At 73.6% G+C, this 54,856-nt stretch carries 60 protein-coding genes and 1 rRNA gene (1 of these 61 cut by a window edge); 19 read left to right on the top strand and 42 right to left on the bottom strand.

The window, feature by feature from the left end:
- Positions 1–477: the beginning of a DnaE2-dependent mutagenesis accessory factor ImuA' gene (imuA', locus tag V2J63_RS11405; RefSeq protein WP_331231165.1), read on the bottom strand. The gene continues 627 nt to the left of window position 1, outside the view; 477 of the gene's 1,104 nt are visible here — the first part of the coding sequence; its start codon is at positions 475–477; its stop codon lies beyond the left edge, outside the window.
- 367 nt (positions 478–844) lie between these two features.
- Between imuA' and V2J63_RS11400 the strand changes: the two genes are divergently transcribed.
- Positions 845–1,372, top strand: a complete 528-nt coding sequence (locus tag V2J63_RS11400) for a YbhB/YbcL family Raf kinase inhibitor-like protein (protein WP_331231164.1) — start codon at positions 845–847, stop codon at positions 1,370–1,372.
- Complete coding sequence (locus V2J63_RS11395; protein ID WP_331231163.1) at positions 1,369–1,965, top strand: YbaK/EbsC family protein; 597 nt, start codon at positions 1,369–1,371, stop codon at positions 1,963–1,965. The genes V2J63_RS11400 and V2J63_RS11395 overlap by 4 nt, the downstream gene beginning before the upstream one ends.
- 28 nt (positions 1,966–1,993) lie before the next feature.
- Here V2J63_RS11395 and V2J63_RS11390 read toward each other — a convergent pair whose 3' ends face one another.
- Positions 1,994–2,440, bottom strand: a complete 447-nt coding sequence (locus V2J63_RS11390) for a hypothetical protein (protein ID WP_331231162.1) — start codon at positions 2,438–2,440, stop codon at positions 1,994–1,996.
- Positions 2,441–2,557: 117 nt separating this feature from the next.
- On the opposite strand from V2J63_RS11390, the gene V2J63_RS11385 reads away from it, so the two are divergent.
- Positions 2,558–3,019, top strand: coding sequence for a tRNA (cytidine(34)-2'-O)-methyltransferase (locus tag V2J63_RS11385; protein ID WP_331231161.1), 462 nt, complete (start codon positions 2,558–2,560; stop codon positions 3,017–3,019).
- Positions 3,020–3,090: 71 nt separating this feature from the next.
- Here V2J63_RS11385 and V2J63_RS11380 read toward each other — a convergent pair whose 3' ends face one another.
- The 7 genes from V2J63_RS11380 to V2J63_RS11350 form a co-directional block, all read right to left on the bottom strand.
- Entirely contained in the window at positions 3,091–3,453 is a 363-nt protein-coding gene (locus V2J63_RS11380) for a hypothetical protein (protein ID WP_331231160.1), read from the bottom strand.
- Between the two features lie 121 nt (positions 3,454–3,574).
- Complete coding sequence (locus V2J63_RS11375; RefSeq protein WP_331231159.1) at positions 3,575–4,414, bottom strand: TrmH family RNA methyltransferase; 840 nt, start codon at positions 4,412–4,414, stop codon at positions 3,575–3,577.
- 98 nt (positions 4,415–4,512) lie between these two features.
- Complete coding sequence (locus V2J63_RS11370) at positions 4,513–6,417, bottom strand: ABC transporter ATP-binding protein (protein WP_331231158.1); 1,905 nt, start codon at positions 6,415–6,417, stop codon at positions 4,513–4,515.
- Entirely contained in the window at positions 6,414–8,159 is a 1,746-nt protein-coding gene (locus tag V2J63_RS11365) for an ABC transporter ATP-binding protein (RefSeq protein WP_331231157.1), read from the bottom strand. Before V2J63_RS11365 ends, V2J63_RS11370 begins: the two co-directional genes overlap by 4 nt.
- A gap of 162 nt (positions 8,160–8,321) precedes the next feature.
- The gene (locus V2J63_RS11360) at positions 8,322–9,635 is read right to left on the bottom strand and encodes an SPFH domain-containing protein (protein WP_331231156.1); all 1,314 of its coding nucleotides are present in this window, start codon (positions 9,633–9,635) and stop codon (positions 8,322–8,324) included.
- Between the two features lie 42 nt (positions 9,636–9,677).
- The gene (locus tag V2J63_RS11355; RefSeq protein WP_331231155.1) at positions 9,678–10,118 is read right to left on the bottom strand and encodes an NfeD family protein; all 441 of its coding nucleotides are present in this window, start codon (positions 10,116–10,118) and stop codon (positions 9,678–9,680) included.
- 228 nt (positions 10,119–10,346) lie between these two features.
- Positions 10,347–11,141 carry an ABC transporter ATP-binding protein gene (locus V2J63_RS11350; RefSeq protein ID WP_331231154.1) on the bottom strand — a complete coding sequence of 265 codons (795 nt, stop codon included), beginning with the start codon at positions 11,139–11,141 and terminating at the stop codon, positions 10,347–10,349.
- Positions 11,142–11,189: 48 nt separating this feature from the next.
- Between V2J63_RS11350 and V2J63_RS11345 the strand changes: the two genes are divergently transcribed.
- Positions 11,190–11,966, top strand: coding sequence for an Rv1486c family protein (locus V2J63_RS11345; RefSeq protein WP_331231153.1), 777 nt, complete (start codon positions 11,190–11,192; stop codon positions 11,964–11,966).
- A gap of 63 nt (positions 11,967–12,029) precedes the next feature.
- On the opposite strand, the gene glgA is transcribed toward V2J63_RS11345, so the two are convergent.
- Complete coding sequence (gene glgA, locus V2J63_RS11340; RefSeq protein ID WP_331231152.1) at positions 12,030–13,253, bottom strand: glycogen synthase; 1,224 nt, start codon at positions 13,251–13,253, stop codon at positions 12,030–12,032.
- A gap of 60 nt (positions 13,254–13,313) precedes the next feature.
- Here glgA and V2J63_RS11335 point away from each other — a divergent pair, with 60 nt between their 5' ends.
- The gene (locus tag V2J63_RS11335; protein WP_331231151.1) at positions 13,314–14,555 is read left to right on the top strand and encodes a glucose-1-phosphate adenylyltransferase; all 1,242 of its coding nucleotides are present in this window, start codon (positions 13,314–13,316) and stop codon (positions 14,553–14,555) included.
- A gap of 17 nt (positions 14,556–14,572) precedes the next feature.
- On the top strand, positions 14,573–15,526 hold the full coding sequence (gene serB, locus V2J63_RS11330) for a phosphoserine phosphatase SerB (RefSeq protein ID WP_331231150.1): 954 nt from the start codon (positions 14,573–14,575) through the stop codon (positions 15,524–15,526).
- A gap of 44 nt (positions 15,527–15,570) precedes the next feature.
- On the opposite strand, the gene V2J63_RS11325 is transcribed toward serB, so the two are convergent.
- The 3 genes from V2J63_RS11325 to fabG are packed head-to-tail and all read right to left on the bottom strand — an operon-like array spanning position 15,571 to position 17,624.
- Positions 15,571–16,080, bottom strand: coding sequence for a SixA phosphatase family protein (locus V2J63_RS11325; RefSeq protein ID WP_331231149.1), 510 nt, complete (start codon positions 16,078–16,080; stop codon positions 15,571–15,573).
- A 2-nt stretch (positions 16,081–16,082) separates the two neighbouring features.
- On the bottom strand, positions 16,083–16,850 hold the full coding sequence (fabI, locus tag V2J63_RS11320; protein ID WP_331231148.1) for an enoyl-ACP reductase FabI: 768 nt from the start codon (positions 16,848–16,850) through the stop codon (positions 16,083–16,085).
- Between the two features lie 39 nt (positions 16,851–16,889).
- Positions 16,890–17,624, bottom strand: coding sequence for a 3-oxoacyl-ACP reductase FabG (gene fabG, locus V2J63_RS11315; RefSeq protein ID WP_331231147.1), 735 nt, complete (start codon positions 17,622–17,624; stop codon positions 16,890–16,892).
- 97 nt (positions 17,625–17,721) lie between these two features.
- Here fabG and V2J63_RS11310 point away from each other — a divergent pair, with 97 nt between their 5' ends.
- The 3 genes from V2J63_RS11310 to V2J63_RS11300 are packed head-to-tail and all read left to right on the top strand — an operon-like array spanning position 17,722 to position 19,198.
- A complete protein-coding gene (locus V2J63_RS11310; RefSeq protein ID WP_331231146.1) occupies positions 17,722–18,129 on the top strand; it encodes a DUF3099 domain-containing protein in 408 nt (135 codons plus the stop codon).
- Positions 18,126–18,356, top strand: coding sequence for a hypothetical protein (locus V2J63_RS11305; RefSeq protein ID WP_331231145.1), 231 nt, complete (start codon positions 18,126–18,128; stop codon positions 18,354–18,356). Before V2J63_RS11310 ends, V2J63_RS11305 begins: the two co-directional genes overlap by 4 nt.
- Positions 18,353–19,198 carry an SURF1 family cytochrome oxidase biogenesis protein gene (locus V2J63_RS11300; protein ID WP_331231144.1) on the top strand — a complete coding sequence of 282 codons (846 nt, stop codon included), beginning with the start codon at positions 18,353–18,355 and terminating at the stop codon, positions 19,196–19,198. Before V2J63_RS11305 ends, V2J63_RS11300 begins: the two co-directional genes overlap by 4 nt.
- On the opposite strand, the gene V2J63_RS11295 is transcribed toward V2J63_RS11300, so the two are convergent.
- A complete protein-coding gene (locus V2J63_RS11295; RefSeq protein ID WP_331231143.1) occupies positions 19,158–19,391 on the bottom strand; it encodes a helix-turn-helix domain-containing protein in 234 nt (77 codons plus the stop codon). The genes V2J63_RS11300 and V2J63_RS11295 overlap by 41 nt on opposite strands.
- An 80-nt stretch (positions 19,392–19,471) precedes the next feature.
- Positions 19,472–21,085: an ABC-F family ATP-binding cassette domain-containing protein gene (locus V2J63_RS11290; RefSeq protein ID WP_331231142.1), complete on the bottom strand. Its 1,614-nt coding sequence runs from the start codon at positions 21,083–21,085 to the stop codon at positions 19,472–19,474.
- 188 nt (positions 21,086–21,273) lie between these two features.
- On the opposite strand from V2J63_RS11290, the gene ypfJ reads away from it, so the two are divergent.
- The 4 genes from ypfJ (at position 21,274) to V2J63_RS11270 (ending at position 25,070) form a co-directional block, all read left to right on the top strand.
- Positions 21,274–22,158, top strand: coding sequence for a KPN_02809 family neutral zinc metallopeptidase (ypfJ, locus tag V2J63_RS11285; protein WP_331231141.1), 885 nt, complete (start codon positions 21,274–21,276; stop codon positions 22,156–22,158).
- Positions 22,159–22,168: 10 nt separating this feature from the next.
- Positions 22,169–23,248: a DNA glycosylase AlkZ-like family protein gene (locus V2J63_RS11280; RefSeq protein ID WP_331231140.1), complete on the top strand. Its 1,080-nt coding sequence runs from the start codon at positions 22,169–22,171 to the stop codon at positions 23,246–23,248.
- Between the two features lie 69 nt (positions 23,249–23,317).
- Positions 23,318–24,703: a dihydrolipoyl dehydrogenase gene (lpdA, locus tag V2J63_RS11275; protein ID WP_331231139.1), complete on the top strand. Its 1,386-nt coding sequence runs from the start codon at positions 23,318–23,320 to the stop codon at positions 24,701–24,703.
- 10 nt (positions 24,704–24,713) lie between these two features.
- Entirely contained in the window at positions 24,714–25,070 is a 357-nt protein-coding gene (locus V2J63_RS11270) for an iron chaperone (protein WP_331231138.1), read from the top strand.
- A gap of 23 nt (positions 25,071–25,093) precedes the next feature.
- On the opposite strand, the gene V2J63_RS11265 is transcribed toward V2J63_RS11270, so the two are convergent.
- Genes V2J63_RS11265 through V2J63_RS11230 form a run of 8 tightly spaced genes read right to left on the bottom strand, consistent with a single transcriptional unit; the run spans position 25,094 to position 31,790 of the window.
- Entirely contained in the window at positions 25,094–25,426 is a 333-nt protein-coding gene (locus V2J63_RS11265) for a metal-sulfur cluster assembly factor (protein ID WP_331231137.1), read from the bottom strand.
- On the bottom strand, positions 25,423–25,911 hold the full coding sequence (gene sufU / locus V2J63_RS11260; protein WP_331231136.1) for a Fe-S cluster assembly sulfur transfer protein SufU: 489 nt from the start codon (positions 25,909–25,911) through the stop codon (positions 25,423–25,425). Before sufU ends, V2J63_RS11265 begins: the two co-directional genes overlap by 4 nt.
- Positions 25,904–27,208 (bottom strand): cysteine desulfurase, encoded by a 1,305-nt coding sequence (locus tag V2J63_RS11255; RefSeq protein ID WP_331231135.1) that lies wholly within the window; start codon positions 27,206–27,208, stop codon positions 25,904–25,906. The genes sufU and V2J63_RS11255 overlap by 8 nt, the downstream gene beginning before the upstream one ends.
- Positions 27,209–27,230: 22 nt before the next feature.
- Positions 27,231–27,989 carry a Fe-S cluster assembly ATPase SufC gene (gene sufC / locus V2J63_RS11250; RefSeq protein ID WP_331231134.1) on the bottom strand — a complete coding sequence of 253 codons (759 nt, stop codon included), beginning with the start codon at positions 27,987–27,989 and terminating at the stop codon, positions 27,231–27,233.
- A gap of 36 nt (positions 27,990–28,025) precedes the next feature.
- A complete protein-coding gene (locus V2J63_RS11245; RefSeq protein WP_331231133.1) occupies positions 28,026–28,370 on the bottom strand; it encodes a non-heme iron oxygenase ferredoxin subunit in 345 nt (114 codons plus the stop codon).
- Complete coding sequence (sufD, locus tag V2J63_RS11240) at positions 28,367–29,599, bottom strand: Fe-S cluster assembly protein SufD (RefSeq protein ID WP_331231132.1); 1,233 nt, start codon at positions 29,597–29,599, stop codon at positions 28,367–28,369. The genes V2J63_RS11245 and sufD overlap by 4 nt, the downstream gene beginning before the upstream one ends.
- Positions 29,599–31,050: a Fe-S cluster assembly protein SufB gene (gene sufB / locus V2J63_RS11235; protein ID WP_331231131.1), complete on the bottom strand. Its 1,452-nt coding sequence runs from the start codon at positions 31,048–31,050 to the stop codon at positions 29,599–29,601. Before sufB ends, sufD begins: the two co-directional genes overlap by 1 nt.
- The gene (locus V2J63_RS11230) at positions 31,050–31,790 is read right to left on the bottom strand and encodes a helix-turn-helix transcriptional regulator (protein ID WP_491062040.1); all 741 of its coding nucleotides are present in this window, start codon (positions 31,788–31,790) and stop codon (positions 31,050–31,052) included. Before V2J63_RS11230 ends, sufB begins: the two co-directional genes overlap by 1 nt.
- Before the next feature lie 151 nt (positions 31,791–31,941).
- On the opposite strand from V2J63_RS11230, the gene V2J63_RS11225 reads away from it, so the two are divergent.
- The 3 genes from V2J63_RS11225 to V2J63_RS11215 are packed head-to-tail and all read left to right on the top strand — an operon-like array spanning position 31,942 to position 34,674.
- The gene (locus tag V2J63_RS11225) at positions 31,942–32,922 is read left to right on the top strand and encodes an ABC transporter ATP-binding protein (protein WP_331231129.1); all 981 of its coding nucleotides are present in this window, start codon (positions 31,942–31,944) and stop codon (positions 32,920–32,922) included.
- Complete coding sequence (locus V2J63_RS11220) at positions 32,919–33,662, top strand: ABC transporter permease (RefSeq protein WP_331231128.1); 744 nt, start codon at positions 32,919–32,921, stop codon at positions 33,660–33,662. Before V2J63_RS11225 ends, V2J63_RS11220 begins: the two co-directional genes overlap by 4 nt.
- Positions 33,663–33,717: 55 nt before the next feature.
- On the top strand, positions 33,718–34,674 hold the full coding sequence (locus V2J63_RS11215; protein ID WP_331231126.1) for a COX15/CtaA family protein: 957 nt from the start codon (positions 33,718–33,720) through the stop codon (positions 34,672–34,674).
- A gap of 206 nt (positions 34,675–34,880) precedes the next feature.
- On the opposite strand, the gene V2J63_RS11210 is transcribed toward V2J63_RS11215, so the two are convergent.
- The 4 genes from V2J63_RS11210 to V2J63_RS11195 form a co-directional block, all read right to left on the bottom strand.
- Positions 34,881–35,270: a hypothetical protein gene (locus V2J63_RS11210; protein WP_331231125.1), complete on the bottom strand. Its 390-nt coding sequence runs from the start codon at positions 35,268–35,270 to the stop codon at positions 34,881–34,883.
- 29 nt (positions 35,271–35,299) lie between these two features.
- Positions 35,300–35,647: a DoxX family protein gene (locus V2J63_RS11205; protein WP_331231124.1), complete on the bottom strand. Its 348-nt coding sequence runs from the start codon at positions 35,645–35,647 to the stop codon at positions 35,300–35,302.
- Between the two features lie 85 nt (positions 35,648–35,732).
- Positions 35,733–36,839, bottom strand: coding sequence for an alpha/beta hydrolase (locus tag V2J63_RS11200; RefSeq protein ID WP_331231123.1), 1,107 nt, complete (start codon positions 36,837–36,839; stop codon positions 35,733–35,735).
- A gap of 97 nt (positions 36,840–36,936) precedes the next feature.
- On the bottom strand, positions 36,937–37,719 hold the full coding sequence (locus V2J63_RS11195) for an SDR family oxidoreductase (RefSeq protein ID WP_331231122.1): 783 nt from the start codon (positions 37,717–37,719) through the stop codon (positions 36,937–36,939).
- Between the two features lie 124 nt (positions 37,720–37,843).
- Here V2J63_RS11195 and V2J63_RS11190 point away from each other — a divergent pair, with 124 nt between their 5' ends.
- The 3 genes from V2J63_RS11190 (at position 37,844) to V2J63_RS11180 (ending at position 39,066) form a co-directional block, all read left to right on the top strand.
- Entirely contained in the window at positions 37,844–38,401 is a 558-nt protein-coding gene (locus V2J63_RS11190; protein WP_331231121.1) for a TetR/AcrR family transcriptional regulator, read from the top strand.
- A gap of 153 nt (positions 38,402–38,554) precedes the next feature.
- Positions 38,555–38,758, top strand: coding sequence for a hypothetical protein (locus V2J63_RS11185; protein ID WP_331231120.1), 204 nt, complete (start codon positions 38,555–38,557; stop codon positions 38,756–38,758).
- 20 nt (positions 38,759–38,778) lie between these two features.
- The gene (locus V2J63_RS11180) at positions 38,779–39,066 is read left to right on the top strand and encodes a hypothetical protein (protein WP_331231119.1); all 288 of its coding nucleotides are present in this window, start codon (positions 38,779–38,781) and stop codon (positions 39,064–39,066) included.
- Here V2J63_RS11180 and V2J63_RS11175 read toward each other — a convergent pair.
- From V2J63_RS11175 to rrf, 15 genes are all read right to left on the bottom strand, one after another.
- Complete coding sequence (locus V2J63_RS11175; protein ID WP_331231118.1) at positions 39,035–39,979, bottom strand: GNAT family N-acetyltransferase; 945 nt, start codon at positions 39,977–39,979, stop codon at positions 39,035–39,037. The genes V2J63_RS11180 and V2J63_RS11175 overlap by 32 nt on opposite strands.
- A gap of 360 nt (positions 39,980–40,339) precedes the next feature.
- Positions 40,340–40,996 carry an NUDIX hydrolase gene (locus tag V2J63_RS11170; RefSeq protein WP_331231117.1) on the bottom strand — a complete coding sequence of 219 codons (657 nt, stop codon included), beginning with the start codon at positions 40,994–40,996 and terminating at the stop codon, positions 40,340–40,342.
- Positions 40,993–42,711: a CTP synthase gene (gene pyrG / locus V2J63_RS11165; protein ID WP_331231116.1), complete on the bottom strand. Its 1,719-nt coding sequence runs from the start codon at positions 42,709–42,711 to the stop codon at positions 40,993–40,995. The genes V2J63_RS11170 and pyrG overlap by 4 nt, the downstream gene beginning before the upstream one ends.
- Positions 42,712–42,722: 11 nt before the next feature.
- Entirely contained in the window at positions 42,723–43,862 is a 1,140-nt protein-coding gene (locus tag V2J63_RS11160; protein ID WP_331231115.1) for a glycosyltransferase family 4 protein, read from the bottom strand.
- Positions 43,859–45,481: a murein biosynthesis integral membrane protein MurJ gene (gene murJ / locus V2J63_RS11155; RefSeq protein WP_331231114.1), complete on the bottom strand. Its 1,623-nt coding sequence runs from the start codon at positions 45,479–45,481 to the stop codon at positions 43,859–43,861. Before murJ ends, V2J63_RS11160 begins: the two co-directional genes overlap by 4 nt.
- Before the next feature lie 4 nt (positions 45,482–45,485).
- Entirely contained in the window at positions 45,486–46,334 is an 849-nt protein-coding gene (locus tag V2J63_RS11150; protein WP_331231113.1) for a hypothetical protein, read from the bottom strand.
- Positions 46,331–47,431, bottom strand: coding sequence for a copper transporter (locus tag V2J63_RS11145; protein WP_331231112.1), 1,101 nt, complete (start codon positions 47,429–47,431; stop codon positions 46,331–46,333). Before V2J63_RS11145 ends, V2J63_RS11150 begins: the two co-directional genes overlap by 4 nt.
- Before the next feature lie 24 nt (positions 47,432–47,455).
- The gene (steA, locus tag V2J63_RS11140; protein ID WP_434056318.1) at positions 47,456–48,667 is read right to left on the bottom strand and encodes a putative cytokinetic ring protein SteA; all 1,212 of its coding nucleotides are present in this window, start codon (positions 48,665–48,667) and stop codon (positions 47,456–47,458) included.
- The gene (recN, locus tag V2J63_RS11135) at positions 48,664–50,382 is read right to left on the bottom strand and encodes a DNA repair protein RecN (protein WP_331231111.1); all 1,719 of its coding nucleotides are present in this window, start codon (positions 50,380–50,382) and stop codon (positions 48,664–48,666) included. The genes steA and recN overlap by 4 nt, the downstream gene beginning before the upstream one ends.
- Complete coding sequence (locus V2J63_RS11130; protein WP_331231110.1) at positions 50,379–51,218, bottom strand: NAD kinase; 840 nt, start codon at positions 51,216–51,218, stop codon at positions 50,379–50,381. The genes recN and V2J63_RS11130 overlap by 4 nt, the downstream gene beginning before the upstream one ends.
- On the bottom strand, positions 51,215–52,042 hold the full coding sequence (locus tag V2J63_RS11125; RefSeq protein ID WP_331231109.1) for a TlyA family RNA methyltransferase: 828 nt from the start codon (positions 52,040–52,042) through the stop codon (positions 51,215–51,217). The genes V2J63_RS11130 and V2J63_RS11125 overlap by 4 nt, the downstream gene beginning before the upstream one ends.
- A gap of 1 nt (position 52,043) precedes the next feature.
- Entirely contained in the window at positions 52,044–52,175 is a 132-nt protein-coding gene (locus tag V2J63_RS11120; RefSeq protein ID WP_331231108.1) for a hypothetical protein, read from the bottom strand.
- Positions 52,176–52,221: 46 nt separating this feature from the next.
- Entirely contained in the window at positions 52,222–53,283 is a 1,062-nt protein-coding gene (locus tag V2J63_RS11115) for an HAD-IIA family hydrolase (protein ID WP_331231107.1), read from the bottom strand.
- On the bottom strand, positions 53,280–53,915 hold the full coding sequence (locus tag V2J63_RS11110) for a hypothetical protein (protein WP_331231106.1): 636 nt from the start codon (positions 53,913–53,915) through the stop codon (positions 53,280–53,282). The genes V2J63_RS11115 and V2J63_RS11110 overlap by 4 nt, the downstream gene beginning before the upstream one ends.
- Positions 53,916–54,739: 824 nt before the next feature.
- A 5S ribosomal RNA gene (gene rrf, locus V2J63_RS11105) occupies positions 54,740–54,856 on the bottom strand.

Raw genomic sequence — 54,856 nt, 5'->3', positions numbered from 1 at the left:
GAGGGCCAGGAGCAGCGACGTCGACCCGGCGACCTGCACCACGCTCCCGCGCCGCACGCCCCCGCCGGGGAAGAGCGGGAGGAGCGCGCGCGGGACCGGCAGGTGGTCCTCGCCGACCGACGACGGGTACCCCCCGGCGGCTGACGTGTCCCCAGCCGGCGACCGGTGCTCCTCCGACGCCGGGCCATCCACCGGTGACGAGCGGCGGTCGCGCACGGCGACCTCCCCGGCTCCCCTCCCCGTCGGCCCGTCCTGACCCGTGGGGCGCAGCGCCGTCGGACCGGTGAGCCTGGTCCGCATCCCCGCCGCCGTCTCTGCCCGCTGCAACGCCTGGCGCGCAGCCGCGATCCGCTCGTGCTGGTCCACGAGGCGTTGCGCGGGCCGGCTTCGAGCGCGCCGTCCGTCCGGGTCGGCCGCGTCCTCGGCGGCCTGTTCCACCTCGCGCTCGGGGGCACGGTACGGCGCCTCGACGCTCATGCTCCGCACCTCCTCCCCGGGCGACCGGATGATCAATATTCGAACGTACGTTCGACATCTCTCCAAGTGAACGACCGCGCCCCGCCGGTGTCAAACGGTCGGCGCGTCGGATGTGGACGACGCCCCGAGCATGTCGGTGGGCACCGACATCGACCCCGTCGCCCCTCCTCGCGCCACACCCCCGACCGGCCCGGCCAGCTCGCCGGACGGCCGCGCCGCCCCCGCGGGCTGCCTCGTCCGCGAGCGGCGCCGTGCGACTGCGGGCGACCGGTGCGTAGGTTGGACCCTGACGCCGACCGAGGCACGCGCGCACCCGCGCTCGTCCGCGGGCCCGCCGGCACCGCAGCCCCGACACCAGGAGGAATCGATGGACCTCAAGCGCCCCACCGCCCCCGACCCCTACGAGCTGCTCCCCCAGGTCCCGACGTTCACGCTGACGAGCGAGGACGTGACGCACGGCGAGCCCATGCCGTCCGAGCACAGCGCGGAGGGCGGCAACGTCTCCCCGCAGCTGAGCTGGTCGGGCTTCCCGGCCGAGACGCAGAGCTTCCTCGTCAGCTGCTTCGACCCCGACGCCCCCACGCCGGCCGGCTTCTGGCACTGGACGGTCGTCGACGTCGCGAGCGACGTCACCTCCTTCGAGCAGGGCGACGGCCAGAGCGACCTCATGCTCCCCGGCGCGGCGTTCCACGTCCGCAACGACGGCGGCGGGTACGACTACACCGGGGCCGCTCCCCCGGCCGGTGACCGCCCGCACCGCTACTGCTTCGCCGTGCACGCCCTCGACGTCGACACGCTCGAGCTCGACCCGGACGACAGCCCGACCAAGGTCGCCTTCACCGCCGTGTTCCACACGCTAGCCCGCGCGGTCATCGCGCCGACCTTCCAGCAGTGAGCACCCCCGCGGAGGAGCCGACGGCGGTCCTCGGCACCACCGACACCGTCGCCTTCGGCACGCTCCAGTGGGTCCCGGCGCTGGGGCGTGAGGACCTCCTGGCCGCCCCCGTGACCGAGGCGCTGCGGCGGCTCGACCCCGGCGTCGCCGAGCAGGTGCTCGTCGCGGAGATCGATCCTGAGCACGCCGACACCGCCGCGATGACCGAGGCCTACGCGCTCCCGCTCGAGGCGTCGGCCAACTGCGTGCTCGTGGCCGGCAAGCGGGCCGGGGAGCAGCGCGTGGCGGCCGCCGTCGTGCGCGCGACCACCCGGGCGGACGTCAACACGGTGGTGCGCAGGCTCCTCGACGTGCGCAAGGCCTCGTTCCTGCCGACCGACGAGGCAGTGACCGACTCGGGGATGGAGTTCGGGGGCATCACCCCGATCGGCCTCCCCCGGGACTGGCGGATCCTCGCCGACGCGCGCGTCGCGCACGGCCCGGCGATCATCGGCAGCGGCGTGCGCCGCTCGAAGCTCCTCGTGCCCGGCGAGGTCCTCGTCACCCTGCCGGGAGTCGAGGTCGTCGAGGGACTGGGGATGGACGTCGGCTGACTCTGCCTGTCTGCCCGGCCGCGGCGGCTCAGGTGAGCTGCGGCCGGGCGGGGGCGCCGTCCTCGTCGTCGTCGACGGTCGCGGTGAGGATCTCGGCGAAGAGGGCGTCCACCCGCTTCTCGATGATGGCGGCGTCGCGGTGCTGCTTCTTGCCGGTGTGGACGGCCATGAGGTCGATGCCCGCCTCGACCTTGTCCACCTGCCGGAGCCAGCGCTCGGCGCGCGCGAGGTCCTCGGGGGACGTCGCGGCGGCGCGCAAGCGCTGGGCCTGGGCGCGCAGCACGGCGGCGCTGCGCCGCAGGCTCTCGGGCTTCGACCGACTCGCGCGGGCCTTGGTGAACCGGTTGAGGAGGTCCTCCCCGACGCGGAGGAGCTCCGGGTTGTTCCGCGCCGCCTCGAGCGCCTTCTTGACGAGGGGGTACGCCACCGGGCCGAGGCGCATGGCGGTCTTGAGCAGGGGGCCGATCGCAGGCATGAAGTGGGCTCCAGGGTCGACGCGTGAGGTCCCGTGAGGATATGTCGCCTCCCACGGAGCCGCCCGCCCGCCGAGCCGGTGCGGTCCGGGGGCTCGCGGGCTGGCACGATGACGCCCGTGTTCCACGTCATCTTCTACGAGCCCCGGATCCCGCCGAACACCGGGAACGCGATCCGGATGGTCGCGTGCACGGGCGCGAGCCTCCACCTCGTCGAGCCGCTCGGCTTCGACCTCAGCGACGCCAACCTGCGCCGCGCCGGCCTCGACTACCACGACCTCGCCCGCGTCGTCGTCCATCCCCATCTCGAGGCGGCCCTCGCGGCCGTGCCCGGGCAGCTCTACGCGTTCACCGGGCAGGCGACGACGAGCTTCGCGCAGGTCGAGTACGCGCCGGGCGACGGCCTCCTCTTCGGCCCCGAGCCGACCGGGCTGCCCGCCGAGGTCCTCGCCCACCCCCGGGTCACCGCACGCGTGCGGATCCCCATGGTGCCGGGCGTGCGCTCGATGAACCTCTCGAACTCCGCGGCCATCGCCGTCTACGAGGCGTGGCGCCAGCACGAGTACGCGGGCGGTCGGTAGCAGCGCCGAGGGACGCCTTCTAGCTGTACTCGGCCGGGCGTTCGGTGACACTGCTGGAGCTCGTGTGAAGCTCAGACGATGCCGAGCTCCTCGGCTGCCGCGCGCCAGTTCTTCATGATGTGGCCTACCTCGTCGGACGATCCGCCGTGGTAGAGGCTGCGCTTGAAGTCCTGGACGACGAGATTGGCCTCGTCATTGACCTTCTCGTACTCGTCGGACTCGATGATGGCGTTCAGCGCCTCCGCGTCTCCTTCGACTATCGAGATGCCGCTCGACGCGTCGGCCTTCATCCAGACCAGGGGCTTGCTGCACTTTCCCTCATCAGCGAGTCGCTGCCAGAAGGACTGGCTGTTCTGGAACGCCTTGAGCGCGGCGGCCTCGCGGCCGGGGACGGGATGCGACCAGGTGGCGATCAACGCTGCGTGCCTCGACATGCGAACCCACTCTCATAGGGGGACGTGCGTGTCGTCACACTATGAGGGTCGCGCGTCCTGGTTCGCAAGAGTTCTCGGGCGGTTAGTTTGCGCCACGAGCAGGGGCGCAAAGGGCCGGGCGTCAGCGCGTCGCGTAGAAGACGACCGCCGACGCCGCGGCTACGTTGAGCGAGTCCACCCCGCCGGCCATGGGGATGCGCACGACCGCGTCGGCAGCCGCGAGCGTCGAGGGCGCCAGCCCGTGCCCCTCGGTCCCGAGGACCATGGCGACCTTCTCGTGGCCCTGCAGGACGAACTCGTCGATCGTCACCGAGTCGTCCGACAGCGCGAGGGCCGCGACGGTGAACCCCGCCTCCTTGAGCCGCGCCGCCTCGCCGGGCCAGCTCGTCAGCCGCGTCCACGGCACCTGGAACACCGTGCCCATCGAGACCCGCACCGAGCGCCGGTAGAGCGGGTCGGCGCAGCGCGGGGTGACGAGGACCGCGTCCACCCCGAGCGCGGCGGCGCTGCGGAACATCGCGCCGACGTTCGTGTGGTCGACGATGTCCTCGAGCACCGCGACGCGACGCGCGCCCGCGCCGCCGCGGGCCGCCGCGAGCACCTCGTCCACGGGGCGTAGGGCCGGCCGGTGCATCGCGGCGAGCGCGCCCCGGTGGAGGTGGAAGCCGGTGATCTCGCGCAGCAGGTCCTCCTCCGCGACGAAGACGGGAACCTCGACGCCGCCGTCGGCCGCTCCGCACGCGTCGGCGATGACGCCGGCCATGGACTCCACCCAGCGGGGTGCCATGAGGAAGGACCGCGGTCGGTGCCCGGCAGCCACCGCCCGCCGGATGACGTTGGCGCTCTCCGCCATGTACAGGCCGCGCTCGGTCTCGAGCTTGCGCCGCAGGGCGACGTCGGTGAGGCGCAGGTAGTCGGCGAGGCGGTCGTCGTCGGCGGCGGTGATCTCGATCAGGGGCACGCCCGTATTCTTCCGCGCTCCCCGGGACGCCGGCGCCACAGCCGCCGGGGCTCGCGTCAGCCCGGGCACTTCTGCATGATCACGAGCGGTGTTGAGGCCTACCCCTCGATCGCGGGAGCCGCGAACTGGCTCTGGTAGAGGCGGGCGTAGTGGCCGCCGGCGGCGAGGAGCTCGTCGTGGGCGCCCTGCTCGACGATCGCGCCGTTCTCCATGACGAGGATGACGTCGGCGTCGCGGATCGTGCTCAGCCGGTGCGCGATGACGAACGAGGTCCGCCCCTTGCGCAGCTCGCCCATGGCGTGCTGGACGAGCATCTCCGTGCGGGTGTCGACCGAGCTCGTCGCCTCGTCGAGGATGAGGATCTGCGGGTCCGACAGGAACGCCCGGGCGATGGTGATGAGCTGCTTCTCGCCGGCGGAGACCCCGCCGCCCTCGTCGTCGATGACCGTCTCGTACCCGTCGGGCAGGCTGTGGACGAAGCGCTCGACGCTCGTCGCCCGCCCGGCGGCCTCGACGTCCTCACGGGTCGCGCCGACGCGCCCGAAGGCGATGTTCTCGGCGATCGTGCCCTTGAACAGCCACGTGTCCTGCAGGACCATGCCGATCTGCTCGCGCAGCTGGTGCCGGCTCAGCTCCCGCGTCTCGACGCCGTCGAGGAGGATCTGCCCGCCGTCGATGTCGTAGAACCGCATGATGAGGTTGACGAGCGTCGTCTTGCCCGCCCCCGTCGGCCCGACGACGGCGACCGTCTGCCCGGGCTCCACGGTGAGGTCGAGCCCCTCGATCAAGGGGGTGTCGGCGACGTAGCGGAAGCTGACGTCGCGGAACTCGACCCGGCCGCGGACGGGTCCCGCTGCGCGCACGGTCGCCGGGTCCGGGTCCTCCTCGGGGGCGTCGAGCAGCTCGAAGATCCGCTCGGCGGAGGCGACGCCGGACTGGACGAGGTTGGCCATGGACGCGAGCTGGGCGAGCGGCTGGCTGAACTGGCGCGAGTACTGGATGAAGGCCTGCACCTCGCCGAGCGTGAGCGCTCCGGACGCGACGCGGAGCCCGCCGACGACGGCGACGAGGACGTAGTTGAGGTTCGAGACGAACTGCATCGCCGGCATGATCGTCCCGGAGATGAACTGCGCCCGGAAGCTCGCCCGGTAGAGCCGCTCGTTCTCCTCCTCGAACGCCGTCGTGAAGGAGTCCTGGGAGTTGAAGGCCGTGACGAGCTCGTGGCCCGTGAACGCCTCCTCGACGTGCCCGCCGAGGTCACCGGTCGACTTCCACTGGGCGACGAACTCGGGCTGCGCCTTCTTCGCGATCTGCATCGTCAGCCACGCCGAGACGGGCACGGTGACGAGCGCGATGAGCGCGAGCTGCCACGACAGGACGAACATCATGACGAGGACGCCGATGACCGTGAGCAGCGACGTGATGAGCTGGGAGAGCGTCTGCTGCAGGCTCTGCGTGACGTTGTCGATGTCGTTCGTCACCCGCGAGAGCAGGTCCCCGCGCGCCTGGGTGTCGAGGTGGGCGAGGGAGAGCCGGTCCACCTTGGTCTGGGCGTCCGCGCGCAGCGTGAAACCGGCACGCTGGACGACGCCGACGAGGATGCGGCCCTGGATCCACAGGAACAGCGCCGAGGCGACGTAGACGGCGAGCACGAGGACGGCGACGGCGCCGAGCGCGTCGAAGTCGATGCCCGAGCCGGGCACGACGTCCATGCCGGTGACCATGTCCGCGAACTGGTCCTCGCCGGCGGCGCGCATGGCGGCGACCGCCTGCTCCTGGGTGAGCCCCTCGGGGAGCATCCGGCCGATGACGCCGTTGAAGACGATGTTCGTCGCGTCACCGAGGAGCTTGGGCCCGAGGACCTGCAGCGCGACGGAGACCGTGCCGAGGACGAGCACGAGGACGAGGCGCAGCCGCTCGGGGCGCAGCGTGTCGAGGAGCCGGCGCAGCGAGCCGGCGAAGTTCGACGGCTTCTGGCCGGGGGCGACGGCGGGGGCGCTCATGCTGCCTCCTGCGCGCTCAGCTGGGACAGGACGATCTGGGTGTAGGTGGGGTTGGCGTCCATGAGCTCGGTGTGGGTCCCCACGCCGACGACCCGCCCGTCGTCGAGGACGACGATCTGGTCGGCGTCCTTGATGGAGGCCACCCGCTGGCCGACGATGAGGACCGTCGCTCCCCCGGTCGCCGCGGGCAGGCCGGCCCGCAGCCGGGCGTCGGTGGCGTAGTCGAGCGCGGAGAAGGAGTCGTCGAAGAGGTAGACGTCCCCTTCGCGCACGAGCGCCCGGGCGATCGCGAGCCGCTGGCGCTGGCCGCCGGAGAAGTTCGTCCCGCCCTGCTCGACGGTCGCGTCGAGCCCGACGGCCTCGACGAAGTCCCGCGCCTGGGCGGCGTCGATCGCGGCCCACAGCTCCTCGTCGGTCGCGTCGGGCTTGCCGTGCCGCAGCGTCGAGGCGATCGTGCCGGAGAAGAGGAAGGCCTTCTGCGGGACGAGGCAGACCCGGGTGCGCAGCTCGCCCGGATCGGCCTCGCGCACGTCCACCCCGCCGACGCGGACGGCGCCGGCCGTGACGTCGATGAGGCGCGGTACGAGGTTGACGAGCGTCGTCTTGCCGGACCCGGTCGAGCCGATGACGGCGGTCGTGCGGCCGGGCTCGAGGCGGATCGTCACGTCGTGCAGGACGGGGCTCTCGGCTCCGGCGTACCCGAACGTCGCGCCGTCGAGCTCGACGGTGAGCCCGCGGCCACCGCCCGGGTCGGGCGGGGGCAGGCGCCGCGGCTGCGCCGGGGCGACGATGCCGGGCTCGAGGGAGAGGACCTCGTCGATGCGCTCGGCCGAGACCTCCGCGCGCGGCACCATGACGAACATCATGACCGCCATGAGGACGGACATGAGGATCTGCATGAGGTAGTTGAGGAACGCGATGAGCGCCCCCACCTCCATCTCACCCGACTCGATCCGCCCGGCACCGAACCAGATGACCGCGACGGTGGAGGCGTTGATGATGAGCAGGACGGCGGGGAACATGAGCGCCATGAGGTAGCCGACGCCCGTGGCCGTGGCCATGAAGCTCGTGTTCGCCCCGGCGAACCGCTCCCGCTCGCTCGGCTGCCGGTTGAAGGCCCGGATGACGCGCACGCCGCCGATCTGCTCGCGCATGACGAGGTTGATCCGGTCGATCTTCTCCTGCATGACCCGGAACAGCGGCCGCATCCGCACGAGGATCGCGCCCATGACGAGGAGGAGGAGCGGCACGACGACGGCGAGCAGGGCCGAGAGCCCGACGTCCTGGCGCAGGGCCATGACGACGCCGCCCACGCTCATGATCGGCGCCATGACCATGATCGTGAAGCCGAGCATGGTGACCATCTGGACCTGCTGGACGTCGTTCGTCGAGCGCGTGATGAGCGAGGGCGCGCCGAACCGGCCCATCTCCTCGACGGAGAAGCGCTGCACGCGGTCGAAGACGCCCGAGCGCAGGGCCCGGCCGACGGACATGGCGGTGCGCGCACCGAGGTAGACGGCCGCGATCGCGCACGAGATCTGGACGGCGGTGATGGCGAGCATGACGCCACCGACCCGCACGATGTAGCCCGTGTCCCCCGCGACGACACCGTTGTTGATGATGTCCGCGTTGAGGCTCGGCAGGGCCAGGGCCGCGATCGTCTGCGCCACCTGGAGGACGACGATCGCGACGACGGCGCCCCGGTATCGGCGCAGGACGCGCCGGAGCGTACGGATGAGCAAGGTGCTCCTTCTCGGGCAGGGTGCGCGAGCGCGAGAAGCGGGGGCGCGGGTACGTGTGCTGAGGCGCTCATGCTAACGGCCGGGCCTGACACCGCCCTCGGTGCCGGACCCGGCCGTCGCCGGTGCTGCGGGTACTACAAGTGCTGCGGGTCGGGCGGTCGGTCAGCCCTGCTGCGCGGGCCGTGCCGGCGGCTCGGGCGAACGGTGCTGGCCGGCCTCGCGCTCGGCGCGCTCGACGGCCTCGGCGGCCGACGGCGGGCCGGCGCTCGGGCCTGGCTGGTTGGCGCTCGGCGGCGGGGCGAAGCGGGCGTCGTCCTGGATCGGCGGCTGCGCGGCCCGCCGGCCACCGGCGGGCACGTCCTCGGCGGGGCGCTGACCGCGCTCGGCCGAGCCGGAGAACGGCCGCCCGGAGCGCTCACCGGCGGAGTTGGCCTCGGACGTCGCCTGCTGCGCCTCGCTGCGGGCCGCGGCGAGCGCCTCGTCCGGGTCCTGGAGGTTGGTCTCCTGCAGGCCGGTCGCGAGGCCGGTCCCGTACGGGCCGAAGTCGACGGTCGGGTGCGGGGCGTCGTCGTCCCCGTCACCGACGGGACCACCGCCGCCGAAGCCCTTGGAGATGGACCCGAGGGCCGCGGTGAACTCCGTCGGGATGACCCACAGCTTGGACGAGGTGCCGTTGGCGAGCTCGGGCAGCATCTGGAGGTACTGGTAGGCGAGGAGCCTGCTGTCCGGCTTCCCGCGGTGGATCGCGTCGAAGACCTGGAGGATCGCGCGCGACTCACCCTGCGCCTGGAGGATCGCAGCCTGCGCCTGGCCCTCGGCCCGCAGGATCGCGGACTGCTTCTCACCCTCGGCCGTGAGGATCGCGGACTGCTTGACGCCCTCGGCCGTGAGGATGGCGGCGCGGCGGTCGCGCTCGGCGCGCATCTGCTGCTCCATGGCGCCCTGGATGGACTGGGGCGGGTCGATCGACTTGAGCTCGACGCGGTTGACGCGGATGCCCCAGCGGCCGGTCGCCTCGTCGAGGACGCCGCGGAGCTGGCCGTTGATCTGGTCGCGGCTCGTGAGCGTCTGCTCGAGGTCCATCGAGCCGATGACGTTACGCAGCGTCGTGACGGTGAGCTGCTCGATACCGGTGATGTAGTTGGCGATCTCGTACGTCGCGGACTTCGGGTCGGTCACCTGGAAGTACAGGACCGTGTCGATGCTCACGACGAGGTTGTCCGAGGTGATGACCGGCTGCGGCGCGAAGGAGACGACCTGCTCGCGCAGGTCCACCCCGGCCCGCACGCGGTCGACGAACGGGATGAGGAAGTGCAGACCGGCGTACATCGTCGTCTGGAACTTCCCCAGCCGCTCGACGATGAGGGCGACGGCCTGCGGGACGATCCGCACCGAGCGCGCGATGGCGACGATGACGAAGATTCCCAGCAGGACGAGGACGATGGTGAGCACGAGGCTCCCTGGGTTGTCGAACACGGTTCTCCTGACGTCGGGACGGCTCGGACGTGACGGGGACGGCTAGGGCACTGCGGAGATCGGGGTGACGACGGCGGTCGCGCCCTCGATGCGGACGACGCGCACGGTCGTCCCGGTGGGCAGGACGTCCCCGGGGCGGTCGACGCGGGCGGTCCAGACCTCACCGGTGAGCTTGACGCGCCCGGCGCGCTCGGTGACGTCCATGATCACCTCGGCGGTCCGCCCGACGTGCGCGGCGACGTTGGTCATCTCGTCGGGCGTGGTGGCCTTCATCCGGCGCAGCGCCCAGGGGCGCACGCCGGCGAGGAGCACGGTCGAGACGACGGAGAACGTGAGCACCTGCGCCCAGAAGGGGGCGCCGAGCAGCGCCACGCCCGTCGCCGCCAGCGCACCACCGGCGAACATGAGGAAGAGGAGGTCGACCGTGAGCATCTCGATGACGCCCAGGACGAGCGCCCCGCCCAGCCACCACAACCACGCCATCGTGTCCCCCTGACTGTCGGCCTGAGTCGATCTTACGTCGCGGGGCGACGCGCGTTGCGCACTCCTCGCCCGCGGTCCGCCGTCGAGGGTGCGCGCGGGCACGGCGAGGTAGCCCGTGCCCGACGGCGCGCGTCGGCTCCGGCACCCCGTGCCGTGCCCCGTCGACGGCGCCTGAGCCCGACGGCGCGACGAGCCGGGTCACGCGGGGCGGGACGCCCGCGAGCGCCGCTACGACGCCGAGGACGCGGCCCGGGCGCTCCAGCGGTCCCGGTGGCGCTCGACCTCGAGGTCGAGCCCGAAGGTCCGCGAGAGGTGCTGGGGGGTGAGGACCTCCTCGAGCGGGCCGGCGGCCTCGACCTTGCCGTCGCGCAGGAGCAGGACGTGGGTGAACCCGGGCGGGATCTCCTCGACGTGGTGGGTGACGAGCACCATGACGGGCGAGCGGTGGTCCCCGGCGAGCTCGCCGAGGGCGCTCATGAGCTCCTCGCGCCCGCCGAGGTCGAGCCCGGCGGCCGGCTCGTCGAGGAGCAGCAGCTCCGGGTCGGACATGAGGGCGCGCGCGACCTGGACGCGCTTGCGCTCGCCCTCGCTCAGCGTGGCGAAGGTGCGCGCGGCGAGGTGCCCGACGCCGAACGCCGCGAGCAGGTCGCCGGCGCGCCCCGTGTCGAGGTCGTCGTAGCTCTCGCGCCAGCGCCCGGTGACGCCGTAGGAGGCGGTGAGGACGACGTCGAGGACCTTCTCCCCGCCGGGGATGCGGTCCGCGAGCGCGGAGGAGGCGAGGCCGATGCGGGTGCGCATCTCGGCGACCTCGACCGAGCCGAGGGTCTCGCCGAGGAGGCGGACGGTCCCGCTCGAGGGGAACAGGCGCGCCGCGGCGAGCTGGAGGACGGTCGTCTTGCCCGCGCCGTTGGCGCCGAGGACCACCCAGCGCTCACCGTCGTCCACGGACCAGCTCACGCCGTCAAGGATGGTCTTGTCCCCCCGCCGCAGGGTGACGTCGTTCAGCTCCAGCACATCGCTCATGCCACGACCCTAGTCGCCCGGCCCGCGCCCACGGCTACCGTTGTGGGCGTGCCCCAGCTCATCCTTCCCTACGCCGTGCTCGCGGCCGTGTGGGCGCCGCACGTCCACGACGAGGCGTCGGCGCGCCGCGCGCACGCCGTCGTCGCCGGCGACGAGGCGCACCTCGTCGTCGCCGAGGACGGCACGACGACCCCGCTGCGTCCGGTCCTCGCCGACGTCCGCGGCCGACGGGTCATCGACGTCGGCGCGCTCCTGCCCGGGCCCGGCCACGTCGCGGGCGTGCCCGGCGTCGCGCTCGACCTCGCGCTCGAGTCGGAGCAGTGCCTCCTCGTGGCCACGGACGCCGGCCGGTGGGCGGTGGTCCCGGAGGTGACGACGTTCGGCAGCGTCCTCGAGCCCGGGACGATGGTGCGCTGGCACGTGCGGCCCCTGCCGCCGGGCGAGCGGGGGCTGCCGACGCTCCTCGGCCTCGTCGGCTCCCTCGGGCAGGCCCGCCGCGAGATCAGCACCGCGCTGATCGAGGCGGTCGACGCTCTCGAGGCGCTCGACGTCGCCCGGTGGCACGAGGACGCCGTCGCCGAGCTGGCGGGCGTCGTGCGCGCGGAGCTGCCCGCGCACCTCCTGCCCCCGGGCATCGAGGAGCGGCGCGCCGAGGTGCTCACCCGGGCGGCACGCGTCCTCGCCATCACCGAGCTCGCCGCCACGGACGACGGCGCGGCGGTCACCCTCGCCCAGGCGAGCGCCCGCTCGCGCGTGCTCGCCGACCTCGCGCTCGTCGCCCGCCGTGCCATGGCCGCGGCGAGCGTCACCTCGACGCGCGCCTGACCTCGGCCCGCGCACCCGGCCCCGGTCCACTCGCGTGGGCCGAGACCGCACGCGGGCCTACGGCTAGAGCACCGACCGGTAGACGTCGAGCGTGCGCTCGGCGACGGCCTCCCAGGAGAAGTGGTCCTCGACCCGGCGCCGGGCCGCCACGCCCATCTCCGCCGCACGCGCCGGGTCGGTGACGAGGTCGGTGAGGCGCTCGAGGAGGTCCGCCTCGAACCGCGGGGGGTCCACCGGGGTGCCGGTGCCGTCGGTCGACTGGTCGATCGGCACGAGGAGACCGGTGACGCCGTCGTCGACCACCTCCGGGATCCCGCCGGTGGCGGAGCCGACGACGGGCAGCCCGACGGCCATGGCCTCGAGGTTGACGATGCCGAGCGGCTCGTAGACCGACGGGCAGACGAAGACGGTGCCGGCGGCGAGGACGGCGACGAGCTCGTGGCGCGGGAGCATCTCGGAGATCCACACGACGCCGCCCCCGCGGCGCTCTCGCAGGCGCTCGACGCCGGCGGTCACCTCCGCGGCGATCTCCGGGGTGTCCGGCGCGCCCGCGCACAGGACGAGCTGGACGTCCGCGGGCAGCCCCTCGGCCGCGCGCAGGAGGTGCGGCAGGCCCTTCTGCCGCGTGATCCGCCCGACGAAGACGACGGAGGGGCGGTCCGGGTCGATGCCGAGGCGCCGCACCGTCTCCGCGTCCCGGGCGAGCGAGGCGTCGTCGCCCGGGCGCCGCCAACCCTCGAGGTCGATGCCGTTGTGGACGACGTGCACCTTCGCCGGGTCGACGCTCGGGTAGGAGCGCAGGATGTCCGCGCGCATGCCGGCGCTCACCGCGATGACGCCGGCCGCGCCCTCGTACGCCGTCCGCTCTGCCCAGGAGGAGACGGCGTACCCGCCGCCGAGCTGCTCGGCCTTCCACGGCCGCAGCGGCTCGAGGGAGTGCGCGGACAGGACGTGCGGGACGGCGTGGAGGAGCCCGCCGAGGTGCCCGGCCATGTTGGCGTACCACGTGTGGGAGTGGACGAGGTCGGCGCCGGCGACGTCGGCGGCCATGGCGAGGTCGACGCCGAGCGTGCGCAGCGCCGCGTTGGCCCCGGCGAGGCCGGGGAGCTCGCCGTACCCGGTGACACCCGGCTCGCCGCCGGGACCGCCCGCCTCCCGGGGGCCGTCGAAGCAGCGGACGCGCACGTCGACGCTGCGGCGCAGGACGGCCGCCAGCTCGGTCACGTGCACGCCGGCACCGCCGTAGACGTTCGGGGGGTACTCGCGGGTGAGCATGTCAACCCTCATGCGCGTGGCTCCTTCGCCATTCTGTGGCAGCGCTGCTCTGCCGGCCCTAGGGTGACCATCATGGCAGCACAGAGAGTTCTCGCGATCGTTCTCGCAGGTGGCGAGGGCAAGCGCCTCATGCCCCTCACCGCCGAGCGGGCGAAGCCGGCCGTCCCCTTCGGGGGGATCTACCGCTTGATCGACTTCGCGCTGTCGAACATCGCCAACTCCGGGTACCTCAAGATCGTCGTCCTCACCCAGTACAAGTCGCACAGCCTCGACACCCACATCGCCAAGACGTGGCGGATGTCGACCCTCCTCGGCAACTACGTCGCTCCTGTACCGGCGCAGCAGCGCATGGGCAAGCACTGGTACCTCGGCAGCGCGGACGCGATCTACCAGTCCCTCAACCTCATTCACGACGAGCGGCCTGACGTCGTCGTCATCGTCGGCGCGGACAACATCTACCGCATGGACTTCTCCCAGATGGTCGACCAGCACGTGGCCTCGGGGCTGCCGCTCACGGTCGCCGGGATCCGTCAGCCGCTCGCCCTCGCCGACCAGCTCGGCATCATCCAGGCCGACGACAAGGACCCGCGCAAGATCGGTGCGTTCCTCGAGAAGCCGAAGGACGCCGTCGGCCTCGCGGACTCCCCCGACGAGGTCCTCGCCTCGATGGGCAACTACGTCATGAACGCGGACGCGCTCATGGAGGCCGTGACGAAGGACGCCGCGGACCCGGACTCCGCGCACGACATGGGCGGCAGCATCGTCCCGTGGTTCGTCGACCAGGGCGCCGCCGGGTTCTACGACTTCAAGGACAACGTCGTCCCCGGCTCCACCGAGCGCGACCAGGACTACTGGCGCGACGTCGGGACGGTCGACGCCTACTACGAGGCGAACCAGGACCTCATCGCGGTCACCCCGGACTTCAACCTCTACAACAACGCGTGGCCGCTCCACACCGGCAGCGTCGGCCTGCCGCCGGCGAAGTTCGTCTACGGCAACCGCGAGCGCCTCGGGCACGCGATGGACTCGATCATCTCCCCCGGGGTCATCATCTCCGGCGGCGAGGTCGTCGGGTCGATCGTCTCCCCCGGCACCAAGGTCAACTCGTGGTCGTCCGTGCGTGACTCCGTCGTCATGGACTGCGTCGACGTCGGGCGCAACGCGACCGTCAACCGCGCCATCATCGACAAGTTCGTCCGCATCGACGAGGGCGCCGAGGTCGGCATCGACCACGACCACGACCGTGCCCGCGGCTTCACCGTCACGGACTCGGGTATCACCGTCGTGCCCAAGAACACGCACGTCACCCGCTGACCCGTAGGCTCGCCCGCGTGCGTGCGCTGAGGATCGGTACCGTCTGGCCCCTCGACGACGACGGCGCTGCCCCCGCCGTCGAGGCGGAGGCGCTGCGCGCCCTCGTCGTCCGGGTCGCCGCGACCCACGGCTGGGGCCTCGGGGCTGCCGAGCCGACGGGCGGGACGGGCTGGGCCGGCCTCACGTGGCTCGGCGAGGTGAGCGACGACGCCGCGGCACCGCCCGGCACCGCCGCCGGCCACGCCCCGGCCGTCACGACGCTGCGCGCCGCGGCCGCCACGCTCGGCGCCGACGTCGCGGTGACGACGGGTCCGCTCGCGAGCGAGGGTCCCGCGCTCGTCGTCACCGACGTCGACTCCACGTTCGTCGACGCCGAGGCCATCGACCTCCTCGCCGCCCGCGCGGGCGCGCTCGACGCCGTCGCCGCCCTCACCGAGCGCGCCATGCGCGGCGAGCTCGACTTCGCCGAGAGCCTGCGTGAGCGGGTCGCCACGCTCGCCGGCCTGCCCGGGGCGGTCCTCGACGAGGTGCGTGCCCACATGGCGCTCATGCCGGGCTCGCGCGAGCTCGTCGCCGCGCTCCACGCACGTGGCACCCCGATCGGCCTGGTCTCGGGTGGTTTCGCCGAGCTCGTCGTCCCGCTCGCCGCCGAGCTCGGGATCGACCTCGTCCGCGCGAACCACCTCGAGCTCGGGCCCTCGCGCGAGCTGACGGGACGGACACGCGCCGAGGTGGTCGACGCCCGCGTCAAGGCCCGGACCCTGCGTGAGTGGGCGCGGGCAACCGGGGCAGACCCGGCGCGCGTCGTCGCCGTCGGCGACGGCGCCAACGACCTCGACATGATCGCCGCGGCAGGCATCGGCATCGCCTTCTGCGCGAAGCCGCTCGTGCGCGAGCGCGCCGACGCGACGGTGAGCTTCCCGCGCCTCGACGCCGTCCTCGGCCTGCTCGGGCTGGGCGCGCCCCGCTAGGACCGCTCGGGACACGCGCCCCGCCAGCCCTGCGCGGCCCGTGCTCAGCCCTGCGGGGGCTCGACGAGGGCGACGAGCCGCGCGGACGAGCGGTCGAGCTCGTCCCAGCGCACCGGCACCTCGAGCACCGCTCCGGTCGCCGTCCCGATCCCGAAGCTGACCCGGTCGGCGACGGGCTCGTCGGCGCCGTCGAGGAGGTGGGCGAGGGAGGACATCGTCGGCTCGTGCCCGACGACGAGGACGCTGCGCACCTCGGGGCCGACCTCGGCGAGCAGGCCGAGCAGGGCGCGCGGTCCCGCGCCGTAGAGCTCCGCGCTCACCCGCACCTCGGGTGCGGGGTCGAGCGCCGGGGCGAGGATCTTGTACGTCTCGCTCGTGCGCAGCGCGTGGGAGACGAGGACGAGATCGACCCCGCCGGTCGCCTCCTGGATGAGGGGGCCGATGGCGGCGGCCTGGCGCCGACCGGCGGCGGCGAGGGGGCGCATCGCGTCACCGAGGTCGCCCTCGGGCTCGGCCCGGGCGTGGCGCAGGAGGACGAGGGTGCGTGGGGCCACCCTCACTGGCCCATCGCGTGGACACCGCCGTCGACGTGAACGATCTCCGCCGTCGTCGCCGGGAACCAGTCCGAGCACAGGGCGGCGACGGCGCGCGCCGTGGGCTCGGGGTCGGTGACGTCCCACCCGAGGGGGGCGCGCTCGCCCCACGTGGCCTCCATCTGCTCGAAGCCCGGGATCGACTTCGCGGCCGTCGTGCGGACGGGGCCGGCGGAGACGAGGTTGACGCGGATGCCGTCGGGGCCGAGGTCGCGCGCGAGGTAGCGCGCCGTCGACTCGAAGGCCGCCTTCGCCACGCCCATCCAGTCGTAGACCGGCCACGCGAACGAGGCGTCGAAGGTGAGGCCGACGACGGCGGAGCCGCGGCTCATGAGCGGCTTGGCCGCGACGGCGAGGGACTTGAGGGAGAACGCCGAGACCTCGAGCGCGGTGGCGACGTCCGCCCACTCGCCCGCGAGGAAGTTGCCTCCCATGACGGACTGCGGCGCGAAGCCGATGGAGTGGACGACGGCGTCGAGGTGGTCGGCGTGCTCGCGGACGCGGTCCTCGAGCGCCGCGAGGTCCTCGTCGTTCGTCACGTCGAGCTCGACGACCGGCGCCGGCTGCGGCAGCCGGCGCGCGATGGCCTGCGTGAGGCGGAACTGGCGGCCGAACGAGGTGAGCACGACGCTCGCCCCCTCCTGCTGGGCCAGCCTGGCCACGTGGAAGGCGATCGAGGTGTCCTTGAGCACCCCGGTCACGAGCAGCGTCTTACCCTCGAGCAGTCCCATGCTTCGTCCTCTCGTCCCGTGTGTCGGCGCGTGCGCGCCTCAGTGCCCCATGCCGAGGCCGCCGTCGACCGGTACCACGGCGCCGGAGACGTAGCCGGAGCCGGGCGCGGTCAAGTACAGCACGGCACCCGTGACGTCCTCGACCGAGCCGAAGCGGCCCGCGGGGATGGCCGCCCGGTAGGCCTCCTGCCGCTCCGCGGGCAGCGCGGCGGTCATGTCCGTGTCGATGAACCCCGGCGCGACGACGTTGGCGGTGATGCCGCGCCCGCCGAGCTCGCGCGTGATCGAGCGGGCCATCCCGATGAGCCCGGCCTTGGCGGAGGCGTAGTTCACCTGGCCCGGGGAGCCGTACGTGCCGACGACGGAGGAGATGAGCACGATGCGGCCGCGGCGCAGCCGGATCATGCCCTTGCTCGCCCGCCGCACGCACCGGAAGACCCCGGTCAGGTTGACGTCGAGGACGTCGGTGAACTCCTCGTCGGTCATCCGCATGAGGAGCTGGTCGCGGTTGATCCCGGCGTTGGCGACGAGCACCTCGACCGGGCCGTGCGCGGCCTCGATCTCGGTGAAGGCGGCGTCCACCGAGGCGGTCTCCCGCATGTCCCCACGCACGCCGAGGACACCGTCGGGCAGGTCGCCGCCCCGGTAGATCGTCGCCACGCGGTCCCCGGCGGCGACGAAGGCCTCGGCGATCGCGCGCCCGATCCCCCGCGTCGCGCCCGTGACGAGGACGCTGCGTCCGCCCCCGGTGGTCTCGTTCACTGGTGCCTCCATGGTTCTCGGTGCTGGCGTGGTGCAGATCTCCTGGCGAGACGGTAGCCCAGGGCCGCCCGCTGCGACGGATGGTCCGCCCTGGGGTTAGCCTCGTCGGGTGAGATCCTCCGGCGTCCCGCACGGGAAGCGCGGGCGCGACCGAGGCGTCGAGGTGCACGCCATCACCTCCGCCGGGCGCGCCCTGACCGACGACGTCCACGACCGCGCCACGCGGTACCTCATCTCCATGGCCATCCGCACCGCCTGCGTCATCGGCGCGGCGTTCACCGAGGACTGGGTCCGCTGGACCCTCGTCGCCGGGGCGGTCGTCCTGCCCTACATCGCCGTCGTCCTCGCCAACGCCGGGCGTGAGCGTCCCGCGCCCGCCACGACCCTCGTCGCGGCGCCGGCGCTCGGGCCCGGCCCGTCTGCCGGCCCGGGGGCCTTCCCGGCCCCCGGTGAGCGGCCCGGGCGCCCGCGCTCCACCGGCGTGCCGGTCGACCTCGACGGGGGGTACCTGCGATGAGTGGGACGCCGGAGCAGGCGGGCGAGGCGCCCGACCTCATCTGCAGCGCGAAGGGCTGCCGCAACGACGCGGACTGGGGCCTGCTGTGGGCCAACCCCCGCATCCACACCGGGAGCCGGCGCAAGACGTGGCTCGCGTGCACGGACCACCGCGAGCACCTCGCCGGTTTCCTCGCCGCGCGCTCCTTCCTCCACGACGTCGTCCCCGTCGCCGAGCTCGACGCGTGAGGGAGTACGGCTTCCTCGTCTCACGGCGCTGGGTCGGCCTCGGCCTCGTCGCCCTCCTCGTCTCGGCCGCGTGCGTCGGCCTCGGGGTGTGGCAGTGGAACCGGCACGTCGGCCGGGTCGAGGCGAACGCGCTCGTCGAGGACAACTACGACGTCGCCCCGGCCCCGCTCGAGGAGGTCCTCGACCCCCGGGCGCCCGTGCCGCCGGAGCGCGTGTGGCGCCAGGTCGAGCTCGAGGGGCGCTACCTCGGCGAGGACGTCCTCGTCCGCAACCGCCCCGTCGGGAGCACGCCAGCGATGGAGGTCCTCACCCTGTTCGCGGCCGAGCTCGACGACGGGAGCGAGGTCGTCGTCGTCGTCGACCGTGGCTGGCTCTCCCAGGCGACGGACACGGCCGGCCCGCCGCCCGCGCCGGCGGGCGAGGTGCGCCTCACGGGCCGGCTGCGCACGGCCGAGCCGCCGGGCGACCGGTCGGCGCCGGCCGGCCAGGTGTACCGGATCGAGCCCGGTGAGGTGCTCCCGGCGGCGGGCGTGGCGGAGGAGATCGCGGCCTCGGGCACGCCGGTGCTCCAGGGCTACGTGCTCGCCGGCGAGCACGACCCTCCTGCGGCGGAGGAGCTACCGGCGCTGGCCCGGCCGGTGACGGACCTCGGCCCGCACCTGTCCTACGCCTTCCAGTGGTGGGTCTTCGCCCTTGCCGCACCGGTGGGGCTCGCCGTGCTCGCGCGGCGCGAGGCCGCGGAGCGCGCCGGTGAGGTTCCGGGCTCCCGGCGTCCCAGGTCGGACGACGAGGAGGACGCCCTCATCGATGCCCAGCTGAGCTCCGCTCGTCCACCTTCTTGACGGGACCGCCGCGCCGGCGCATCGGCACGTTCTCCTGGACGAGGAGCCCGTGGACGAACCCGTAGCTGCGACCGATGTCGTCCGCGATCGACCTTACGGACTCCCCGGACTCGTACCGCTTGGCGAGCTCGGCAGCGAGCGATGTCCGCCGCTCACCGACCACGCGAGCACCTCTGGCGATCTTCTCGGCCACAACGCCCCTCCCTCGCCGGTCTGGTTTCAGACGAGCGTAAACCGGCACGGGCGCGAGCGCCTGGCGAGGGAAAGGGCGCCTCAGGCGAGGGAGACGAGCTCGACGTAACCCTCGTTCCACAGGTCCTCGTCGCCGTCGGGCAGGAGGAGGACGCGCTCGGGGTCGAGCGCGCGCACAGCGCCCTCGTCGTGGGTGACGAGGACGACGGCGCCGGTGAAGGTCCGCAGCGCGCCGAGGATCTCCTCGCGGGAGGCGGGGTCGAGGTTGTTCGTCGGCTCGTCGAGGAGGAGGACGTTCGCCGAGGACACGACGAGGACGGCGAGGGCGAGGCGCGTCTTCTCGCCGCCGGAGAGCACCTTGGCGGGCTTGTCCGCGTCGTCCCCGGAGAAGAGGAACGAGCCGAGCACGGAGCGCACCTGGGTGTCGGTCATGTCCGGCGCGGCGGAGCGCAGGTTCTCCACGACGGTGCGGTCGACGTCGAGGGTCTCGTGCTCCTGGGCGTAGTAGCCGACCTTGAGGCCGTGGCCGGGGACGACCTTGCCCGTGTCCGGGGCCTCGACGCCGCCGAGGATGCGCAGGAGGGTCGTCTTGCCGGCGCCGTTGAGCCCGAGGATGACCACCTTGGAGCCGCGGTCGATGGCGAGGTCGACGTCGGTGAAGACCTCGAGGGAGCCGTACGTCTTGCTCAGCCCCTCGGCGGTCAGCGGGGTCTTGCCGCACGGCGCGGGGTCGGGGAAGCGCAGGTGCGCCACCTTGTCCGCCCGGCGGGTCTCCTCGAGGCCGGCGACGAGGCGCTCGGCCCGGCGCGCCATGTTCTGCGCGGCGACGGCCTTCGTCGCCTTCGCCCGCATCTTGTTGGCCTGGACCATGAGGACCGAGGCCTTCTTCTCGGCGTTGGCCCGCTCACGCTTGCGGCGCCGCTCGTCCTGCTCCCGCTGAGCGAGGTAGGCGTCCCAGCCGAGCTGGTAGACGTCGAGGGAACCGCGGTTGGCGTCGAGGTGGAAGACGGTGTTGACCGTCTCGCGCAGGAGGTCGGCGTCGTGGCTGATGACGACGAATCCCCCGGTGTAGCTCTTGAGGTAGTCGCGCAGCCAGAGGATCGAGTCGTGGTCGAGGTGGTTCGTCGGCTCGTCGAGCAGGAGCGTCTCGGCGCCGGAGAAGAGGATGCGCGCGAGCTCGACGCGGCGGCGCTGGCCGCCGGAGAGCGTCGCGAGCGGCTGGTCGAGGACGCGCGTGGGCAGCCCGAGGTTGGACGTGAGCCGGGCGGCCTCGGACTCGGCGGCCCACCCGCCCTGGGCGGCGAACTGCGCGTCGAGGCGCGCGTAACGCTCCATCGCCTGCTGCTGCTTCTCGCCCTCGGCGGTGGCCATGACCTGCTCGACCTTGCGCAGGCGCCGGACGATGTCGTCGAGCCCGCGGGCCGAGAGCACCCGGTCCTGGGCGAGGACCTCCATGTCGCCCGTGCGGGGGTCCTGCGGCAGGTACCCCACCTCGCCGCTGCGGACGATGTCGCCCGTGTGCTGGATGACGCCGGACGTGGCGGCCTCACCGGCGAGCAGCTTCGTCAGCGTGGTCTTGCCGGCGCCGTTGCGCCCGACGAGCCCGATCCGCATGCCTGCGTCGATGCGGAAGGACGCCTCGTGGAGGAGCTCGCGTGCGCCGATGCGCATGGAGACGTCGTGGGCGGTGATCACAGGGCAGACCTCAAGACAGTGACGACGGGTGGGGGGAGCGCCGCGAGGCGCCCGTCCAGTCTACGCGCGGACGGCGTGGCCCCCCGGGTGATGTTCGCCGCTGCCGGAGCGGGGTGTGCGGCGCAGGTGCCCCGGTCCTCGTCGGTGCCCGGTCGCCCGCGTCGGCGGGCCGCCCTAGCGTGTGCGCCATGACGTTCAACGAGGGTGTCCGCGCCGACTCGCGGCGGGTGCGCCGCTCCCGCGGCACGCGTGGGGCGGCGATCGGCGGAGGCACCGGCGTCCTCGTCCTGCTCGTCTACCTCGTCAGCGGGGCCGACGTCTCGGGCCTCGTCGGGGGTGGGAGCGGCGGTGCGGGTGGGGAGGCCACCGCCGGCGCGGGCTTCGAGCACTGCCGCACCGGGGCCGACGCCAACCGTGACGTGGACTGCCGGATGGTGTTCACCGCGGACGCGCTCGACCAGTACTGGGTCGCCGCGCTGCCCGAGCAGGCGGGTGCCGAGTACGAGATGCCGGGCTTCGAGGTGTTCGAGGCCTCCGTGGGCACGGGCTGCGGGAACGCGACCTCCGCCGTCGGGCCCTTCTACTGCCCGCCCGACGCGAGCGTCTACCTCGACACGGGGTTCTTCACCCAGCTCGAGACCCAGCTCGGGGCCGAGAACGCCCCGCTCGCGCAGATGTACATCGTCGCCCACGAGTGGGGCCACCACATCCAGAACCAGCTCGGGACGATGGACGCCATCGATCGCCAGGGCGCCGGCCCGACCTCCGACGGCGTCCGCCTCGAGCTCCAGGCCGACTGCTACGCCGGCCTGTGGGTCGGGCACGCCGCGACCGTCGTCGACCCGGAGTCGGGCGAGACGTTCCTCGTCCCGCCCACGCAGGCGGAGGTGACCGACGCCCTCGACGCAGCGGCCGCCGTCGGCGACGACCGCATCCAGGCCGGCGCCGGCCAGGAGGTCAACCCCGAGTCGTGGACGCACGGCTCGGCGGAGCAGCGCCAGCGCTGGTTCACCGCAGGCTACTCCGAGGGCACGATGGCCGCCTGCGACACCTTCGCCGCCCGAGCACTCTGAGGCCGGGTCCGTGACGGTCCACCGCCTGAGCCGGGCCGAGGCCCGCCGCGTCGCCGTCGGCGCCCAGCTCCTCGACGCCGAGCGGCCCTCCGCCCTGCTCGACGTCGTCACCCACCTGACGTTCCTCCAGCTCGACCCGACGGCGGCGGTAGCGCCGAGCGCCGACCTCGTCGCCTGGACCCGGCTCGGTGCCGCGTACGCCCCGGCGCACCTCACGCGGGCGCTCGACGACGACCGGACCCTGTTCGAGCTCCGTGCGACGGTGCGCCCCATGGCCGACCTGCCGCTCTACCTCGCGCAGATGGAGCGGGCGCCCGCCTACGCCCGCGCGCGCGAGTGGCTCGGCGCGAACGCCACGTTCCGCCGCGACGTCCTCGCGCGCCTGCGCGACGGCGGCCCGCTGCTCTCGCGCGACATCCCGGACACGAGCGCGGTGTCCTGGCCCTCGACGGGCTGGACCAACAACCGCAACGTCACCCAGATGCTCGAGCTCCTCGCCGCGCGCGGCGAGGTCGCCGTCTCCGGCCGGCGGGGCCGCCAACGCCTGTGGGACCTCGGCGAGCGCGTCTACCCCGCCGTCGCCGCCGTCCCCTACGCGGACGCCGTCCGCGAGCGCAACGCCCGGCGCCTGCGGGCGCTCGGGATCGCCCGCGCCACGACGACGGCCGAGCCGGTCGAACCGGCGGACGTCGGCGACGCCGGCGAGCCGGCGGTCGTCGAGGGCACCGAGGGCGAGTGGCGGCTCGACCCCGGTGCGCTCGGCCGCGCCTTCGCCGGCCGCACGGCCCTCCTCTCCCCCTTCGACCGCCTCGTCCACGACCGGCGGCGCGCCCGCGAGCTCTTCGACTTCGACTACACCCTCGAGATGTACAAGCCGAAGGCCGCCCGGCGCTGGGGCTACTTCGCCCTGCCGGTCCTCCACGGCGACCGGCTCGTCGGGAAGGTCGACGCCGCGGGCGACCGCAAGGCGGGCGCGCTCGTCGTCCACGCCGTCCACGAGGACGTCCCCTTCACCCCCGCGCTCGCCGAGGGCGTCGACGCCGAGCTCCGCGCGCTCGTTGCCTGGCTCGGGCTCGACCTCCGCCGGTAGCCACGACCGCCGCCGGTCAGGTGCGTCAAAGCACCGACGGGACGGCCTCGCGAGCCCTACCCTCGCGCCATGGTGCATCACGACGCCGTCGTCCTCGGCGCGGGTCCCGGCGGGTACGCCGCCGCCATCCGCCTCGCCCAGCTCGGTCTCGACACCGCGATCGTCGAGCGGCGCTACTGGGGCGGGGTGTGCCTCTCGGTGGGCTGCATCCCGTCCAAGGTGCTCCTGCGCGGCGCCGAGCTCGTCAACGTCGTCGCCAGCAAGGGGGCCGACTTCGGGCTCGTCGGGGACGTCGGGCGTGACTTCGGACCCGTCTTCGACCACAGCCGCCGCGCGGCCGAGGGGCGTGTCGAGGGCGTCCACCACCTCCTGCGCAAGAACGGCGTCCGGCAGTACTACGGCCACGGGGAGCTCCAGGACGAGCACACCCTCACCGTCGGGCGGGCGGACCCCGAGGTGCTCACCTTCGGCTCGGCCGTCATCGCGACGGGGTCGGAGGTGCGCACGCTGCCGGGGGTGCCCCTGAGCGACAACGTCGTCGACTACGAGACGCAGATCCTCGACCGCCGGGTCCCGGCCTCGATCGCCATCATCGGCGCCGGGGCCATCGGCATGGAGTTCGCCTACGTCCTGGCCACCTATGGCGCGCAGGTGACGGTCATCGAGTACGCCGACCGCGTCCTGCCCGCCGAGGACGCCGAGTCCTCCGCGGAGGTGGCCCGGGCCTACGGCGAGCTCGGGATCACGCTGCGGACGTCGACGAGCGTGCGCACCGCCGCCGACGACGGCACGGGGGTGACGCTGACGTACACCGGCCCCGACGGCGAGGGCGAGCTCCGCGTGGAGCGCGTCCTCGTCTCGGTCGGGTTCACCCCGCGCACGCACGGCTTCGGCCTCGAGCGCACCGGGGTCGCGCTCACCGAGCGCGGCGCCATCGCCGTCGACGACGCGATGCGGACGTCCGTGCCGCACCTGCTCGCCATCGGCGACGTCACGGGCAAGCTCGCCCTCGCGCACGTCGCCGACGCCCAGGCGATGGTGGCGGCCGAGACCGTCGCCGGACTACCGACCGTGGGCCTCGGGGACTACCGGATGATGCCGCGGGTGACGTTCTGCCAGCCGCAGGTCGCCAGCTTCGGGCTCACCGAGGCGCAGGCCCGCGCCGAGGGCCACGACGTGCGCGTCGCGCGGTTCCCGTTCTCGGCGAACGCCAAGGCGCGCGGGATGGCGGAGCCGCGTGGCTTCGTCAAGGTCCTCGCGGGCGCCGACGGACAGCTGCTCGGGGCGCACCTCGTCGGCGTCGAGGTCGCCGAGATGCTCCCCGAGCTCACCCTCGCCCGCCGCACGGGCCTGACGGCCGGCGACCTCGCCCGCAACGTCCACGTCCACCCGACGCTCGGCGAGGCCCTGCAGGAGGCGTTCCGCGGGCTGACGGGCGCCATGGTCAACCTCTAGTGTCGTGCCCGTGACGTTCACCGACCACGACGCCTACATCGCCGCGGCGCCGGAGCCCTTCCGGCCCTCGCTGGAGCGGTTGCGCGCGATACTGGCCCGCACCCTGCCGCAGGCGGAGGAGATCGTCGCCTACAACATGCCGGGGTTCACGATCGGCGGTGCCGTCGTCGCGAGCTATGCGGCGTTCAGCAAGCAGTGCGGGCTGTACCTCCTGCCAGGGGCGATCTCCGAGCACGCCGACGAGATCGCGGCCGCCGGCCTCAAGGCGACCAAGACCGGCATCACCTTCACGCCGCGCCGACCCATCCCGGACGACCTCGTCGCACGGCTGGCGCTGGCGTCGCGAGAGGACGCCGGCGCCGGCTGACGACACGCGACGTCAGGGCCGCCTCAGAGGTTGAAGCCGAGCGCCCGCAGCTGCTCGCGGCCGTCCGGGGTGATCTTGTCCGGGCCCCACGGCGGCATCCAGACCCAGTTGATCTTGTTGCCGTTGACGAGGCCCTCGAGCGCCTGGGCGGTCTGGTCCTCGATAACGTCGGTGAGCGGGCACGCCGCCGACGTCAGCGTCATGTCGATCTGCGCCTCGTTGTTCTGGTCCACGGTGATGCCGTAGACGAGGCCGAGGTCGACGACGTTGATCCCGAGCTCGGGGTCGATGACGTCGCGCATGGCCTCCTCGACGTCGGCCGCCGTGGTGGGGGCCGGGTTGGTGGTCTCGCTCATGAGTTCTCCTCCTGTGTCGACGGCTCGGCCGTCAGGGCGTGGATGAGGGCGTCGCGCAGGGCCATCCAACCCAGGAGCGCGCACTTGACGCGCGCCGAGTAGCGCGCGACCCCCGTGAAGGCGGTGGCGTCCCCGAGGCTGTCCTGGCGCTCGGGGTCGAGCTCGACACCGCGGTTGCGCATGAGGTCGCGGAAGCTCTCCCCCACCCGCTCGGCGGTGGCGACGTCGGTGCCGGTGACGAGGTCGGTGAGGACGGACAGGGACGCCTGGGAGATCGAGCACCCCTGGCCGACCCAGCCGACGCCGGTGATGCGGGGACCGGCGACGGTGTGCTCGACGGCGACCCGGAGCCGTACCTCGTCCCCGCACGTCGGGTTGACCTGGAAGGACTCCGCGTCGAACGGCTCGAGCTCGCCGGCGCCGTGGCGGGCGCGGGCGTGGTCGAGGATGACCTGCTGGTAGAGCTGCTCCATCGCGTCAGCCATGTTCCACCCCGAAGAAGTGCCGGACCGTGCCGAGGTGCTCGACGAGCGCCTCGACCTCCTCGTGCGTCGTGTAGATCCCGGCCGAGGCCCGGGTGGACGAGTGGACGCCCAGGCGCCGGTGGAGCGGCTGGGCGCAGTGGTGCCCGACCCGTACGGCGATGCCGGCGTCGTCGAGCACCTGGCCGACGTCGTGCGGGTGCACGCCGTCGACGGCGAACGCGACGGCGCTGAGCCGGTCCTGCGGCGACCTCGGGCCGAGGATCCGCACCCCCGGGACGGAGCCGATGCCGTCGAGGAGGTGCCGGGTGAGCTCGGCCTCGTGGGCGGCGACCGCGTCCATGCCGAGCTCGGAGAGGTAGCCCACCGCGGCGCGCAGGCCGACGGCCTGGGCGACCATCTGCGTGCCGGCCTCGAAGCGGGTGGGCGGGGCTGAGAACGTCGTCGCCTCCATGGTGACGACCTCGACCATCGACCCCCCGGTGAGGAAGGGCGGCATGAGCTCGAGGAGCTCGGCGCGCCCGTAGAGGGCACCGATCCCCGTGGGCCCGAGCATCTTGTGCCCGGAGAACACCGCGAAGTCGACGTCGAGCGCGCGCAGGTCCACGGGGAGGTGGGGCACGCTCTGGCACGCGTCGAGGACGACGAGCGCACCGACCGCCCGGGCCCGCGCGACGACGTCGGCCACGGGGCTGACGGCGCCCGTGACGTTCGACGCGTGGGTGAGGGCGACGAGGCGCGTGCGCCCGGTGATGACGTCGAGGTCCGCGAGCCGGCCGTCGTCGTCGAGCCCGATCCACCGCAGCGTCGCGCCCGTGCGGGCGCACAGCTCCTGCCACGGGACGAGGTTGGCGTGGTGCTCGGCCTCGGTGACGACGATCTCGTCCCCGGGGCCGACCCCCAGCCGTGCCCGTGCCCGGTCTCCCCCGCGCCCGAGGGCCGCGTTCGACATCGCGTACGCGACGAGGTTGATGCCCTCGGTCGCGTTCTTCGTCCACACGATCTCGTCCGCGCCGACCCCGACGAACGCCGCGACCGCGCGCCGGGCGTCCTCGTAGAGCTCGGTCGCCTCCTCCGCGAGCTGGTGGGCGCCGCGGTGCACCGCGGCGTTCGAGCGCTCGTAGAAGTCCTGCTCGGCGTCGAGGACGCACTGCGGCTTCTGCGACGTCGCGGCGGTGTCGAGGTAGACGAGCGGGCGGCCGTGGCGCACCGTGCGCCCCAGGAGCGGGAAGTCGGCGCGCACGGCGGCCTGCTCGGCCGCGCTGAGCGCGAGCGCGCTCAGCGGCTGGGCAGCGGTCATCGGCGGGGTTCTCCTCGGTGGGTCAGACGGTCGTCGTGGCGTACTTGTCGTAGCCCTCGGCCTCGAGCTGCTGGGCGAGCTCGGGGCCGCCCTGCTCGGCGACGCGGCCCTCGACGAAGACGTGGACGAAGTCCGGGGTGATGTAGTTGAGGATCCGGGTGTAGTGGGTGATGAGCATGACGCCCATCCCGATCTCGGAGTGGACCCGGTTGACGCCCTCGGAGACGACGCGCAGCGCGTCGACGTCGAGGCCCGAGTCGGTCTCGTCGAGGACGGCGAACTTCGGCGCGAGGAGCTCCATCTGGAGGATCTCGTGGCGCTTCTTCTCGCCGCCGGAGAAGCCGTGGTTGACGTCGCGCTGGGCGAAGTCGGGGTCCATGCGGAGCTTGTCCATGGCGCCCTTGACGTCCTTGACCCACGTGCGCAGGGCCGGGGCCTCGCCGGTGATGGCGGTCTTCGCGGTGCGGAGGAAGTTCGAGACGGTGACGCCGGGGACCTCGACCGGGTACTGCATGGCGAGGAAGAGGCCGGCGCGGGCGCGCTCGTCGACGCTCATCTCGAGGACGTTCTCCCCGTCGAGGAGCACCTCGCCGTCGGTGACCTGGTACTTGGGGTGGCCGGCGATGGAGTACGCGAGCGTGGACTTGCCGGAGCCGTTCGGGCCCATGATCGCGTGGACCTCGCCGGAGCGGATCGTCAGGTCGACGCCGCGCAGGATCGGCTTGGGGCCGTCGTTCGTCTCGACGCTGACGTGGAGGTTCTTGATCTCAAGGGTAGACATGTCTTCTCTTTCCTGAAGTCTGGGGTGGGGCGCCGGTCAGCCGGCGTCGACGGTTGCGTCGACGTCGACGAGGACGCGCGCGCCCTCGAGGGACACGGGGTAGACCGGGACGGGCTGGGTGGCGGGCAGGGCAAGGGGCTTGCCGGAGCGCAGGTCGAACGAGGACCCGTGCAGCCAGCACTCGATGGTGCAGCCCTCCACCTCGCCGTCGGACAGGCTCACCTGCCCGTGCGAGCAGATGTCCGAGATGGCGTGGAAGTCGCCGTCGGAGTCCCGGACGAGGGCGACGGCCAGCGGGGAGCCGTCCGCCCGCTCGAGCTCGAGCCGCATCGCCTCGCCGGGGGCGAGGTCGCCCGTGTCGGCGGCGTACTGGGCGCTCATCGCGGCGCAGCCTCCATCGTCCGGTCGAGCTCGGCCTCGATGGCGGCCATGAGGCGCTCCTGGACGAGCGGCACGCCGATCTGGTTGATGAGCTCGGCGAAGAAGCCGAGGACGACGAGACGGCGCGCGTCCGCCTCGGCGATGCCGCGCGAGCGCAGGTAGAACAGCTGCTCGTCGTCGAAGCGGCCCGTGGCGCTCGCGTGCCCGGCCCCCTCGATCTCACCGGTCTCGATCTCGAGGTTCGGCACGGAGTCCGCGCGGGCGCCCTCGGTGAGGACGAGGTTGCGGTTGAGCTCGTACGTGTCCGTGCCCTCGGCCTCCTTGCGGATGAGGACGTCGCCGACCCACACCGAGTGCGCACCGGCGCCCTGGAGGGCGCCCTTGTACGTCACGCGCGAGACACAGCTCGGCACGGCGTGGTCGACGAAGAGGCGGTGCTCCTGGTGCTGGCCCGCGTCCGTGAAGTAGAGACCGAGCATCTCGACCTCGCCGCCCGGGGCCGCGAAGACGGCGTCCGGGGTGAGGCGCACGATGTCCCCGCCGAGCGTGACGACGATGTGGCGCAGGCGCGCGTCGCGACCGATGCGGGTGCGGTGCGAGGAGACGTGGATCGCGCCGTCGTCCCAGTCCTGGATGGACACGAGGGTGAGGCGGGCGCCGTCGGCGACGTCGATCTCGACCGTCTGCGCGAGCTCGGCGCCCCCGCGGTGGTCGAGGACGACGAGGGACTCGCTGTGCTGCTCGGCGCGCACGAGGACGTGCTGGGCCGCGGGCTCGGCCGCCTCGCCGGCGGCGTCGCCCGTGATGGCGAGGATCGTCGGCTCGGCGGCGACGTGGTTCTTCGGCACCGTGACGACGAGCGCCTCGCCGAAGGAGTCCCACGCGGCGGCGGCGACCCGGTCACCTGGGGCCCCGACCTGCCCGAGGCGGGGGTCGTCGCGGCCGACGCGCTCGAGGGTGACGCCGTCGTCCGTCGTCGAGGTGACGACGGGTCCGGCGCTCGTGAAGCCACCGGCGAAGAGCCGCTGGAGGCGGTCGACGGGCGAGAAGCGCCAGTCCTCCTCGCGCCCGTTCGGCACGGGGAAGTCCGCGAGCGTGAAGGAGGTGGCGCGCTCGGCGCGCGAGGCCTGCGGCGTGCCGCCGCGCCCGTGGGTGTGGGCGGCGTCGGCCGTGGCGCGGGTGTGGTCCGTCTTCATGGAGTCCTTGTCCTCAGTCGTGGCGGCGGTCATCAGCCCACCGCCCCTTCCATCTGCAGCTCGATGAGCCGGTTGAGCTCGAGCGCGTACTCCATGGGCAGCTCGCGCGCGATGGGCTCGACGAACCCGCGCACGATCATGGCCATGGCCTCGGTCTCCGCCATGCCGCGGGACATGAGGTAGAAGAGCTGGTCCTCGCTCACCTTGGAGACGGTGGCCTCGTGGCCCATCTCGACGTCGTCGACGCGGACGTCGACGTAGGGGTAGGTGTCCGAGCGGGAGATCTGGTCGACGAGGAGCGCGTCGCACAGGACGTTCGACTTCGCGTTGTGGGCGCCCTCGAGCACCTGGACGAGGCCGCGGTAGGAGGCGCGCCCGCCGCCGCGGGCCACCGACTTGGAGACGATGGAGGAGGACGTGTTCGGCGCGAGGTGAACCATCTTCGAGCCCGTGTCCTGGTGCTGGCCCTCGCCGGCGAAGGCGATGGACAGCGTCTCCCCGCGGGCGTGCTCGCCCATGAGGTAGACGGCCGGGTACTTCATCGTCACCTTGGAGCCGATGTTGCCGTCGATCCACTCCATCGTGCCGCCGGCGTCGACCGTCGAGCGCTTCGTCACGAGGTTGTAGACGTTGTTCGACCAGTTCTGGATCGTCGTGTAGCGGACGCGGGCGTCCTTCTTGACGATGATCTCGACGACGGCGGAGTGCAGCGAGTCCGACTTGTAGATCGGCGCCGTGCAGCCCTCGACGTAGTGCACGTACGAGCCCTCGTCGGCGATGATGAGCGTCCGCTCGAACTGGCCCATGTTCTCGGTGTTGATCCGGAAGTAGGCCTGGAGCGGGATCTCGACGTGGACGCCCTTGGGGACGTAGACGAACGAGCCACCGGACCACACGGCCGTGTTGAGCGCGGCGAACTTGTTGTCCCCGGAGGGGATGACCGTGCCGAAGTACTCGGCGAACAGCTCGGGGTACTCGCGCAGGCCCGTGTCCGTGTCGACGAAGATGACGCCCTTGGCCTCGAGGTCCTCGCGGATCTGGTGGTAGACGACCTCGGACTCGTACTGCGCGGCGACGCCGGCGACGAGGCGCTGCTTCTCGGCCTCGGGGATGCCGAGGCGGTCGTACGTGTTGCGGATGTCCTCCGGCAGGTCCTCCCAGCTCGTGGCCTGCTTCTCGGTGGAGCGGACGAAGTACTTGATGTTGTCGAAGTCGATGCCGCTCAGGTCCGCGCCCCAGTTGGGCATCGGCTTCTTCTCGAAGAGGCTGAGCGCCTTGAGGCGGCGCTTCGTCATCCACTCCGGCTCGTCCTTGAGGGCCGAGATGTTGCGCACGACACTCTCGTCCACGCCGCGGCGCGCGGTCGCGCCGGCGTCGTCGGTGTCGTGCCAGCCGAACTTGTAGTTGCCGATCGAGGCGATCGTCTCGTCCTGGGTCATCGGCGCGCCGGGCGCCGCGACGTCCTGCTGGGTGGGACTCGTCATCAGTTTCCTTCCGTGTCGTCGCCGGCTGGCGGCGGCGAGGTCGTGCTGGGCTCTGAGTCGCTCGCCCGGGCCCGGGAGAGCGGAACGGTGGAGATCGGGATGTGGGTCGTGCACACGTGGCCGCCCGCGGCGAGCGTGGCCAGGCGCTGCACGTGCACCCCGAGGAGGCGGGAGAACGCGCTCGTCTCCGCCTCGCACAGCTGCGGGAAACGCTCGGCCACGTCGAGCACCGGGCAGTTCCCCTGGCACAGCTGGACGGCGAACCCGCCCGGCCCGGCGGTGCGGACCGTGGCGGCGTAGCCGTCGGAGGCGAGCGCCGCGGCGAGCGCCTTGGCGCGCTCGGTGCGGTCGCTGCCCGCACCGGCGACGATGGGAGCGTACCGGCGCTCGAGCTCGCTCACACGGGCCTCGGCGAAGTGCTCGATCGCCTCGGGGCCGCCTACCTCGAGGAGGTAGTCGAGCGCGTGCGTGGCGAGGTCGGAGTACGCGTCGGACAGGCCGGCGCGGCCGGCGTCGGTGGCGACGTAGTGCCGGGCGGGACGCCCGCGGCGCCGCAGCTCGGGACCGCTCGGGTCGTGGACGACGATGTAGCCGCTGCGCTCGAGGACGGCGATGTGACGTCGCACACCCGCGGGCGTGACGGCGAGGACGTCGGCCAGCTCGGCGGCGCTCACCGGTCCCTGCTCGACGACGAGGCGGAGCACCCGCTCGCGCGTCGTCGCGTCGACGTCGCGCTGGATCGTGCGGTCCATGGTGCCTCCCTCGCTCGGCTCGCAGGCGGTGGCGACGCGCCCGACGGCGGTGCCCACATATACGGAACATGATCGTTGCCGAAATGCTTCCCCGCAAGGAAGGTCAACCTCACTCCGGCGCCGCCGTAGGGTGTCGGACGTGTCGAATGCCCCTGCGCTCGAGGTCGATGCCCTGCGCAAGCGCTACGGCCGCCGCGAGGTGGTCCGTGGCCTGAGCCTGCACGCCACGCGCGGCGCCGTCACGGCCGTCCTCGGCCCCAACGGCGCCGGGAAGACGACGACCGTCGAGTGCTGCGAGGGCCTGCGCAGCCCCGACGCCGGGCACATCCGCGTCCTCGGCCTCGACCGCGCCGACCCTGCCGCCGCGGGCGCGCTGCGCCACCGCGTCGGCGTCATGCTCCAGGACGGCGGCCTGCCCCTGGCCCCCCGCGCGGGGGACGTCCTGCGCCACGTCGCCCGCCTCCACGACGACCCCGCGGACCCGGCCGAGCTCCTCGCGCGGCTCGGCCTCGAGGGCGTCGCCCGCACGTCGGTGCGGCGCCTGTCCGGCGGCCAGCGGCAGCGCCTCGCGCTCGCCTGCGCCATCGTCGGCCGGCCCGAGCTCGTCTTCCTCGACGAGCCCTCCGCCGGGCTCGACCCCCAGGCCCGCCTCGTCGTCTGGGAGCTCGTGCGCGAGCTCCGCGGGGCCGGGACGTCGATCGTCCTCACGACCCACCTCATGGACGAGGCCGAGACGCTCGCCGACCACGTCGTCGTCGTCGACTCCGGCGCGGTCATCGCCGAGGGCACGCCCACGACCTTGACGGGCGGCGCGCACGTCCGCGTCCTGCCGGCCGCAGGCCGCTCCCCCGGCGGCGCCGACCCGGCAGCGCCCGCGGGCACGGCGGCCGACCTCGCCCGTGCGCTCGCCGCCGCAGGCCGACCGGACCTTTCCGTCCGCGTGGCGGACGAGGCGATCGAGGTCGGGGCCGGTGCGGCGCCGGTGACGCTCGACGCGCGGACCGTCGTCGTCGTCGCCTCGGCGCTCGCCGCGATCGGGCACGGCGACGCCGGCGTCGAGCTGCACCGGCGCACCCTCGAGGACGCGTTCCTCGACCTGACGGGACGGAGCCTGCGATGAGCGCGACGGCGACGAGCCGGGTCCTCGCGCAGGCGGCGTTCGAGACGCGGGCCGTCCTGCGCAACGGTGAGCAGCTCCTCCTCACGTTCATCCTCCCCGCCGTCGCGCTCGTCCTCCTCGTGCGCACCGACGTCCTCGGCGGGAGCGGTGAGCACGCGCGCGCCCTCGCCGGGGTGCTCGCCCTCGCCGCCGTCTCGACCGGTTTCACCTCGCAGGCGATCGCCGTCGCCTTCGACCGGCGCTGGGGCGTCCTGCGGCTGCTCGCCACGACGCCGCTCGGCCCGCGCGGCCTCCTGCTCGGCAAGCTCGGCGCGGTCCTCGCGGTCCTCGCCGTCCAGGTCGCCGTCCTCAGCGGCGTCGCGCTCGGACTCGGCTGGCGGCCTGCGGTCGGGGACGCGCTCGCCGCTGCGCCCGCCGCCGCCGTCCTCCTCCTCCTCGGCGCCGGCGCGTTCACCGCTCTGGGCATGCTCGTCGGCGGCACGCTGCGGCCCGAGGCCGTCCTCGCCCTCGCCAACACGCTGTGGGTCCTCCTCGTCGCGGGCGGCGGCGTCGTGCTCCCCCTCACATCACTGCCGGGCTGGCTCGGCGCCGTCGTCGCGTGGCTCCCCTCCGGCGCCCTCGGCGAGGGGATGCGCGACGTCGCCACCGGCGGCGGCATGCCGTGGCTCGCCGCCGCGGTCCTCCTCGCGTGGACGGCGCTCCTCGCATGGCTCGCCGGCCGCGCGTTCCGCTGGGACTGACGGGACGCCCGGCCCACGGACCGGGACCGCGCCGGCGGCGGCTTAGGCTTGTCGGGTGAGCACCTCGGCCCCCGTCTCCCCGGCCCCCACCGGCCCCGCACCGACCCGCGCGGCGCGGGTCGACCGCCTCACGTGGGGCCTGGCGGTGGCGAACCTCGTCGCCCAGATCGGCATCATCGTCACGGGCGGGGCCGTGCGCCTCACCGGCTCCGGCCTCGGCTGCTCGCAGTGGCCGCTGTGCGAGCCGGGCCAGTTCACCCCGGAGTTCCACGCGGAGATGGGGATCCACCCGCTCATCGAGTTCGGGAACCGCACCCTCACGGGCGTCCTCGGGGTCATCGCCGTCGCCCTCGTCTGGGTGGTCTACCGGCGCGAGCCCACGGCCGCGCGCCCCGCTCCCCTGCGCCGGCTCGTGTGGCTCCCGCTCATCGGCATCGCCGTCCAGGCCGTCGTCGGCGGGATCACGGTGTGGGTCGACCTCCACCCGGCGATCGTCGGCTCGCACATGCTCATCTCGCTCGCGCTCGTCGCGGTCTCGACGTACCTGCTCCTGCGGCTGCGCGCCGCTGACGGGGAGCCGGTCTGGCGGGTCGAGCGGCCGGTGCGGACGATCGCGGGCGCGCTCGCCGTCGTCGGCGTCGTCCTCCTCGTCCTCGGCGTCATCACGACGGGCGCCGGCCCGCACTCCGGCGACGCCGACGAGGCCTACCGGTGGGCCCTCGACCCCGCGTCCGTCTCCAAGCTCCACGCGTGGGCGGTGTGGGCGTTCGTCGCCCTCGTCCTCGCCGGGCTCGTCCTCCTGCGCGACGCCCCGGCCGCGCGCCGGGCCTGGTGGGTCCTCCTCGGCGTGACCCTGGCGCAGGGCGCGATCGGGTACGTCCAGTACTTCACGGGGCTCCCCGAGCTCCTCGTCGGGGCGCACATGCTCGGCGCCGCGCTCCTCGTCGTCTCGCTCGTCCACGCGCTCGACGCGCTGCGCACCCGCGAGCGCGCGGCCGTGCCCTCGCCGTAGCGCGGCGTCTCGGGAGATAGGCCAGTTGGTGGACGTCGGGGCAGTGGTCGCCCCGCGAGTGTCGGATGGCGCCCCGTCACCGGTCACATCACCGGACGGGTCTACGGGACAGTCCGAATCGAGCACGGGTGATGCCGCAGGGCAGTCGCGGTATGTCCGGTGAGCGTTCGGCTCGCAGGACACCGGATCGTCCACGTCAGCAGTTGTCAGTGCACGGCACCTCCAGTCGTGTCATCGAGTTCCTTCCGGTAGCCGATGAAGGTCCGCGAAGAACCGTCGGGCCTTTCGTCTGCCCCCGTCCGGGCAAAGCCGCAGTGTTCCAGCATGCGGCGAGAGGCCACGTTGGAGATTGACGCACGCGCCCTCACGTTGCCCGAAGCAGGCGACGTCCACGTCGAGGTCGCCGAGGGCGGCGAAACTACGCGGCGGGCTTCCGTCCGATTCAGGTTGAACACGCCGAGCGTCACCTCGCCACCGTGCTCGGCCGCGATGTCGCCATCGACCAGCGGGCTGCCGTCGCCGTCCGACCAAAGATGTGCCTGGTGGCGGCCCAGAAGCAGGCGATACAGATGCGGCCGGATCTTCTGGACCGCCATCATCAGTCAAGAAGCGACGTCGGCCGCGCCTATGCGGTGGCCGTCATCAGCCCTGCTGCGACGACCGGTGCCAAGTACAGCAGCGGGAACGGCACGTGGGCGTAGGCCCGGGCGCGGAGGACCGTGATGACGGCCCCGACGAAGTACAGGGCGAGGCCGACCGCTGCGGCGATACCGATCGGCGGAATCCACAGACCGATGACCAGGCCGACCGCGCCGAGCGCCTTCGCCGAACCCAGCCAGACCCACCAGGTGCGCGGGACGCCGTAGTCGACGAAGTTGTCGACCACCCACGACTTGTTGGTGAAGACGGAGAACGCCGAGAACCCGACCCACGCCGCGGCAAGAATGACAACGACAGTTGCGATGGTGCTCATCGTGATACTGACTCCATTTCACTTCGGGGTCGCCGCTCGTCGGCGACCCGCTCAAACTTTCGACACCGCCCATGGACGAGATGTGTTAGGCGAGGCGGATCCCGACCCGGGGATCGGCCAGGAACGCGTCGACCCCTGCCAGCACCGCCGAATAGCGCCATGAATGCAGCAGGTCGAACCCGTGCTGACCGCCGCGAAGCACGACGCCCACCACCGGCCCTGGCGACTCCTCGCGGAGCTTTGTGGTCAACGCCCGTGACGCCTCGACCGGTGTCAAGCTGTCCCGGTCACCGTGCGCGATGAAGAACGGCGGCGCCCCGGCGGCGGACAACGCGAACGGCGTGGACGGGACCGGTTCAGCCACGGTGTGGCCGTAGTAGCGGCCGTAGTAGCCGTACAGGCAGATGGCGGCTGTCGGCCGCCTATCGGGGTCCAGCGCGAGCAGGGATGCCAGATGGGCGCCGGCGGAGCTTCCAGCCAAGACCAGCGTGCTCGGGTCGGCACCGTAGTCAGTCGCGTGGGCGCGTGCCCAGGCCAGCGCGGCTCGGGCGTCGGCGAGGTGCTCCTCGAACCCCGCACGCGGGCGCAGCCGATAGGTGGCGCTCACGCAGACCCATCCCCGGGCGGCCAGCCGGTGCAGGAGTGCCCGGCCTTCGTGGTGTTTGCTGCCGGAGTTGTAGCCGCCGCCATGTAAGTAGACCAGAACCGGCCCACCGGCCGGCCGGTCGCGGCGGTGGTACACGTCGAGCCGCTGGCGCCGATGGTCGCCGTAGCGCAGGTCGGCGATCCGGGCGACCGCATGGGGCTGGAACGGGATCGGTGTGAGCGCCGTCCGGAGGGCCCACGCGCGGGGAGCGTCCGGGGAAGCGATGCCGGCCGTGCGCAACCCCTCCGTGACCGAGCTCCAGGAGCGGATCCCGCGGGCGGCCACCACCCCTAGTCCGACCATCACCGCACCGGCCGCGACCAACAGCGCCAGCGACGCACCGTCGCGTCCGAGGTCGCCCTCGACGAGGGCCGTCGCGGTCGCGGTGGCCAGGGCGAGTCCGGCCGCAAGGTGTGGTACCTCGTTCACCACCATCCCCATCAGGTACGCCGCGTACGCAGCCACCCGAGGACGCGTCGGTGGGGCCAGCGCCACCGCCGTGAAGGTCGCAACGACCAGCACGGTGATCAGGTATCCGACGGGCATGAGCATCCTCACGTAGAGCGTGGTTCGGGTTCATTCCGGGCGGCGGCTGCCGCGTGCCGAGGCGCGCCCGATCCCTATCTGGCCGCGCGGCCTGCAGCTACTTGCGTCGCCGATGGCCGGAGGACGACTGCTCGCCCAGAAACGCTTGCCAGCTGCGCTTGCCGCGAGCCGCCGTGGTGAGGTTGAGGTTGTCCCCGGCGCGGTACGCCCGGCCAGTCTTACCGGGCATCCGCACCGGCAGTTTCATACGGTGCATGCCACGTGCCTGCAGGTAGCTCGTGGCCAGTTCCCCCATGCCGTACACCGTCGGTCCGGCCAGATCGGCCACCCGCCCCGCCGGGGTGCCGAGAGATAGCTCCACCAGACGAGCCGCGACCTCGCGTGCGTCGACCGGCTGGAACCGCAGTCCGCCCGGGACCGGCACAACCGGCATCTTCGTCATCTTCTGCACGACGGTGAGGACCAGGTCGTGGAACTGGGCGGCTCGCAGCATCGAGTACGAGATGCCGGACTCGGCGACCGCATGCTCAGCGCCGGCCTTGGCCTTGAAGTAGCCCAGCGGGATCCTGTCTGCGCCGATCACCGAGATGTAGACGATATGCCGGACCCCCGCCCGGCTGGCGGCACGTACCAGGTTTCCCGTGGCCGCATCGTCGCCCTTCGGGCCGCCCGCCAGGTGCACGATCGTGTCGATTCCGTCCACGGCGGGCTCGATCCCGGTGGCCTGGAGAAGATCACCGGTCACGTGCTCGATGCCTTCGAGGGGCTTCGTGGGGGTTCGGCTCAGAACCCGCAGGTCGTGACCGGCCGCCCGCAACCCAGGTACAACGTGGCCGCCAAGGGTTCCTGTGCCCCCGGTGACCAGGATGGGTGTGGTCATGGTCTTTCCTTCCGTCTTTCGTTTCGTGGGGCCCGAGTGCGTGTCATATGGCCCCTGCGCGGCTCCATCACTACGATGGTAGTCATCGTAGACTACGACCGTAGTGACTTCAAGGAGGTTTCGAATGACACGGCGAGACGACATCGCGCAGGCGGCGATGGAACTGGTCGCTGAAGGCGGCGGCCGCCCGCTCACCCATCGCCAGATCGACCGTCGCCTCGGCTTGCCAGAGGGTTCGACATCGAACTACGCGCGTACCCGCCGCGACCTGGTGCTGCTAGTGGTCCAGCGAATCGCCGACATCGCCCACCTGCGGGCGCCCGACGCGCCGATACCCCGCACGATCGAGGAGGCCGTCGAGCAGCTCATCGCCGCGTTTGAAAACGTTGTCGCCCGCGGCATCGACATCCGAGCGCGGATGGCACTGTCCGTCGACTGCCTCAACGACCCCGAACTGCATGCGCTGCTCACCACCGAGTCGCCGGTCCGCGCCACCGTGCTCGATCAGGCCAGGCGGCTGCTCGACGGACTCGGGATATCCGACAGTGAGCAACGGGCCATCGACCTGATCGGCATCATGAACGGGCTCTTCTACGACCGCCTGATCGGCACCGGTGTGCGCGGCACACCGGTGGATGCGGCCGCTGTGCTGAGGGCCTGGCTCACCGGAGTCAGTGCCTGAGAGCGTCGTACGGCTCTCCGGATCGGGCCCTTCGCTGGCCGATCCGATGCGGGAGTGAGCGCGTTTGGACGCCGTGGGCGGCCGGTGCAGGCGGGCAATGGCTGCCTGCAGGCCGATTGACCTCACGTTCTGTTGAGGTTCTAGGCTCACGATATGACTGATGAGACATTGGACAGGCCGGACACAGAACGCGATGCCGCCTCGACCTATGTCGGGAGGACGACGAACATGGAGGCCGTGGAGTCGGACTACCAGGCCTTCGGCCAAGGCGATCTGGACGCCTTCACCTCACTGATGGGTGACGGGTTCGTCTCCACGCAGTCCGAGGCGGTGCCATGGCGCGGCAGTCATATGTAGGGCCCGGAGGTGTTAGGTCCATGTTCGCCATCGTCGGCGAGCGCGCCAGTGCCCACTACGTGCCGGAGGAGTTCATCGACGGCAAGGACCGCATCGTCGTCATCGGGCGCGCCGAGATCACCCCGGTCGTCAACGGCCGCACTTGGACTGTCCGTGAGCTGCGCGCCTACCGTGACTGGAAAAGCTTTCCCACATCGGCATGTCCGAGGTGTTCGGGGATCCCAGAAGAGGATCGGTCAGTGAGACGCATTGACACTCTGGCTGGTGGTGGCGGCGTTAGCTGGCGTGGACAATCCGTACGCGCGTGACCTTGAAGGCGGCGCGCTCGAAGGCGGCGCGCATGGGAGTGTTCGCGGCGTCCGTGGTGCCCACAATCCTCTCTTGGCCATCGTCATGGTGGACGTGGACCATCTGGGAGAGCAGTTCGTGCACGTATCCGTGTCCGCGGTGCTCCGGCAGGACACCGAGGTAGCTGATGCTGGCGTCATAGGCTGCCCTGGTCGGGATGATGAACCCGGCCATGGTGCCGTCGGGCAGGGTAGCGATCTGCCAGGCGTCCCGACGACCGGGTAGCGAGAGGTAGAACGCGAGCTCGTCGTCAGCGAAGGCGTCGACGCCGTGCTCGGCCACCGCGTCCGCGGTGTGGGCATCAAGGCTGCCCGTCGCCACGGCGGCGAACAGTTCGCGGAACTCCTCGTCTGTGCCGCCCGTGAAGCGAAGTCGCACAGGTCGTGTCGGCAGAGGATCAGTGTTCGTCCTGGCGAAGCTGACTCGTTCCGTGGTGCGGGTGAGCCCGCCCTCGTGAGCTGCGCGCTGCCGCCACTCGACGGCTCGCACTGCCGCCGCGTCCGTTCTCCAGTCGGCCGCGACGTCGACATTGAACTCCAACGCCGCATCCGGTCCGAAGGAGTTGAGTGCGGCGCGGATGAGGCCGGCTCCGATGTTCTCGGGGCGCTCCTCGGTCGGCGCGACGAGTAGGCAATCCAGTGTGACGGGGCGCTCGGCGGTCGAGCTTCCCCACCACAGTGCCCGACCGACCGGCTGGCCGGACCGTTCCGCCAGCCAGGACCACTCGTACCGGTAGTTCTGCGTAGCGAGCTCGTCATGGAGACGAGACCGGTTCACCCACGCCACTGGCTCGGTGGCGGTCCACTCGTCAAGGAGGAGCTGGTCATCAGGGGTAGCGCTGCGGAAGGTGCGGGCATCGCCAGGATCAGTCACCACACCCAGTCTGTCCTACCCGACCGCCGTCCGGTAGCGGATCCGCCGCTGGGACGGGCGATCGCTCGAGAATCCGGCCGCCGCCCCGTCTTGCCGTGAGCGGCTCCGGAGAGTAGCCACTCCGTGCGTTCGATCGTGCGTTCGTCGTCGGCGCTACAAGCCGAAGCCGCGATTGTTAGGAGGACCACGGCGGCGGAGCGAGCGATGGATCAACCCACACCCGCGACCATAGACGCTGGGACCGAGCGTCACGTGGGGACCGGACTCGAGTGCGTGCTGGCCGCCCCGAAACTGTCGGCTTGGGCCCCGGTCGACGATGGTCGTGCGGACCCTCTGCCCGATACCCAATTTTCGTGACGCTCAGCGCATCCAGGGGGCGTCGGCTGGGCGCAGCGGCGCCCAACCCTGCGCCCGGGCGCTCGCCGCGGCGAAGATCCCCATGGCGGCGCTCGGGTTGTGGATCCGGCCCGCGTGGACGGCCGCGACGGCGTCGTCGAGCGGCACCCACCGGGTGGGCATGTCCCGCTCCTCGTCCTCGCGCTCGTGGCGCTCGGCGGCGGGCACCTCGCTCACGTCGCGTGCGAGGTAGATCCGCAGCGACTCGTTCGACCCGCCCGGCGTGGTGAAGAAGTCGACGAGGACGTCCCAGCGCTCGGCGCGCAGGTCGGTCTCCTCAGCAAGCTCGCGCCGTGCGGCGGCGAGGTAGTCCTCGCCGTCGACGTCGAGCAGCCCCGCCGGGACCTCCCACAGGAGCGCGCGGACGGGGTGGCGGTACTGCTCGATGAGCAGGACCTCGTCGCCGTCCGCGCCGTCGGTCCGCTCGCGCAGCGCGACGACGGCGACCGCCCCGGGGTGGTCGAGGAACTCGCGCAGGACCGGCGCGCCGTCGTCGGGCGTGAGCCGGACCTCCTCGGCGACGAGGTCGAAGACCTTGCCGTCGTGGAGGGCGGTGCGGGAGAGGACCTCGCGGCCCGCGTCGCGGGTGTCCACGACGCCCGACCCACCGGCCTGGCTCACGCCCCGGCCACCTCGTCGACCTCGAGCAGGCGGGTCTCCCGCTGCCGGTCGAGCGCCGCGCCGACGAGGCCCGCGAAGAGAGGGTGCGCGCGCGTGGGGCGGGACTTGAACTCGGGGTGGGCCTGCGTGGCGACGTAGTACGGGTGCCGGCTCCGGTCGAGCTCGACGAACTCGACGAGGGAGGAGTCGGGTGAGCGCCCGGAGATCGTCAGGCCCGCCTCGGCGAGCGCGTCGCGGTAGGCGTTGTTGACCTCGTACCGGTGGCGGTGCCGCTCGGTCACGGTCAGGGAGCCGTAGGCCTCGGCCACGACCGAGCCCGGCTCGAGGACCGCCTCGTAGCGCCCGAGGCGCATCGTGCCGCCCATGTCCCCGCCGCCGCCCTCGACGAAGTTGATCTGCTCGGCCATCGTCGCGACGACGGGGTGGGGGGTGTCGGGCTCGAACTCGGTCGAGGAGGCCTGCTCGAGCCCGAGGACCGTGCGGGCGAACTCGATGACCATGGCCTGCAGGCCCAGGCAGATGCCGAGGGTGGGCACCTGGTTCTCGCGTGCCCAGCGCAGGGCGCCGAGCTTGCCCTCGATGCCGCGGACCCCGAACCCGCCGGGGATGAGGACGGCGTCGACGCCGCCGAGCGCGTGGGCCGCGCCCTCCTGCGTCTCGCAGTCGTCGGACGTGACCCAGCGGATCGCCACGCGCGCACGGTGGTGGAACCCCCCGGCGCGCAGCGCCTCCGTCACGGACAGGTACGCGTCGGGCAGGTCGATGTACTTGCCGACGAGCGCGACCTCGACGTCGTCCTTGGGGCGGCGGACGCGCTCGAGGAGCTCGTCCCAGTCGCGCCAGTTGACGTCGCGGAACGGGACGTCGAGGCGGCGCACGACGTAGGCGTCGAGGCCCTCGCGGTGGAGGACCGCGGGGATCTCGTAGATGGACGACGCGTCGCGGCACTCGACGACGGCCTCGCGGTCGACGTCGCACATGAGCGCGATCTTCGCCTTGACGCCCTCGGGGAGCTCGCGGTCCGTGCGGCACACGACGGCGTCGGGCTGGATGCCGATGCTGCGCAGCGCGTTGACGGAGTGCTGGGTGGGCTTGGTCTTGAGCTCGCCGCTCGCCGCGAGGTACGGGATGAGCGAGACGTGGAGGTAGAAGACGTTCTCGCGGCCGAGCTCGTGGCGCACCTGCCGTGCCGCCTCGAGGAACGGCTGGGACTCGATGTCGCCGACCGTGCCGCCGATCTCGGTGATGATGACGTCCGGCGGGGCCGACCCGTCGGTCGGGGACGCCTGCGCCCGCATGCGGGCCTTGATCTCGTCGGTGATGTGCGGGATGACCTGGACGGTGTCGCCGAGGTACTCCCCGCGCCGCTCCTTGGCGATGACGGTCGAGTACACCTGACCGGTCGTCGCGTTCGCCGCACCGGAGAGCTCGACGTCGAGGAACCGCTCGTAGTGGCCGATGTCGAGGTCGGTCTCGGTGCCGTCCTCCGTGACGAAGACCTCACCGTGCTGGAAGGGGTTCATCGTCCCCGGGTCCACGTTGAGGTAGGGGTCGAGCTTCTGCATCGTCACGCGCAGACCTCGTGCGCGGAGCAGCTGACCGAGGCTGGAGGCGGTCAGTCCCTTGCCCAGGGAGCTCGCCACACCCCCGGTCACGAAGATGTGTCGAGGGATGAAGCTGGGGGTTCCGGGACGCCGGTCCGAATGGGTGACCACGGGCTTCGACCCTAGCACCTGTGCGTGAGGGCTCGGTCGTAGACCGCCCGCAGCTGGTCGAGGACGTCCTGCGGCCCGGGCAGCTCCCCGGCGCGCTCCCGGGCGCGTGCCCGCAGCCCGTCTCGGACGTCGTCCGAGCCGAGGACGCGGGCGACGGCGTCGGCGAGGGCCGTGGCGTCCGGCGGCACGAGCACCGCCGCGTCGCCCGTCACCTCGCCCGTCCCGCCGACGTCGGTGGCGACGACAGCGGCTCCGGCCGCGAGGGCCTCCTGCACGGCGAGGGGCTGGCCCTCCCACGTCGAGGTGGAGACGACGACGTCGGCGTGGGCCATGAGGTTCGCCACGTCCTCCCGCCGGCCCGCGAGGTGGACGGGCAGTCCCTCGGCCCGGACGCGCCGCTCGAGCTCGTCGTGGAGGGGGCCGTCCCCGACGACGACCCACCGCACGACGCCGTCGACGCGCCCGGGCAGGAGCGCCGCCGCCTCGCACAGGAGGTCGAGCCCCTTCTGGGGGGCGAGGCGGCCGACGGTGAGGACGAGCCGCTCGCCCTGCCCGAGACCGAGCGCGAGGAGGGTGGCGACGTCGGGCGTCGTGGCCGCAGCCCGGGCCGGGGCGGGCACGAGCGCCCGCTCGGTGTCGGTGGCGCCGAGCTCGCGGGCGGAGGCGACGAGGTCGCCGCTGACCCCGAGCACGACGTCGGCGCCGCGGGCGACGGTCCGCTCGAGGACGGCGGCAACGGCGTGGACCCGCCTCCCGCCGACGGGCGCGTTGTGGAGGGTGACGACGAGCGCGGGACGCCGGCGCAGGGTGCGCAGGGCGAGGACGGCCGCCGCCCCGGCCCGCAGGCCGTGCGCGTGGACGACGTCGGCGCCGCGGGCGAGGCGCCGCAGCCGCCGCACCGCGCTGACGTCGCTGGGGCGGGGCCGGTCGGCGATGTCGATGACCGTGCTCGGCACCGTCGCGCCGGCGACGACGTCGGGCGGGCCGGCAAGGACCACCTGGGCCCCGCCGTCGTCCTCGGCCCGGACGACCGTGCCGACGCGCCGCGGCGCGCGGCTGAGGAGCTCGCTCACCTGGCGCGCGTGCCGCGCGACGCCCCCGGCGCTCGAGGAGGTGAGCTGGAGGACCCGCAGCGGTGCGTTCTCGCTCACGTCCACCGCCCCACCCGGAGCGCGGAGCGGTCCGCGAGGGCGAGCAGGGCGAGGACAGATCCAGCGGCGACCATGCATCCGAGGGAAGCAGCCAGGAGCGCCGCCGGCAACTGGGCACCGAGCCCGTCGAGGAGCGCCGTCGTCACGAGCCGCCCGAGGAGGGCCCCCGCGACGGCGCCCGCCGAGCCGACGAGGAGGGTGCGCGCGAGCCCGGCGAGCGCGGGTCCCCCGACGGCGTGGCGCAGGGCGACGAGGAGGCCGAGGCCGGCGACGACCATCCCGGCGGTCGAGCCGACGGCCAGGCCCTGGAGCGTCGCGGGGCCGTCGCCGCCCTCCGGGGCGAGGAGCCGCACCGCGACCGCGCTCGCCGCCGCGACGGTGAGCCACCCCGCGGCCGTGCCGACGACGGCCGCGCGCCCACGGTCGATCGTGTACAGGCAGCGGGAGACGTGGAAGATGAGCGCGTACCCGAGCACGCCGGGCGCCATCCACGTGATCGCCGTCGTCATCCCCTCCATGGGGCTGCGCAGGGAGAAGACGGCCGTCGCCCCCGGCGCGCCCGCGACGAGGAGCGCGACGCCCGCGAGCGCCGCCGCGGTGACGACCCTCGTGGACCCGGCCGCCATCGCCGCGAAGCGCGCGCGGTCCGGGTCCGCGGCGGCCTCGGCGAGGCGCGGGAAGACAGCGGTGGCGACGGGGACGGCGAGGACGGCGTAGGGCAGGAAGTACACCGCCTGGGAGTACTGGAAGATCGTGATCGTGCCCTCGACGCCGCCGGAGCGGGCCAGGACGAGGACGACGACGACGCTCACCTGCTGGGCGAGGAGCGCCCCGATCCCCGCCGCGGCGAGGTTGCGCGCGCGGCGGCCCACGCCCGCCGGGAAGCGGGCCGTCGGACGCAGGCGCACGCCCCCGCGCAGGACGGGGACGAGGAGGGGCAGGCTCATGGCCGCCACGCCCGCCGTCGTGCCCCAGGCGAGCCACTGCAGCGCGGCCGCGGACAGGCGCTCGGGGTCGTCGGCCATCCCGCCGGAGAGCGCGCCGAACGCGACGTACGCGCCGATGACGACGACGCTCGAGGCGAGCGGAGCGAGGACGGGCAGGAGGAACCGGCGTTGCGCCTGGAGGATGCCCGTGAGGACGACGCCGACGCCGTAGAGCGGGATCTGCAGGGCGAACACGCGCAGGAAGTACGTCGCGAGCGCGCGCTGGGACTCGACGTCGGAGCCGGCCGAGTCCGGCAGGAGGGCGACGATCGGGCCCGCGAGGAGCGCGACGGCGGCACCGAGCGGCACGAGGACGAGGAGGGTCCACGTCAGCAGCGCCGAGGAGATGCGGTCGACGTCGGCGCGCAGGTGGCGGGCCAGCGGGGCCGCGAGGAGCGGGACGACCGCGCCGGCGAGCGCCCCGCCCGCAGCCACCTCGAACAGGACGTTGGGCAGGAGGTTCGCCGAGGCGTAGGCGTTGGCCGTCGCCGAGTCCCCCAGCGTCGCGGACTGGGCGAACCAGCGCCCGAACCCGACGGCGCGCGAGAGCACCGTGAGCACGGCGATCATGCCCGCCGCGCCGGCGACCCCGGCGAGCAGGCCCCGCAGCCGGGTGGCCCCGGGCGCGCTCACGCGCTCACCGGCGACCGCCGGCGGCGCCCCACTCGTCGAGGCGGCGCAGCAGCGGGGTGCGCCGGATGACCGCCGAGAAGCTCACCCGCTCGCTCGCGAGGGTGAGGGCGACGACACCGGCGAGCGCCCCCGTGCGCACGAGGGGCGAGCGGTGGACCGCGAGGGACGTGCCCAGCGCGGCACCGAGGGCGTTCGCGCCGGTGTCGCCGAGCATCGTCCGCTCCCCCAGGTCCGCGGGCAGGGACGCGAGCGCGACACCGCACACCCCCGCGGCGGCGCGTCCGCCGGGCCCCCCGGCCGCGGCGAGGACGCCGCCGAGCCCGGCGGCGACCTTGAGCGCGCGGCCGGGGCGCAGGTCGAAGAGGTTGAGGAGGTTGGCGGTGCCGGCGATGAGCGCGCCGCGGGCGAGCGTGTCGCCCACCCGGCGCAGCCCCGGCGCCGGCCCCGCCGCGGGGGTGCCGACGGTGAGGACGGCGGCCGCGGCGAGCGAGCCCGCGCCGATGCCGAGGACCTTGAGGGCGCCAGTCGTCACCCGCCCGCGGGCGAGGGAGCCGAGGTGGCCGCGCAGGCCCTTCGTCGCGCCCGCGGGGTCCTCCGTGAGGTCGTCGAGCGCCCCGAAGGCGCCCCCGGCGGCGGCGGCGAGCGCCGTGGCCCCGGCGGTGCGACCGCCCCCGCCGGCCCCCGCGAGGACGGTCGCCGTCGCAGCGGCCGCCCCGCCGAGGAGGCTGACCTCGCGCCCGGCGTAGTTCGACCGGGCCCAACGCTCCCGCCCGCCCGGGGGCACGGCGCGCAGCGCGGCGGCGGCGAGGGCGCTCGAGCCCGCGCCGAGCGCCGCCGCGACGAGCCGGCTCACCCGTCCTGCCCGGTCTCGGTCGGCGCCTCGGTGGCCGCCGCCTCGGTCGGCTCGCCGGTGGGGGCCGGCGCGTCGGTCGGGGCGGGCTCGGGCTCCGGCGGGGCCGGCGGCGCGAGGTAGACGGACTCGGGCACGGGCTGCTCGGCCCCGACGCCGAAGCCGTAGTGGCCGTTGTCCCCGGAGATGTCCGCGGCGAGGGCGAGCGGCACGCTCACCCGGCCGGTGACGTCGGCGACGGAGTCGACGGTCGTGACGACGGCGGCCACGTCACCGTCGGCGCGCACGGCGGTGACGAGGTCGAGGTCGGTGACGGCCGCGCCGATGACGACGCTGCCCTCCCCCGTACCCGACAGCGCCTGCGCGAGGCTGACGTGGGCGCTCGTCACCGTCTGCGCCGCGGCGGTGTCCTCCTCCTCCCCCGCGTCGCCCGACTCGTCCTGCGCCTCGGGAAGCGGCTCGGTGCGCGGGGCGACGAGGACCGTGGCGTTCGCGGGGCCGGCGGGGCCCTCGACGACGGAGACGAGGGGGTCGTCGGCGGAGGCGAGGAGGTCGAGGAGGGTCTCGGCCTCGACGGTGAGCCCGCCGGTGGCGTCGGTCGCCGTGAGCGCCTGGCCGAGCGCGGCGCCGAGGATCGCGTCCGTGCTCGCGTCACCCTCGGGCGCCGGGGCGAGGTAGCCGAGGAGCTGGCCGGCGAAGCTCGAGCGGAACGTGTCTGTCTCGGGGTCCGTCCACGCGGGCGTGACGGCGACCTCGGCGGAGACGGTGGCGCCGGACTGCTCGATGCGCGCGCGCACGTCCGCGACGTCGTCCTCCTCGGCCCCCGGGAGGCTGACGACGGCGACGGCGCGCCCCTCGAGGCGGGAGCCGACGACGTCCGGGGCCACCGCGGCGATGAAGACGTCGCGGTTCTCGGCGTCCGCCCGGCTCAGCTCGAGCTCGGTGCGCAGCCGGTCGCGGTCCGTGCGCAGGTCCTCGACCTGACCCGTGAGCTGGTCACCGATCGTCTCGTTGAGCGGGCCAGCGCCGAGGAGGATCCCGAGCGCGAGGGCGAGGAACACCGAGATGAGCGAGACGAGGTGGTAACGGAAGTCGATCACGGTTGGTCTATCCCCCGGGGCAGGTCAGGACGTCGCGGCCGGGGCGATCCCCAGCAGCACACGGACGAAGGAGGTGAGGTCGTCGATCCTCGCCATGATGAGCAGGAACAGGGTCTGGCCGAAGGTCGTCGACGCCAGGGCGACCGTGATGGCGATGAGCCCGGCGAGGGCCAGGAGGAGGATCTGCACGTTAGAGATCCGGGTGCGGTAGAGCTGGGAGACGCCCTTGGCGTCGATGAGCTTGCTCCCGACGCGCAGGCGGGTGAGGAACGTCGAGGCCATGCCGGAGCGGCCCTTGTCGAGGAACTCGATGAGGGTGGCGTGCGTGCCGACGGCGACGATGAGCTCGGCGCCCTTGTCGTCGGCGAGGAGCATCGCGACGTCCTCGCTCGTGCCGGTCGCCGGGAACACGACGTGCTCGATCCCGAGCTGCTCCATGCGGGCCGTGCCGGGGGCGCGCCCGTCGCGGTAGGCGTGGACGACGATCTCGGCGCCGCACGCGAGCGCGCTGTCCGAGACGGAGTCCATGTCCCCGACGATCATGTCCGGGGTCCACCCCGCCTCGAGGATGGCGTCCGCTCCCCCGTCCACGCCGATGAGCACCGGGTGGTACTCCCGCACGTAGGAGCGCAGCATCGCGAGGTCTTCCTTGTAGTGGTAGCCGCGCACGACGATGAGCGCCTGGCGGCCCTCGAAGCTCGTGCGGACGTCGGGCACGCCGACGCCCTCGAGGAGCAGCTCCCGCTCGCGCCGCAGGTAGTCCATCGTGTTGGCGGCGAAGGACTCGAGCTGGACGGCCAGGCCCGCGCGCGCCTCCTCCATGGCGGCCTCGACGCTCGCGGCGTCCTGGGCGACGCCCTCGGCGACGAGGGTGCCGCCGGAGTGGACCTCCCCGCCCTCGACGCGCAACGTCGCCCCCTCGGCGAGGGCCATGAGCCCGGGCCCGAGGTCGTCGACGAGGGGGATGCCGGCCTCGATGATGATGCCCGGACCGAGGTTCGGGTAGCGCCCGGACGTCGACCGCGCGGCGTTGAGGATGGCCGCGGGACGGCACGCGACGAGCGCCTCGGCGGAGACGCGGTCGAGGTCGAGGTGGTCGATGACGGCGATCTCTCCCGGGCGCAGCCGCTTGGTGAGGTTCTTCGTGCGGGCGTCGACACGCGCGATGCCACCGGTCCCGGGTTGGGGCTCGGTGGTGGTTCGGCGTCGGCGGAAGAGCGGGCTCACGCCGGTCATCGTCCCACGACGGCGCGCTCCATGAGCTCCGCCGCGTGGCGACGCGCGACGTCGGAGCTCTCCTGGCCCGAGAGCATGCGGGCCAGCTCGCCCTCCCGGTCGGCGCCGGTGACCTCGACCACAGCGGTCGCCGTGCTCTCCCCGGGCGCGCCGCCCTTCGTCACGACGAGGTGGGTGTCGGCGAAGGCCGCGACCTGCGCGAGGTGCGTGACGACGACGACCTGGGCGCTGCGGGCGAGGCGGGCGAGGCGGCGGCCGACCTCGACGGCCGCCCGCCCGCCGACCCCGGCGTCGACCTCGTCGAAGACGAACGTGCGGCGCTCCCCCTCCGCGGCCGGCGCGCCCTCGTCGGCGAGGGCGACCTCGATGGCGAGCATGACGCGGGAGAGCTCACCGCCCGACGCGCCCGACCCGAGCGGGCGCGCGGGGGCCCCGGGGTGGGCGGCGAGGGCGAGCTCGACGTCCTCGGCGCCCCACGGTCCGAGCTCGGGCAGGGCGGGCAGGCTGACGTGCAGGCTCGCGCCGGCCATGGCGAGCCCCGCGAGCTCGGCCCCGACCGTGGCGGACAGGCGGCCGGCGGCCGCGGTGCGCCCGCGCGTCAGCTGCTCGGCGTGCGCGCGCAGGTCGGCCTGGGCGCGCTCGAGGCGCTCGGCGAGGGCGGCGCCGGCATCGGTGGGGCCGTCGATCTCCGCGAGGCGCGCGCCGGCGTGCTCGCCCCACGCGAGGAGCGCGTCGGCACCGGGCTCCCCGAGGCGGCGGCCGGCGGCCGTGATGGCGGCGCGGCGGGCGTGGACGGCGTCGAGGCGGGCCGGGTCCGCCTCGAGCGAGGCGAGGTAGCTCCCCACCTCTCCGGCGACGTCGGTGAGGAGGTAGGCGGCCTCGCCGAGGCGCTGGGCGAGCCCCTCGACGGACGGGTCGTGGCCGGCGGCGTGCTCGAGGCTGCGCCGGGCCTCGCCGACGAGCGTCGTCGCGTCGACGACCTCGGGGGTCTCCGCCGAGCCGGACAGGGCCGCGTGCGCCCGCCCGGCCGCGAGGCGGAGCTCCTCGACGTTGCCGAGGCGGTCGGCCTCCGCGCGCAGCTCGACGTCCTCGCCCGGGCGCACGTCGAGCTCGGCGAGCAGCTCGAGCCCGGCGCGCAGCCGTGCGATCTCGGCGTCGCGCTCGACGCCGGCCTCCTCCCACCGGGTCAGCTCCGCCCGCGCCCGGCTGACCTCCGCCCACGCCGCCCGGTAGGCGGCAAGCGTGCGGGCGTGGTCGGGGCCGGCGAACGCGTCGAGCGTGGCCCGCTGGTGCGCGCGGGAGCGCAGGGCGAGCTGCTCGGACTGGCCGTGGACGGTGACGAGGTCCTCGCCGAGCTCGGCGAGGACGCCCCGCGGGACGGTCCGCCCGCCGAGGTGGGCGCGGGAGCGGCCCTGCGCCGGGACGGTCCGCGCGAGGAGCAGGACGCCGTCCTCGACGACGGCACCGGCCTCCTCCGCGCGGGCGACGAGCGGCGAGCCCGGGCCGACGACGAACGTGCCCTCGACGCCGGCGCGCTCGGCGCCGAAGCGGACGGAGGCGGGGTCGGTCCGTCCCCCGAGGAGGAGGTCGAGCCCGGTGAGGACCATCGTCTTGCCGGCGCCGGTCTCGCCGGTGATGACGGTGAGCGTGGGACCGAACCACAGGTGCGCGGACGCGATGACACCGAGGTTCTCGATGCGGATCTCCTCGATCACGGGTCGGTCCTCGCCCCCCGCCAGCCGGTCACCGGCAGGTCGAACTTGGCGACGAGCCGCCCCGAGAACGGGGTGGGCTCGAGCCGCGCGAGCTTGACCGGCTGGTGCCCGCGGCGGACCTCGACGTGGGAGCCGGCCGGCGCCTCGAGCCGGCGGCGCCCGTCGCACCACACGGCCGCGGCGAGCTCGCTGCGCGGGAGGATCTCGACGGCGAGCACGGAGGACGGGCCGACGACCATGGGCCGGGAGAAGAGCGCGTGGGCGGCGATGGGGACGACGAGGAGCGCCTCGACGTCGGGCCACACGACGGGCCCGCCGCCGGAGAACGCGTACGCGGTGGACCCGGTGGGCGTGGCCATGACGACCCCGTCGCACCCGAAGGTCGACACGCCCCGGCCGTCGACGCCGATGGCGACCTCGACCATCCGCGCCCGGTCCGCCTTCTCCACCGTCGCCTCGTTGATGGCCCAGCCGTGGGTGACGGTGCCGTCGGGGGTCTGGACGACGACGTCGACCGTCATCCGCTCCTCGACGGTGTAGTCCCGCTCCGCGAGCCGGCGCACGACGTCGTTGATGCCGTCCGGGTCGGCCTCGGCGAGGAAACCGACGTGCCCGAGGTTGATGCCGATGAGGGGGACGTCGCTGCCGCGCGCGAGCTCGGCGGCGCGCAGGATCGTCCCGTCCCCGCCGAGGACGAGGACGACCTCGAGGTCGCCGTCGGACTGGTCGTGGACGGGCTCGAGGCCCCGGGCTCGGAGCTCGGCCTCGACCTGCGCGGCGGCCTCGACCGCCGCGGCGCGGCCGTCGTGGCGCACGATGAGCACCCGGCGGCTCATGGCTCCCCCGCCGGGCCGGTGCGGATCGCCTCGGCGATCACCTCGGCCAGCTCGTCGGGCGCGAGGGCGTCTGGGTGGTCACGGCGCAACCCTATGAAGTACTCGACGTTGCCGCTCGGCCCGGGCAACGGGCTCGCGACGACGGCGTACGTGGCGACACCGAGGCCGGCGGCCGCGCGGGAGACGGTCGTCACCGCCTCGGCGTGGAGGGCGACGTCCCGGACCACCCCGCCGCGCCCGAGCCGCTCGCGCCCCACCTCGAACTGCGGCTTGACCATGAGGAGGAGGTCGGCGTCCGGCGCGGCCGCACCGACGAGCGCCGGGAGGACGAGCGTGAGGGAGATGAAGGAGAGGTCGGCGACGACGAGCCCGGGAGCGGGCGCGACGGCCTCGGGCGCGAGCGTGCGGACGTTCGTGCGGTCGAGGACGGTCACGCGCTCGTCCTGCTGGAGGGCCCAGACGAGCTGGCCGTACCCGACGTCGACGGCGACGACGTGCTCCGCGCCCCGCCGCAGCAGGACGTCGGTGAACCCGCCCGTCGACGCCCCGGCGTCGAGGGCCCGCCGGCCCGCGACGACGGGGGCACGCGCCCCCAGCGCGTCAAGCGCGCCGGCGAGCTTGTGCGCGCCGCGGGAGGCGAACTCCTCGGTGGCGGGGGCGGTGACCCGCAGGGCCTGCGCGGGGTCGACCTGGCGGGCGGGCTTGGTGACGACACCGCCGTCGAGCTTGACGTGCCCGGCGGTCAGGAGCTCCCCGGCGTGCTGGCGGGAGCGGGCGAGCCCTCGGCGGACGAGCTCGGCGTCGATGCGGACGAGGCGAGCCACCTCAGCCCTCGGCGCCGGAGAGCCGTGCGGCGAGCGCGTCGTAGACCTGCTCGAAGACGCCGACGTGCTCGGCGAGGTCGCGCTCGGGCAGGGTGTCGAGCGCGGCCGTCGGGTCGAGAGTCGGTTCGCTCATCTGCGCTCCTCGTGCCGCTGGGTCAGTCGTCAGGCTACCCCGCACGTCAGGCTCCGGCCGGGACCTCCAGCACGGGGACAGCGCCCGGCGCGACGGGGGCGCCGTCGTCCGCCGCCGCCCACGCCGCACAGGCGAGCGCCCGCCAGGCGTCGACGTCGACGCGGACGACGCCTGCTCCCAGGGCACCGTCGTCGAGCTCGAGGCGCGCCTCGCCGTCGTGGACGCGGACGCGAGCGGCCCGGGAGCCGCAGCGCCACCACCCGTCGGATGCACGGGTGGGGGCGGGGTGCGGCTCGAGGAGGCCGCGCAGGTCCGTCGCGAGGAACGAGGGACGCTCCTCGACGCGCGCGAGGACGACGGCGCGGGCGTCGCTCACCCCCGTGAGGACGTGGAGGCCGGGGATGCCGGCCGCCCGCGCACCTGCGAGGTCGGTGTCGAGGCGGTCGCCGACGGCGAGGGGCGCCTGCGCCCCGGCCCGGCGGACGGCCTGGTGGAAGATCGCCGGCTGGGGCTTGCCGGCGGAGGCCGGCACCTGGCCCGTGGCGTTGCGGACGGCGCCGACGAGGGAGCCGTTCCCGGGGGCGATGCCGTGCTCGGTGGGCAGGGTCGTGTCGAGGTTGGTGGCGACGTGACGAGCCCCGGCCTGGACCGCGTACGCGGCCTGGGCCAGGTCGCGCCAGCTGAGGTCGGGAGAGAATCCCTGGACGACGGCGGCGGGCCGCTCCTCGACGCCGGTGACGAGCCGGAAGCCCGCGGCCACGAGCGCCGTGCGCAGCGCCGGCGCGCCGACGGCGAGGACGCCCGACCCGGCGGGGAGCTCGTCGGCGAGCATGGCGGCCGCGGCGAGGGCGGACGTCATGACGTCCTCGGCGGCGGCCGGCATGCCGAGGCCGGTGAGCTGGCGGGCGATCTCGGCCGGCTCACGGGAGGCGTTGTTCGTCACGAAGGACATGCGCATCCCGCCGGCCCGGGCGACGGCCACGGCCTCGCTCGCGTGCTCGACGGGGGCGGGGCCGCGGTAGACGACCCCGTCGAGATCGAGCAGCGCGACGTCGTAGGCACGGGCGAGCGGCTCGGTCGAGGCGAGGAGGGTGCTCGGCGCGCTCACGACGTGGTCTCCTCGTCCTCGTCGAGGTCGGTGACGATGATCTCGTCCTCCACCTCGGTGGGGGCGCCTCCCCCGGCGGACGCGCGGAGCGCCTCGGCATCGTCGCTGCGGCCCAGCTCGTCGAGCCGGTCCGCCTTGACGAGGTCGAGCCGCTGGCGCAGCGCGGGGTCCTTGACGATCCGCTCGGCGTTCTCGAGGACGATGAGTCCCGCCTCGTGCTCACCGAGGTCCGCGCGGGCGCCGCTCGCGACGATCGCGAGCTCGACGGCGTCCTCGGGGCTCGCCGCGGGCGGTGCCTCGGCGATGACGGCCAGGGCGCGCTCGGGCCGGGCGAGCCCCCGCTCGCAGTCCGCCTCGATCGCGCGGTGCGCGTCGACGCCGCTGAGGCGCCGGACCGTGCGCAGCTCGCGCAGCGCCTCCGCGTACCGCTCGGTCGCGTAGGCGGTGAGGGCGAGCGCCTCACGGACGACATCGACCCGCGCGGCGCGCCGCATGGCGGCCTGGGCGTGCTCGTACGCGAGCTCGGGGTCGGTGTCGATGAGCCGGCCGGCCATGACGAGGTGCCGGGCGACGCGCTCGGCGTTGTCCTTCGTCAGGGTGCGCAGGCGCTGGCGCGCGGTGCGGTCGAGCATCGACGGCGTGACGTCCGCGGCGATGTCCGGCTCGACGGGCCGGTCGGCGCGGTCGGGACGCGGCGCGCGGCGCTCGCTGTCCGACGCCCGGCTCCCGCCGTCGCGGCTGCTGCTGTATCCGCCCCCTGCGGGACGGCCCGGGCCACCGGAGCGCTCCGGACGGCCTGAGCTTTCACGGCCGTAGCCGCCTCCTGCAGGGCGAGAAGAACCTTCACGGCTATAACCGCCACCGCCGGAACGAGGAGAACCTTCGCGGCTATTGCCGCCACTGGCCGGACGCCCGGACCCCTCCCGGTTGTACCCGCCGGCGGCGGGGCGAGAAGCTCCCCGGCTGGCCCCGCCGCCGGACGAGCGGTCGGCGCTCCCGGATCGCTCGGGGCGGTCCGACCGGTCAAACCCACCGGATCGCTCGGGCCGTGCGGAGCCCTCGCGACCGTTGCCGCCGCCTACGGGACGGCCGGAACCCTCGTGGGCCGGCCGCTGCGACCGGCCCTCGCGGGCCGGTCGCTGCGACCCGCCCTCGTGGGCCGGTCGCTGCGGTCCGGGCTCGCGGGACCGGTACGGGCGGTCGCCGGCGGGGCGACGCGCGGCGCGCTCGTCCCGGCCCTGCCCGCCGTCGCGGCGGCGCTCGCCGTTCGAGCTCCGGGCGCGATCGCCGCGAGGTGCACCGCCGTTCTCGGGGCGGTCGCCGTCGGGCGCTGGGGTCTGGTCGCTGCGTTCCGGCATTGTCATCCTCTTTGCGGTCGCGGTATCCGGAGTCGATTCCGGGTCCGGATACAGGTATGGGCCGCAACCGAAGGGTTGCGGCCCATAACTGAAAGGGTGTTCGGCGGTGTCCTACTCTCCCACATAGTCTCCCATGCAGTACCATCGGCGCTGAGGGGCTTAGCTTCCGGGTTCGGAATGGGACCGGGCGTTTCCCCCTCGCTATGACCGCCGTA

It is taken from the genome of Georgenia wangjunii, from assembly GCF_036421975.1.
GTDB classification, from domain to species: Bacteria; Actinomycetota; Actinomycetes; order Actinomycetales; family Actinomycetaceae; genus Georgenia_A; species Georgenia_A wangjunii.
The sequence above is the reverse complement of the archived record's forward strand: the minus strand, read 5'-3'. Positions and strand labels throughout refer to the sequence as shown.

Coding starts and splice junctions, on each gene's coding strand:
- V2J63_RS11400 (WP_331231164.1), top strand. CDS start 845: ATGGACCTCAAGCGCCCCACCGCCCCCGACCCCTACGAGCTGCTCCCC.
- V2J63_RS11390 (WP_331231162.1), bottom strand. CDS start 2,440: ATGCCTGCGATCGGCCCCCTGCTCAAGACCGCCATGCGCCTCGGCCCG.
- V2J63_RS11380 (WP_331231160.1), bottom strand. CDS start 3,453: ATGTCGAGGCACGCAGCGTTGATCGCCACCTGGTCGCATCCCGTCCCC.
- V2J63_RS11370 (WP_331231158.1), bottom strand. CDS start 6,417: ATGAGCGCCCCCGCCGTCGCCCCCGGCCAGAAGCCGTCGAACTTCGCC.
- V2J63_RS11355 (WP_331231155.1), bottom strand. CDS start 10,118: ATGGCGTGGTTGTGGTGGCTGGGCGGGGCGCTCGTCCTGGGCGTCATC.
- V2J63_RS11350 (WP_331231154.1), bottom strand. CDS start 11,141: ATGAGCGATGTGCTGGAGCTGAACGACGTCACCCTGCGGCGGGGGGAC.
- glgA (WP_331231152.1), bottom strand. CDS start 13,253: ATGAGGGTTGACATGCTCACCCGCGAGTACCCCCCGAACGTCTACGGC.
- V2J63_RS11335 (WP_331231151.1), top strand. CDS start 13,314: ATGGCAGCACAGAGAGTTCTCGCGATCGTTCTCGCAGGTGGCGAGGGC.
- fabI (WP_331231148.1), bottom strand. CDS start 16,850: ATGGGACTGCTCGAGGGTAAGACGCTGCTCGTGACCGGGGTGCTCAAG.
- fabG (WP_331231147.1), bottom strand. CDS start 17,624: ATGGAGGCACCAGTGAACGAGACCACCGGGGGCGGACGCAGCGTCCTC.
- V2J63_RS11305 (WP_331231145.1), top strand. CDS start 18,126: ATGAGTGGGACGCCGGAGCAGGCGGGCGAGGCGCCCGACCTCATCTGC.
- ypfJ (WP_331231141.1), top strand. CDS start 21,274: ATGACGTTCAACGAGGGTGTCCGCGCCGACTCGCGGCGGGTGCGCCGC.
- lpdA (WP_331231139.1), top strand. CDS start 23,318: ATGGTGCATCACGACGCCGTCGTCCTCGGCGCGGGTCCCGGCGGGTAC.
- V2J63_RS11265 (WP_331231137.1), bottom strand. CDS start 25,426: ATGAGCGAGACCACCAACCCGGCCCCCACCACGGCGGCCGACGTCGAG.
- sufU (WP_331231136.1), bottom strand. CDS start 25,911: ATGGCTGACGCGATGGAGCAGCTCTACCAGCAGGTCATCCTCGACCAC.
- V2J63_RS11255 (WP_331231135.1), bottom strand. CDS start 27,208: ATGACCGCTGCCCAGCCGCTGAGCGCGCTCGCGCTCAGCGCGGCCGAG.
- sufC (WP_331231134.1), bottom strand. CDS start 27,989: ATGTCTACCCTTGAGATCAAGAACCTCCACGTCAGCGTCGAGACGAAC.
- V2J63_RS11245 (WP_331231133.1), bottom strand. CDS start 28,370: ATGAGCGCCCAGTACGCCGCCGACACGGGCGACCTCGCCCCCGGCGAG.
- sufD (WP_331231132.1), bottom strand. CDS start 29,599: ATGACCGCCGCCACGACTGAGGACAAGGACTCCATGAAGACGGACCAC.
- sufB (WP_331231131.1), bottom strand. CDS start 31,050: ATGACGAGTCCCACCCAGCAGGACGTCGCGGCGCCCGGCGCGCCGATG.
- V2J63_RS11220 (WP_331231128.1), top strand. CDS start 32,919: ATGAGCGCGACGGCGACGAGCCGGGTCCTCGCGCAGGCGGCGTTCGAG.
- V2J63_RS11210 (WP_331231125.1), bottom strand. CDS start 35,270: ATGGCGGTCCAGAAGATCCGGCCGCATCTGTATCGCCTGCTTCTGGGC.
- V2J63_RS11205 (WP_331231124.1), bottom strand. CDS start 35,647: ATGAGCACCATCGCAACTGTCGTTGTCATTCTTGCCGCGGCGTGGGTC.
- V2J63_RS11200 (WP_331231123.1), bottom strand. CDS start 36,839: ATGCCCGTCGGATACCTGATCACCGTGCTGGTCGTTGCGACCTTCACG.
- V2J63_RS11195 (WP_331231122.1), bottom strand. CDS start 37,719: ATGACCACACCCATCCTGGTCACCGGGGGCACAGGAACCCTTGGCGGC.
- V2J63_RS11190 (WP_331231121.1), top strand. CDS start 37,844: ATGACACGGCGAGACGACATCGCGCAGGCGGCGATGGAACTGGTCGCT.
- V2J63_RS11185 (WP_331231120.1), top strand. CDS start 38,555: ATGACTGATGAGACATTGGACAGGCCGGACACAGAACGCGATGCCGCC.
- V2J63_RS11180 (WP_331231119.1), top strand. CDS start 38,779: ATGTTCGCCATCGTCGGCGAGCGCGCCAGTGCCCACTACGTGCCGGAG.
- steA (WP_434056318.1), bottom strand. CDS start 48,667: ATGACCGGCGTGAGCCCGCTCTTCCGCCGACGCCGAACCACCACCGAG.
- V2J63_RS11130 (WP_331231110.1), bottom strand. CDS start 51,218: ATGAGCCGCCGGGTGCTCATCGTGCGCCACGACGGCCGCGCCGCGGCG.
- V2J63_RS11120 (WP_331231108.1), bottom strand. CDS start 52,175: ATGAGCGAACCGACTCTCGACCCGACGGCCGCGCTCGACACCCTGCCC.
- V2J63_RS11110 (WP_331231106.1), bottom strand. CDS start 53,915: ATGCTCGACCGCACCGCGCGCCAGCGCCTGCGCACCCTGACGAAGGAC.